The following is a 47,550-nucleotide window of genomic DNA, read 5'->3' as shown; positions in this document are numbered from 1 at the left end:
GCGCGGTGAGTGCGGTGAGTGCGGTCTGCGCCCGGCGCTCGCGGCGTTTATGCGCATAAAGTGCGGTGCACGGGTTGCTACTGGGTTGGGCTGGGTGGCCGCCGCCGGCGATAGCACCGGGTAGCGGCGCATCGCCTTGGCGCATTCCAGGCGACGCCGCGATCGCCCAATGATCCATGCGTCGACGGGTTTATGCGCACAAATCAATCGCCACATAAGGCGGGCGAGGGGGATCCACCGACACTAAGGCCAGCCCGTGCATTTCGATGCCAGGCGTGAGCCGCGTCCCGATCGTTGATGGTATTCGGCCCATCGGCCTGCCGGTGCCTTTTATGCACATATGCCAATCTCCGACCGCTAACGCGCGCTGGTCCTCTCCGTCGGTTTATGCGCATAAACATCGGGGCACTCACCGGTTCGTCGCCGCATACGCTCCGTGTCGCGAGCATCGCGTCGGCCTCGGCAATGTGGAGCGTGCCACATCGGTTCTAGTACAAGCACGGCCGCATCCTCGCTGGGACGCTCCACCCCGTGCGGAAGTTTATGCGCACAAACCCATCTGCCGCCCACTCCCCGCCCTTTCCTAACTCGGGAAGAGCAGGCGCCGACACATCGCAACGATCGGCTTCTCAACGGCGATCCCGGCCCGCCATCGGCACGCAGATCGCCGCCCTCATCACTCATCCGCAGCAGGCTCGCCTGCGTCCGCGCTGCTTATCCATCCGCCTCGCATCGTTTATGCGCATAAACCGATAGCCCGAATGGCTAACGCGTAGTTGGCGAACGACAATTTCATTGAAATATAAATATCGTCCTGTAGAATTCCAACGACCAAAAACAGGAGTGAAAATTGGCCGCGGAAATCATTGCAGTCACTCAACAAAAAGGTGGCGTCGGCAAAAGCACGATTGCCATGCACCTTGGCGCTGCATTCCATGAGAAAGGGAAGCGCGTCCTCGTCATCGACGCAGACGGTCAAAACACACTGATTCACTGGTCGAGCGCATCCGGCGACAGCGACACCGGCATCCCGTTCCCGGTCGTCAACCTCGCCGAAGCTGGCGGCCAGATCCATCGCGAGATCAAGAAGTTCATCAACGACTACGACATCATCGTCGTCGATTGCCCGCCGTCGATCACCGAAAAGGTATCCGGCGTCGTACTGCTGGCCGCATCGATCGCCGTGATTCCGACGTCGTCGTCGCCGGCCGATTACTGGTCGAGCGTCGGGCTGGTCAAGCTGATCCAGCAGGCGCAAGTGATGAACGAAGACCTCCGCGCCGTCTTCCTGCTGAACAAGACCGAAGAGAAGCGCATGCTGACCCGCGAGCTCAAGCGCGCGCTCGAGGAACTCGGCTTCCCGCTGTTGAAGACGCAAATCCCGACCCGGGAGGCGTACAAGCAGGCGATGGCGCTCGGTCAGACCGTGCTGCAGATGAACGATCGCGGCGCCAAGCTGGCCGCCGCTGAAATCCGCGCATGTGCCGACGAAATCGTCGCCATGCTGCCCTGACTTTATGCGCATAAAGGAATCACATGAAACCCTCCCAATTTGCAAAAGGATTCCAAGCGCGCCCGGATATCACGACGAGCGAAAAGCGCACCGCGCTTGATCGGCTGAATGCCATCGACGGCATCGTGAAGTCCGAGACGGCCACGCCTGCTCAGACGAAGTCCGCAAAGAAAGACATCGCGCCGCCGCCGGTTCCGGAAGTCCTGCTCGATCCGTCGACCGACGAGTCGCCGCAATATCGCGCGTGGCGTCTCGAGAACCGCTATGCGCCCGGCCAGGTGATCGAGCTGCCGCTGAAGGCGATCAAGCATAGCCCGTTCAATCCGCGGCACTTCTACCTGAAAGCGTCGATTGCCGAGCTCGCGGTCAATCTCGCGAAGCAGGGGCAACAGCAAGCGATCCACGTGATTCCGGACTACGACAATCCGGGTTCGTATTTCGTCAGCGACGGCGGCCGTCGCGTGCGCGCACTGAAGGAAGCGAACAAGGAATCGGTGAAGGCGATCGTGATCGACGTGCCGATCGGGATCGAGAGCTACAAGCTGGGCTACGACCTGAACGTGCAACGCGATTCGCAGACGGTGTTCGACAACGCCGTCGTGTGGCGCCGCTTCCTCGATGACAAACACTTCCAGAGCCAGAAGGAACTGTCCGAACATCTCGGCCTCGACGAGTCGACGGTCGCGGTCGCGCTGTCGATCGGCAAGCTGCCGGAAGCCGTGATGCAGGAGATGGTCGCGCGCCCCGATCGCTTCGGTTCGAACATGGCCTATCAGGTCGGCCGCTATCACAACGCGCGCGGTACCGAGGCGACGCTGCGGCTGATCAACAAGATCGTGTCCGACGATCTCAGCACGCGCCAGGTGTCGGACATCGTCAAGGGTCGCGTTGCGGCGCAGGAGACGCCGAAGCCGGCAGGCCGCCAGCGCTACGCGCAGCGTCTCGAGATCAAGCTCGGCGGCAAGTCCGTCGGCGACCTGAAGTCGTACGGCGAAGACCGTATCGAACTGCGCCTGCGCGGCCTGCCGAAGGACAAGCGCGACGCAATTCTCGAGCAGCTCGAGCGGATGCTGTTGTCGGAGTGACGGAAACGGCCGGCAGGGCCTGGCGAGGCGCCGGGCCCGCCGGGTCAGGCGGGCGACGGCGGTGGCCCGTCAGAGCCGCGTCAACGGGCCTCAGGCGGCCCGCGATTGATTCAGGGTGAACGACAGCAGATCGCCGTCGGTCGGCTCACCCCAGGTCTTCTGGGCCAGCCAGTCGAAAAACGCCGTCTCGGCCAGCTTCGAATCGAGACCGCGCTTGCGCCAGTCGTCACGCAGGTGCGAGCCCATCGTCGGCAACACTTCCGACTCGAACGACTCGCGCGCCACTTCGCGCTCCGCGTCGCCCTGCTCCTCGTACAGCACCTTCGCTTCCTTGCGGCGGAACGCCGCGAATTCGCTCAACAGACGCGCCTTCAGATCGTCCGGCTGCGCGGCCACGACCTTCGCCGAAGGCGTGCCGGAAGGCAGCGCGTCGACCGACTCGACCGGCGGCGCATAACCTTTCTTCAGCGCGTCCTTGAACAGCGCGGGCGCGCTGCGCACCGGCGGCAGCGTCGTGCTGCGCATCCGCTGTTCGGTCATCTGCAGCGCCGCGCGAATCCGGTTTTCCTCGCTGTCCGCGTAGAGCGTCTGCGCTTCCTTGAGCGGAATCCCGAGCTTCACCATCCGGTCGACCAGCGTGCTGTCGAACACGTTCGGATGCTCGTCGAGCGCGAGCATCGGCTGCTTGCGCTCGGTCACGCGAAACTGGATCTCCGCGACCCGCCGCCCTTCGCGATGCTCGATCAGCTCGACGAAGATGTTGGTGACCGCATTGACCTCGGCGATCGCCGGACGCAGATAGTCGCGCTTGAAGTACTTGTACTCGCGCTTCGCCTCGTCGCCGGCTTCCGTATCGGGCGTGCCCGACAGGATCGGCCGCCACCATTCCCACGGCTCGCGCATCGTCAGGTGGCTCGGGTTCGTCAGGTAGCGCACGCAGATTTCGTAGAGCGCGAGGCCGGCGCTGCTGCGCAGCTGGCTCTGGAACTGCAGGCTCAGACGCGCGTACTGGACCGGGTCGAGCAGCTTCTTCTTGATCTTCGGTGCGAACGAGAATTCCACCCACACGCGACGGGTGGTCGGATCCTCGAGAATTTCGGCATCGGCGATCAACGTCGAGATGCCCCATTTGCGGCCCGGCTTCTGGCTCGACGTGCCCGTGCTCCATTCGACCTGGACCGACACCATGCGGCGCAAGTGTTCCTTCACCAGCGCGGTGTCGTTCGAATCGAAAGCGGAGTTGGCGACGATATCCGACAGCAGCGCGCGATAGGTATCGCCGGAGTCGTCGGCCTGCTGCGCGACGGCCAGCAGGACATTGAACAGCTTGCGAGTCAGGAGCGTGATCTTGCCGCTCTTCGGCTGAATTGCGATCGCCTCGACGGCCTTACGCAATTCGGCTGAACTGGCACTCACCACATCCACATCGGTTTTCTTGGCGCGCTTCGTGGCCATGCGTCGGGTCGGAGGAGAAGTTTCACGGAAGGATAGCGCCTGTGGTGATGTGCGTCCAGAACGACATGCTCACCATAGCGGGTGAAGTCCGCGTGCAAACCGGCACTCACCCCAACCCGCTCCCGAAAACCCTCACCGGTCCGAATTTACAGCGTTTCAGACTCATCCAGACGTGTCGCGGGATGCGCGGATTCACAGATTTTTGCCTGTGCTCCACACGTGCGAAATTTGCTCCCGTATCGGCTCACCTTTCGATTTGTCGTAATTTTACGACTGCACTTCCGCGTCGCTCGTCACAGGGTCGCCACTCGATGCAGCGACTTCGAGCGTCGGGTCCCGGATCGGCCTGTATGCATGTACAGGCGCGGCTGTCGCGGAGATCGAAAGCCCGCTCGAGATCCGAAAACCCGCGCCCAAACGGCCCTGCGGGACGTCGGTCGCGGCGATTTCACGGGCCGGGCGCGCATTGTACAGCGCACAGAAACCGTTCGGTCCCGAAAATTCTCACCTCACCGGCTCGAAACTCTGTGACCCGGATACCGCCGAATCCCCGGCAGACGCGGGATCGGCCGCCAGAATCTCCCGAAAAGCCTCACCTTATTGAAAAAAGCGGCGCTATGACGGATGCGAACGCGACTCCCGAAAAACCTCACCGTAACCGCCGCGGTATCAAAAAGATCAATGGCATCCGATACTTAGGTGCGGCAGGCAATTTGCTGTGTTCGTCTGGCACCCCCCGAAAAACCTCACCTTTCCCCGGCCCTGACGAGCGCAACAGCTGTGTGGCAACTCCTGAAAAGTCTCACCTATGCCAAAAAGTGGCACAGCAAAAATCAGATTTCTGCCAGTCCCGGCGGGCTTTTCGCGGAATTCTCGCGCATGCCGGTCCTGAAAAGCCTCACCTTTGACCAATTTTCGTGCAACCGACGCTCCTGAAAAGTCTCACCTGTGACCTGAACGTCGCACGCCGAGCGATGCCCCGAAAAAGCTCACCTTACTGGGCTCCGGGCAGGGAAACCCGGATTTCGCTCCCGAAAAGCCTCACCTTTGGGCCCTCATCGGCCCCACAGTGCGCTTTTGCTGTGCAAAATGGCGGTCGCTTCCCGGAAATCCTCACAGCAAATCCCTGTGGAGTCCCGTGAAACCTCACCTTTCATGAAAACTGCCCAAAAGATGGGCAGAATCGGGGCGCGAAGAAGGTCCCGCAAATTCTCACCTATGTCTGCACAGGCAGAAAACTGTGCGCTCAGGCACAGCGCGGGTTCGGGCGCTGTGCGGCCCCGAAAATCCTCACCTTTTGGAAATCTCGTGTTTCACTGTGATCCCGAATCCGCTCACGACCTTTCCTGCATCGGCTCACGCAGCTCCCCGAACCCCATCACTTCAGTTCCCGCAGAAGGTCACCTTCGTTCCCGTAAAACTTCACCTTGTCGGCCGGAAAGCCTTGCTATATAAGGCTGTGCCGTGGCGTTAACGTTTTTAACTAAGGGTTCAAGGGTGTTTACTTCTAATACTCTCAAGCCGACGGTCGTCGAGTTTTCCACAGAGACACCACACCCGAACACCGCCCGCTCACGATCAAGCCCGTGATGTGAAACAAATGCACTTTTTCGGGGCTTGGTAGAAAACGCTTTCCGTACAAGCACTTGGGCTGCTTTCTTCGCTTTGTTTCACGGAATCCAAGGGCAGGCTCGCATGGATCGACTCACAGACGCGGTTTCTGTGCGGAGCGACGCAAATTCGCCACGGTCGACGAAAATAGGTATCAAAAAATACGTATTTCGTTATGATCGCAACATCTCAATGACAGTGAGTCGTGCCATGACCCTGGATGAAATGCGTGAAGTCATCCGTGAAGAACTGGAATCGCTGCGCTCGAGCGGCGCGCGCCGGCAGGAACTGTCGCTACATGCGTGCAAGCGCCTGTTCTTCGATCTCGGCATTCGGCCGTCGGCCGCCAACGTTCGCGACCTGACCCAGACCGGCAGCGCCAGCGACATTCCGAAGGACATCGATCATTTCTGGGAACGGATTCGCTCCGCGTCCAAAGTGCGGCTCGACGGCGCGGCGATCCCCAAAGCGGTCGAGGAAAAGGCCGGGGCATTGCTTGGCGCACTATATGAAGAAGCGCTGAAAGCGGCGCGGGAAAGTCTCGACATCGACCGCGAACAAGTTCGCGCCAGCCTGGCCGACGCGGAACAGCGGCTGCGCGACGCGTCGGTCAGGCAGGAAACGCTGGAAGCCGCACTCGCGCGCAGTGAATCGCGCAACGACCAGTTGCAGGCCCGCGTGACCGAACTCGAAGTACAGCTCGCCTCGCAATCGACGCACGGTTCGGCAAACGAAGCGACGCTGCTCACCACAGTCGCACGATTGGAAAAGGAACTGGCCGCGATGGCTGGCCGCGTCGACACCGAACAAACGCAGAACGCGGCGCTACGCGACCGCATCGACGCGCTGCAAGCCGAATTGCAGCAGCGCACCGAACACTATGCGCAGCAGATCAAGGACGCGGTGGCCGAAGCCGAGCGCCGCGTCAAACCGATGCTGGTCGAGCTGGACTCACTGCGCAGCATGGCGTCGACTTACCAGACCGGTTTGCGCGACGTGCAGCGAAAGGAATTCGATTTCCTGCAGCAACTGAGTTCGACCAAGGCCCGTGCGGACCGGCTCGAGGAACAGTTGCGCACGCAGAGCGATGAGCTCGAGCGGGCGATGCGCGACGTGAGTACCTTGCGCGCGAGCCGGGGCATGAATCCGGAAATTTCTGCACTGATACGGCGCCTGGCCGATGCGGGTCAACTGGATGCGGACGCGTTTTCCGCGATCGGCACGTCGCTCGACCACGAAGTCCCAGTGCCGAGCCAGTGCCCGCATTGCGACGGCGAACCGGAGCTGTCGCATGACGACGACGGCTTCGAAGTATCGTGCCCTGAATGCGAACATGCGTCCGGACCGTGGCCGTCCAGATTCGAAGCGGTCACGCGTTTCGCGCGCGACTGAACGCGTCGGCTGGCACAGCGATCGCACAGGTGAGGTGATCCGGGACGCGTGAGGTGAGATTTTTCGGGAGCTGTGAAACGGTGAGGCTACGCCGCACAAGGCTGCTCACGGATCACGCGCCGTGAGCAGCCGGTCGGCCATCAGTGAGTTTCGTCCTGCTCGGACGTGTCACCGGTCGCGAGATCGTCGCGCCAGTTTTTCCACGCGCGATGCAGGCGGTTCGACGAGATCGGCCGCATGAAGCCCAGCCATTTGCCGACCCGCTCGGGCGGCACGTCGTGCTCGAACAGTTCGGCCGCATAGGTGTTGCGCAGCGTTTGCGGACTCGCGCGCGCGGTGCGCGACGACGTGAGCCCGGCCGATTCGACGATCGCATCGATCGCGCGCAGCATTGTCGCCTTGTGCATTGGCCGTCCGGCGTGCGACGCCGGAAATACGAGCTCGCCCGGAATCTCCTGGCGTTTGCGCTCCACGAGCCACGCTTCGAGCAACGCGATCGCGAACGACGCCAGATGGGTTTCCCGCGCGAAATCCGGATGCGTCGACGGAATTTGCAGCGACGTTCCGCTTGTATCGATGCAACTAATCGTGAGTACGCGCGCTTCGCCGGTTTTCACGCCGGCACCCAGAAATACCGCGACGAGCGCGCGATCGCGTCGTTCTTTCCAGTAGGCAGAGCCCGACACGCCGATCGGTGAAAACAGGTAGGCCAGCAAGTTTGCGCGTTCGGCGGGCGTGAGGAAACCGGTCGGTTCGTTGTCGCGTGCCTGGCGCCAGTTCGCTTCGCCATCCTGAGCAATGAAGCGGGCAGGGTTCGTGGAGGCGAGTTCGGTGCGGCGGATATGGTCGAGCACGCGCTCGATCAACCGCAAATAACGCATGCGCTGCGTTTTCCGGATCGGAAGCTCAGCGACGAAATTCGCGATCGATGCGGTATCGACGGTGGCCAGGTTTTTCTGGTGTGCTCGCAGCCACGTGAGAAAGGCGCCCCATTGGGCGCGATAGACGTCGGCCGACGAACGGCGATATTCCTGCATCGCCAGCCAGGCGTCGAACGCAGTCTCGGGCGACACGATCCAGTCGGATGCGCCGCGGTCGAACAGATCCTTTTCTTCCGGGCGCGCTGGGGTGTCGGAGGGTGTAGGAAGGGACATGTTATTTATTCCGTTAGTTGCGTATATGGTAGCCCTTTCAGCAACGTCGCGGGCAGAAGGATGCGCGAGCCGGCCGTCGTGTCGGACGGCCCGGGCTGGACTCAGTCGCCCCACGCCTTGGACGGACGGTGAACGCGCTTGGCGGGCGTCGCTTCCTGCGACTTGGCGGCAGCTTCATACGCCAGGACCGCGAACGAGAAGACGGCCGGCAGCGCATTCGAGCGGCCGAAGTCGATCGGATCGTCTGTTTCGGGGAAGGTCATGTCCGACGGCCGTTCGAACAGTTGACGCATGCCGGCGTCGTGCCGGCTGGCAAAGCCGAGATCGGCGAGCGCCTCGGCTTCGATGGCGTGCAGCAGGCGCCAGGACAGCGGGACGCGCTGACGGATATAGCGCCCGGCTATATGGCGAACGATCAACTCGAGGTCGTGCGCGGCAGCCTTGAAGCTGAGCGCGGCCAAATCTTGTTCTTCTGTCATTGCAGGCTCCTGTCGACCGGCGCTGGCGCCTCCGTGCGCCGCTCCGGCCATGCATGGCGGAATGTCCGTATACTGTACAAACATACAGTACTTTCCGCAACTGGCCTTTCGGCCAGCTACCCGCCTCGTCAGCGATGGATCACGATCAGGAGTGCGCGCGCCTCGGCCTTGCCGGGGTTGCGGATCGCGTGCGGCGTGTCGGCCGGGTAGCGGGCGGTGTCGCCGGCTTTCAGGCGCCGGCTCGCATCGGCGGCTTCGATTTCCATTGCGCCCTGCAGCACGGTGAGGTGCTCGCGCGTGCCGGGCTCGTGCGCGTTCGATACGAGCGCGCCGCCGCCCGGCAGCGTCAGCTCGTACCACTCGAACTTGCCGGCAAGGTCGATCGGGCCCCATACGCGTAGTTGGTAGCGGCCGTCGTGGCCCGCCAGCGTCGGGATGTCGTGCGGGCCGTCCACGCGGATCGTCTCCGGCGCTTTCGGCTGCGAGAACAGTTCGTCGAGCGTGATGCCGAGCGCGTTCGTGAGCCGCCACGCGACTGCGATCGTCGGGTTGGCCTTGTCGCGCTCGATCTCGGAGAGCATCGACTTCGATACGCCGGCCGCGCGCGACAGGTCGTCGAGCGTCAGCTTGCGCTCGTTGCGCAGGCGCTGGATTTGCTCGCCGACGCGCGGCGGCGTCACGCCCGGCGGCTGCGGTACGGCGCCGGCAGGCGTGCGCCGCGACGCGGAGGAACTTGCCATTTGGTTTCCGTTCGCTTAGAGTTGTTCGGTATTTCGAATTGTAGTTCGGAATATCGGATAAATGCGGTCAACCGAACGACCGACTATAACAGTAGCAGGCCGCTGCGCTGCCGCCACGAGTGGCGCGCGACGGACTGCGAATCCCTGTCAGGAGCTTTGCGATGCGTGATGCCTTTCTCGCCCAGGTACGCGGGACGCTCGACCAGATCCGCGCGGACGGTTTTTACAAGACCGAGCGCGAGATCGCGAGTCCCCAGGCGGCGGCCGTGCGGCTCGCCGGCGGTGCCGGCGTGCTGAATTTCTGCGCGAACAACTATCTCGGTCTGGCGAACGATCCGCGCCTGATCGCCGCGGCGCAGGCCGGCCTCGATCAGGACGGCTTCGGCATGGCGTCGGTGCGCTTCATTTGCGGCACGCAAACCGTGCACAAGCAGCTCGAAAGCGCGCTCGCATCGTTCCTCGGCACCGAGGACAGCATCCTCTATTCGAGCTGCTTCGACGCGAACGGCGGCCTGTTCGAGACGCTGCTCGACGAGAACGACGCGGTGATCAGCGACGAGCTGAACCACGCGAGCATCATCGACGGCATCCGCCTGTGCAAGGCGAAGCGTTTTCGCTACAAGAACAACGATCTGGCCGATCTCGAGGCGAAGCTGAAGGAAGCCGACGCCGCGGGCGCGCGCCACAAGCTGATCGCGACCGACGGCGTGTTCTCGATGGACGGCATCATCGCCGACCTGAAAGGCATCTGCGACCTCGCCGATCGTTACGGCGCACTCGTGATGGTCGACGATTCGCACGCGGTCGGCTTCATCGGCGCACATGGCCGCGGCACGCCCGAGCACTGCGGCGTCGAAGGTCGCGTCGACATCATCACCGGCACGCTCGGCAAGGCGCTCGGCGGCGCATCGGGCGGCTATGTCGCGGCCCGGCGCGAGGTCGTCGAACTGCTGCGTCAGCGTTCGCGCCCGTACCTGTTCTCGAACACGCTCACGCCGAGCATCGCCGCCGCGTCGCTGAAGGTGCTGGAACTGCTCGGCAGCGACGAAGGCGCGAAGCTGCGCGAACGCGTGCGCGAGAACGGCGTGCGTTTCCGCGAGCAGATGACCGCCGCCGGCTTCACGCTGGTACCGGGTGCGCATCCGATCATCCCGGTGATGCTCGGCGACGCGCAGCTCGCGACGAACATGGCCGACAAGCTGCTCGCCGAAGGCGTCTACGTGATCGGCTTCTCGTTCCCGGTCGTGCCGCGCGGCCGCGCGCGCATCCGCACGCAAATGAGCGCTGCGCATACGCCCGAACAAGTCGATCAGACGGTCGCTGCGTTCGTGCGCGTCGGCAAGTCGCTCGGCATCGTCTGACGGAGGCGCGACCATGAAAGCACTGGCAAAGCTCGAACGCGGCCCGGGTCTCACGCTCACACGCGTGAAGCGCCCCGAAGTCGGACACAACGACGTGCTGATCAAGATTCGCCGCACGGCGATCTGCGGCACCGACATCCATATCTGGAAGTGGGACGACTGGGCGCAGAAGACGATTCCCGTCCCGATGCACGTCGGTCACGAATACGTCGGCGAGATCGTCGAGATGGGGCAGGAAGTGCGCGGTTTCGCGATCGGTGATCGCGTATCCGGCGAAGGGCACATCACGTGCGGCTTCTGTCGCAACTGTCGCGCAGGGCGCCGGCATTTGTGCCGCAACACCGTCGGCGTGGGTGTGAACCGTGAAGGCGCGTTTGCCGAGTACCTGGCGATTCCCGCGTTCAACGCGTTCAAGATTCCGCCCGAGATCTCCGACGATCTCGCGTCGATCTTCGATCCATTCGGCAATGCGACGCACACGGCGCTGTCGTTCAATCTCGTCGGCGAGGACGTGCTGATCACCGGCGCGGGCCCGATCGGCATCATGGCTGTCGCGATCGCAAAGCATGTCGGCGCGCGCAACGTCGTGATCACCGACATCAACGACTACCGGCTCGAACTCGCGCGCAAGATGGGCGCGACGCGGGCGGTCAACGTCGCGCGCGCGTCGCTGCGCGACGTGATGGCCGACCTGCGGATGACGGAAGGCTTCGACGTCGGCCTCGAAATGTCGGGCGTGCCGAGCGCGTTCACGAGCCTGCTCGAAGCGATGAATCACGGCGGCAAGGTTGCGCTGCTCGGCATTCCGCCCGCGCAGACGGCGATCGACTGGAACCAGGTGATCTTCAAGGGGCTCGAGATCAAGGGCATCTACGGTCGCGAGATGTTCGAGACCTGGTACAAGATGGTCGCGATGCTGCAGAGCGGCCTCGATCTGTCGCCGATCATTACGCACCGCTTTGCAGCCGACGATTTCGAGAAAGGCTTCGATGCGATGCTGTCCGGTGAAAGCGGCAAGGTGATTCTCGACTGGACGGTCTGAGTTTGAGTTTGATTAAGGCGGGGCAGCGCGGCGTGTTTGCCGGCTGCTCCGCTTCTATCGTATGAGCGTTCGTCGATGGCAGTTCGCGTCGACGAACGCGTAAGGTGAGACTATTCGGGAGCTGTGTTTTGTGTGCCGAGTGGCGGCTCGATCGCGCTGCCGTGGCGCGCATGAGCGCGGAAATCAACGGGCCGCGTGCACTTTCTCGTTGGCGTTACACCGACGATCGCTCTTCGATTCCCCGTAGCGCATCGGTGACATACGATCGCGCATGCACTTCACCCATCGGTGAGATGCGATCGCGCATGCGCCTCACCCCATCGCGGGTCACTCCCGTGTCTCCTCTGCCGCGCTGCTCGGTGCGTGTCTTTCTTCTATCCTTGCGCGTTTGCTCGACGTAGCTGAATCGCAAGCGCTAGTCGCCTCGCCTGCTTATCACGGCTTTGTCCGGGTCCCCGCCAGCACATCGGCGTGGCGCATCATCGCACCGTGTCAGCGAGCGTGAGGCGGTCGATCCCGCACGAACTCACCCATTACCTGCCAATCTACCGGCATCGATCGGTGCGCCTCCTGCTATTGGATCCGCTCACCGATCATCCATCGCGGTTCGAGTTGCAGACTCAACACGACGAGCCCAGCGTTTCGAGTATTCGGTGCGAGTTCGACCAGATCGCCATGCGCACCGGACACTGTCACGTACCCGGGCTACGCCGCATGCCGATACGCACGCGATGCGTCCGCCAGATGCCGGAACCTGACCGCGCCCAAGCGACGAACCGAAACGCCAGCCGCGTCGGCGCGTTCGGCCCTGCCGCTGTCAGGGCCATTGCAAACGGGGGTTGACGAGGGAGAACGATCGTTCTACCGTAAACCCATGAACACACATGATGACCTCGCCGCCGAGCCGGCTGTTCGCGACCGGCTGCTCGACGCGGCCGAAGCGCTGATCTATTCGGGCGGCATCCACGCCACGGGTGTCGATGCGATCGTGAAGCGCTCGGGTGCCGCGCGAAAGAGCTTTTATTCGCATTTCGAATCGAAGGAAGCACTGGTCGTCGCCGCGCTCGAGCGTCGCGACGAACGCTGGATGCGCTGGTTCGTCGACGCGACGCTGGCGCGCGGCAAATCGCCGCGTGCGCACTTGCTCGGGATGTTCGATGTGTTGCGCGACTGGTTCGCGCAACCCGATTTTCATGGCTGCGCATTCCTGAACGCGTCCGGCGAGATTGCCGACGCCGACGATCCGGTGCGCGTCGTCGCGCGCATGCACAAGGCGCGCTTGCTCGCGTTCGTGCGCGACCGGTTCGACGCATATGCCGACGCCGCCGGCATCGAGCGCCGCGGACTGGCCCGCATCGCGCGTCAATGGCTGGTGCTGATCGACGGCGCGATCGGCGTTGCGCTCGTCAGCGGCGACGCAACCACCGCGCGCGATGCGCGCGCAACCGCGGAACTCTTGCTCGATACGGTGTCTCGAGCGTCGAAGTAGCGTCCCTACCGGCTGCGTTCGTGCGCGGCCAGAACCTTGAACAGGAGCATCTCATGTCCGCTTCCCCGGAAGTTCGTCCGCCCGTTCCGCCCTTCACGCTCGAGACGGCACGCCAGAAAGTGCGTGCCGCGGAAGATGCGTGGAACACGCGCGACCCGCAGCGTGTCTCGCTCGCCTATACGCCGCAGAGTCGTTGGCGCAATCGCGCGGAATTCGTGACAGGCCGCGACGAGATCGTCGGCCTGCTGCAGCGGAAATGGACGCGCGAGCTCGACTATCGGTTGATCAAGGAGCTGTGGGCATTCGGCGGCAATCGCATCGCGGTGCGCTTCGCGTACGAATGGCACGACGACGCCGGCAATTGGTTCCGTTCATACGGAAACGAAAACTGGGAGTTCGACGAAAACGGCTTGATGGCGCATCGCCACGCGAGCATCAACGATCTACCGATTCGCGAAGCCGATCGCCTGTACCACTGGCCGCTCGGCCGCCGTCCGGACGATCATCCCGGCCTGTCCGATCTCGGGCTGTGACGCATCACGATGATGGCGCGCGTACGCGCTCGATCGTGTATCGAGCGCGTCGTCTGTGCTCAATGGTGAGGAAATTCGGGAGCCGAGCGTTGAGGTGAGGGTTTTCGGGAGAAGGGGCATTCTGTGCGGGACGGTGTGATTCTTTACGTTCTGCATCTCACCGATCAATCGTCGCAGGAAACCGGTCGATCGCGCTGACGAGAGCGGTGCGCGCGTTGCCGTGCGCGATCTTGCATCGTTCGAACGCAGGTTGAACGCGAAATCGCCGGACTGGGAGAACCGGGCGAGATCCAAGCGGTGTGTGTCGACCAGCGATGCAACTCACCGCTCAACTTCAATGCGATGCTGACCGCAAGGAAGGATCGACACGTAACCGTGCGCGCCACCGAATCGCGTTGCTCACCGTTCGATTTCGACGGCGAATTCAGCGCGCACGCATCAACGCGCGCGCACCGACATCGACCAAGGTGCGCGGCATTCAGTCGTGATGCTCACCCCCGAACATGACCTTCATCGACTGCTCGTCAGCCGCGCACGCTTCGCATCAGCGATCACCCAACGATCCGCGCCGCGATCGCCTCCCCGACTTCCTGCGTCCCCGCCTGGCCGCCGAGATCGCGCGTACGCGGGCCGGCGCGCAGCACGTCCTCGATCGCCGCGACGATCGCGTCGTGCGCATCGCGTTCGCGGCCCGTGCCATTGCCGAGGAAGTCGAGCATCATCGCCGCCGACCAGATCATCGCGATCGGGTTCGCGATGTACTGGCCCGCGATGTCCGGCGCGGAGCCGTGCACCGGTTCGAACAGCGACGGAAACGTGCGATCCGGATTAAGGTTCGCCGACGGCGCGATGCCGATGGTGCCCGTGCAGGCCGGCCCCAGATCGGACAGGATGTCGCCGAACAGATTCGACGCGACGACGACGTCGAAGCGGTCCGGCTGCAGCACGAAACGCGCGCACAGGATGTCGATGTGCTGCTTGTCGACGGCGATCTCCGGATAGCGTTCGCCCATTTCGGCCGCGCGCGCGTCCCACCACGGCATGCTGATCGCGATGCCGTTGCTCTTCGTCGCGACGGTCAGGCGCTTCGCGCGGCGCTGCGCGAGCTCGAACGCGAACTTCAGCACGCGCTCGGTGCCGTGACGCGTGAAGATCGACTGCTGCATCACCACTTCGCGCTCGGTGCCTTCGAACATCGTGCCGCCGACCGAGGAATATTCGCCCTCGGTGTTTTCGCGCACGATCAGGAAATCGATGTCGCCCGGCTTGCGGCCGGCGAGCGGCGACGGCACGCCGTCGAACAGCCGCGCGGGCCGCAGGTTGATGTACTGGTCGAACTCGCGGCGAAATTTCAGCAGCGAACCCCACAGCGAAATGTGGTCGGGCACCGTCGCGGGCCAGCCGACTGCGCCGAACAGGATCGCGTCCATGCCCGACAGTTGCGCCTTCCAGTCGTCCGGCATCATCGTGCCGTGCTGCGCGTAGTAGTCGCAGCTCGCCCAGTCGATCTGCTCGAACTCGAAACGGATGCCGAAGCGCGCGGTCACGGCCTCGAGCGCGCGCAGGCCCTCGGGCATCACTTCACGGCCGATGCCGTCACCGGGGATGACGGCAATCTTGTACGTCTTGTCGCTCATGCGAGCCTCCTTGGCTGGTCGGGCCGCCGGCAGCATGCGCGGCGGAACATGACGCCATTTTATTTATTTCCATTCAGATTAAAATCGGGCGAAAGGTTAATCGACTTTCCACGAATCGTGAATAAATCGCCAAATCTCGACGACCTGCGTGTCTTCAGCCTGGTCGTCCGCCTGACGAGCTTCAGCGCGGCCGCCGAGCAGCTCGCGGTGTCGCCCGCATACGTGAGCAAGCGCATCGCGCTGCTCGAGGCGCAGCTCGGCACGCGGCTGTTGCATCGCTCGACGCGCCGCGTGACGGTCACCGAGGCCGGCGAACGCGTGTTCGCGCGCGCCGAGAAGATTCTCGACGACGTCGATCATCTCGTCGAGGACGTGTCGACCACGCGCACGGTGCCGCGCGGCACGCTGCGTATCTCGAGCAGCTTCGGCTTCGGCCGGCATGTCGTCGCGCCGGCACTGCTCGACTTCTCCGCGCGCTATCCGCAGCTGAACGTGCGGCTCGATCTGTTCGACCGGCTTGTCGACGTCGCAGGCGAAGGCTACGACCTCGACGTGCGCATCGGCGACGACATCGCCGATCATCTGATCGCGCGCCGCCTGGCTGCGAACTATCGCGTGCTGTGCGCGTCGCCCGACTATCTCGCCCGACGCGGCACGCCGCGTACGCTCGCGGATCTTGCGTCGCACGACTGTCTCGCGATCAAGGAGCGCGATCATCCGTTCGGCGTGTGGCGGTTGAAGTTGCGCGGAGAAACGGCGACGGTGAAGGTCGGCGGCGCGCTGTCGACGAATCACGGCGAGGTGGCCGTGCAATGGGCGCTGGCCGGGCGCGGGATCGTGCTGCGTTCGATTTGGGAGGCCGGGCCGCTGATCGAGCACGGCGAGCTCTGTCGCGTGCTGCCGGACGCGATTCAGCCGGCGAACATCTGGGCGGTGTATCCGGAACGTGTCGCGGCGTCGGCGAAAGTGCGCGTGTGCGTCGACTTTCTGGCGGAGGCGCTTGCCGGGTTGAATGCGGCGGCGGCCGACGACGTGGGCTGAAATCGGTCAAAGGTGAGCTTTTACGGGGGCATGTGCGTGGCGTCGGCACACTCCCCCACACCCCCGTTTATGGCTCGCAAACGCATCGCGAGCACGACAGCGTGCAACAGGCACCCGATGCGTCGGGCAACCCGCAACCCGCAACCCGCAGTTCAAGCCTCAAGCCACCTTCGCCACACTCTCCACCCCAAGCATCAAGTCGAGATTCTGCACGGCCGCGCCGGAAGCCCCTTTGCCGAGATTGTCGAACACCGCGGACAACAGCACCTGACCGTGTTCGTCATTGACGAACACACTGAGCCGCATGTCGTTCGTCCCGTTCAGCGCTTGCGGATCGAGATGCGTGATCGCGCGAGTGTCCGCGAGCGGCGTGACCTCGACGTGGCGCGCGCCGGCGTAATGGTGCGCGAGACACGCATGCAGCATCTCACCGGTCACGCCGGCGGGGAGCAGGCGCAGCTCGATCGGCACCGTCAGCACGATGCCCTGCCGATACGCACCGTAAGCCGGCACGAACAGCGGACGATGCGCGAGCCCGGCATGCCGCTGGATCTCCGGCACGTGCTTGTGCGCGAGCGCGAGGCCATAGACCTGCAGCGGTTTCGCATGTGCGGCGTCGTTCGTTTCGAACGCGTCGACGGCGGCCCGCCCGCCGCCCGAGTAACCGGACACCGCATGGATGCTCACCGGATAGTCGCGCGGCAGCAGGCCGGCTTGTTGCAATGGCCGAAGCAGACCGATCGCGCCCGTCGGATAGCAGCCGGGATTGGTGACGCGCCGCGCGTGCGCGATGGCCTGCGCGTGTCCGTCGACCATCTCAGGAAAGCCGTAGACCCATGCCGGATCGGTGCGATGAGCCGAGCTCGCATCGATCACGCGTACCGCCGGATTCCGGATGAAGCCGACCGCTTCGCGTGCGGCGTCGTCGGGCAGGCACAGAATCGCGATATCGGCGGCGTTGATCGCATCGGCGCGCCGTACGGGATCCTTGCGTTCGGCATCGGGCAGCGTGACGAGCCGCAGGTCGGTGCGACCGCGCAGGCGCTCGTGGATCTGCAATCCGGTCGTGCCTTGGTCGCCGTCGATGTAAACAGTGGAAAGGCTCATGGTGGTCGCGTTCCTCGTTGCGGACGTCGGGAAAGCCATATCGTCCATCGAACGCCTAGAATAGGAAAAGTTGAATTTCCTGATTGCCGGATTCAGTTTTCCTGAACGAGAGGTAGCAATGCGCGAGATCAGTCTGGACCGGCTGCGTACGCTGGTCGCCATCGTCGACCAGGGATCCTTCGTCGCCGCCGCGCAACTGCTGCATCTTGCGCCGCCGACGGTCAGCCTGCATGTCGCCGAACTCGAAAGCCGCATCGGTGCGCCGCTGCTGTCCCGCACGCGCGGCAACGTGCAGCCGTCGACGATCGGTGCGGTGCTGGTCGAGCGGGCGCGTCGTCTGCTGGCCGAAGTCGAGTCGACCCTCGACGACGTCGAGCGGCAGGTGCAAGGATTGACCGGGCGGGTGCGCCTCGGCGCATCGACCGGCGCGATCGCTCATCTGTTGCCGCAGGCGGTGGCGCGGCTGCGCGAGCAGCATCCGGACATCGATGTGCAGATCGCGGTGCTCACGTCGCAGGACACGCTGGCGCGCATCGCACAGGGAACGCTCGACGTCGGGCTGGTGGCGTTGCCGCAAGCGGCGGTCGCGGGGCTGTCGATTCGCGCGTGGCGGCGCGATCCGGTGCTGGCCTTCCTGCCCGCGGACTGGCGGCTTCCGGCGCGCGTGACGCCGGCTTATCTGGCCGCGCGCCCGCTGATTCTCAACGACGCGACCACGCGGCTGTCACGGCTCACGACGGAATGGTTCGCGCTCGGCGGTCACCGGCCCGAGCCACGCATCGAACTCAACTACAACGATGCGATCAAGAGCCTCGTCGCCGCCGGTTACGGTGCGACGTTGCTGCCGCACGAGGCCGGCGCCCCGCTGCCCGATGCACGCATCGTGATGCGGCCGCTGCGGCCGGCGTTGTGGCGCGAACTGGGCATCGCGCATCGGGCCGGGCCGATCGAGCGATCGACCCAGCACGTGCTCGACGCGTTGTGGGCGCTCGGCCCGCGCTAGCGCGTTCGGGGGCCCGCGCTGCCGCGTTAAAGACGGTTGTCCTTCGCGAGCATCAGCACGCGCGCCCAGCGTTGCGCGTCGCGCTTGTCCGTCATCGGCAGTTTCCATTCGCCGCGCACGGCATCGCGCACGCGCACGACCAGATGCCAGCGGCCGTCGATCGGCGCGGCTTCGCACCCGTCGAGCTGCGACAACGTATAGCGGCCGTCCGCGCCGTCATGCGATAGCCACAGCAGCCCTTGCGTCGCGGACACGCGCACCTCGCCCCACGCGCGATGCACGATGTGGGTCCAGCCTTGTTCCTTCGTGTTCGGGGCGATGTCGCGGCGGCGTTTGATCCACCACGCGATCAGCGCGATCAGGATCGCGGCGGCGAGCACGGCGGCCGCGATCGCGACCGGCTGACCGAACTGCGCGGCGATGACGTGAAACAGGTGAACGGCGCCCCATCCCAGCGCGATGAGCGCGAACAGCGCAATGAAAATCGGCATATCTAATCGGAAAAGAGGACGGACCGGCACGGCTGACGCGCCGGTCCGTCGCACACGGCATTACCGGCGGCGGTGAATGTCGTGCGTGACGAAGCCCGCGTCGTTGACGGGCAGCGCGAGGCCGTCCTTGACTGCGAGCGTCTTGCGGATGTCGTCGAGCCCCGCGCTCCAATGGTCGCGCATCGTCGAAAGACCGAACTGATAGTCCTTGTAGTGGTGCTCGTACGCCTTCTGCTGATAGATCAGGTGCTGGATGTTGTACTTCTTCCCGCTCGACATCGCTTCAGCCTCGACGCACCACGGGTCGTTCTTGCGCTGCTCTTCGGGCACCTGGTCGAGCACGTGGCGCAGCACGTTGCGGTAGCGCTGTTCGCGCTGCAGCGTGTCGGTCACGAAACGCGTGCGGCTCGAATACTGCACGTCCTTCGTGCGTTCCGCGACGTCGGCCATCGTGCGGGGCAGCGGCCCGCGTGCGCTCCACAGATCGACCTGGAACGCGAGGGTGTCGCGGCGCGGCCGGGCGCGCAGCACTTCCATCAGCGGTGTGTTCGACACGACGCCGCCGTCCCAGTAGTACTCGCCGTCGATCTCGACCGGCGGGAACGCGGGCGGCAGCGCGCCGGACGCCATGAAATGCTCGGGCGTGAGGCGAATGCGCGAGTTGTCGAAGTACACGAAGTTGCCGGTGCCGACGTTGACCGCGCCGACCGACACGCGCGTCTCGCCCGAGTTGATCCGGTCGAAATCGCACAGCTTGAGCAGCGTCGCGCGCAGCGCCGACGTGTCGTACCAGCTGATCTTTTCCGGATGATCGGACACGCCGGGCAGCGGCGGCGGAAAGCGCGGCGAGAAGAAGCCCTGCTGGCCCTGCATCATCGCGCTTGCGGCCTGCGATGCGGTGAAGAACGTGCGGATCTGATCGATGCTGTTGAACAGCGCGAATTCGAACGCGGCCGGAATCGCGGGAAAGAACGCCGGCTGGCAGATCGTTTCCCAGAATTGACGCAGCCGCTCGACGCGATGCTCGGGCGCATTGCCGGCGATCAGCGCGGTATTGAGCGCACCGATCGAGATGCCGGCGATCCAGTCGAGCGGAATGCCTGCTTCATGCAGCCCTTCGAACACGCCGGCCTGATACGCGCCGAGCGCGCCGCCGCCTTGCAGGACGAGCGCGATCGTTTCGTACGGCAGCGACCGCGCAGCGGCCGGCGCGCCGGCTTCGTGGTGCAGGTCCGCCGCATCGACGGCCTGCTTTTCTGTACGCGCGTGCGGTTTCATCAGTTGCTCCGAGAAATCCCGCCGTGGACGGCGGTGACGGACGGCGTGGCGTCGATCGACGGCGCGCCATCTCGAGAATGGGCAGTGGTGCGGAAATCGCCTCCCGTCAGCAAGGAGGCGAGGACCTTACTGCATGAACCAGCCGTGGCTGACGACGAACGACTGGCCGGTGAGCGCGGCGCTCGGGAATGCCGACAGGAACAGCACCGTCTGCGCGACGTCCTGCACCGTCGTGAACACGCCGTCGACCGTGTTGCCGAGCATCACCTTCTTGATCACTTCCTCTTCGCTGATGCCGAGTTCCTTCGCCTGCTCCGGAATCTGCTTGTCGACCAGCGGCGTGCGCACGAAGCCCGGACACACCACGTGCGAGCGCACGTTGTGCTTCGCGCCTTCCTTCGCCAGCACGCGCGCAAGCCCGAGCAGCCCGTGCTTGGCCGTCACGTACGCCGACTTCAGCGGCGACGCTTCGTGCGAGTGCACCGAACCCATGTAGATCACGACGCCGCCGCGATCGTCCTTGTACATGTGCTTGAGCGCGGCCTTGGTCGTCAGGAATGCGCCGTCGACGTGGATCGCCTGCATCTTCTTCCAGTCCGAGAACGAATAGTTCTCGATCGGGTTGACGATCTGGATGCCCGCGTTCGACACGAGGATGTCGACCGAGCCGAACGCCTCGGCCACTTTGTCGATGCCGCTGTTCACGGCGTCTTCATTGGTCACGTCCATCGCGACGCCGATCGCCTTGCCGCCGGCCTTGTTGATCTCGTCGGCAACCGCATTCGCGCCGTCCTGGTTCAGGTCGGCGATCGCGACCGCCGCGCCCGCCTTCGCGAGCTCCAGTGCGATTTCCTTGCCGATGCCGCTTGCGGCGCCCGTGACGACTGCGGTCTTGCCATTCAGGTTGCTCATTTCGAATTTCCCGTGGTGAAAGGATTGACAGGGAGAAAGGACTGCGGACGTGGTACCGACGTTACTGAGCGAGGTAATCGTAGACGACTTCGCCGAGGCCGAGTGTCAAATCGGCGACGATATGGCGCGCTTCGACGATCTCGAGCACCGGCAGGTCGGCCACCGGCGCAAGCGCGTGCGGCGCCAGCTCGAGCGACGCGGGGCCTGTCCACGCCCCCTTCATCTTGATGTCCTGCATGTAGTAGCGCACCAGTTCGCACACGCGTGCGGTGCCGTCGACGTGCGGAATGATCTTCAGCAGGAAGTTCGGGCCGGCGAGGCGCTTCGTCTGCTCGTCGATGTCGAGTTCCTTGTGCTTGTAGCCCATCGTGCCGGTCGCGACGCGCACCTTGCCGTAGTCGAGCGTGCCGAGGAGGTGATCGGTGTTCACGTGCAGCGTCGGCGACGCGAGCTTCTTCGGGAAACCCCACAGCTCGCGGCCGCCGGCGATCGGCGGGTGATCGTCGAGATACATCGCGAGCGTATAGCCGCCGGCCTGGCCGTTGTATTCGACGGGAATCACCTGGCCGCTTTCGGTGTAATCGCCGAAGCCGGTGGAATCGGCCATCCGAATGAATTCGTAGTGCACGAGCGGCTCGGTGATCTGCAGCGGCTCGGGGACAATCTCGCGCAGACGATCCGGATCGGTGCGATACGTAATGATCAGAAACTCACGATCGACGAAACGGTACGGGCCCATCGGAAACGCGGGGCTGGTCAACGGCATCGCAAACGCTTTCGATCGGACATCGCTGGGTTTCATGCGGACTCCTTGTTGTTGATCGCTTCGTGGATGAGTGGTCGTAATCGTATGCCTGTGGGCCGCCGTTGTGCGATGCCGCATATGGAATTAATTGTTGCCGATTTCGAATTATTTGCCGCCTAAATGTTGAGGCGATCGGTACAAACGACGTGGATGGCGCCCGGCGCTCCAATGCTCTTGCCTCTCGATGACGGCACGATGTGAAACAGGTGAGCTTTTACGGGATGGGTGGTGAGCTTTTTCGGGAGACACTCGCGCGAGAGTGTGACAATTGTGTGAACTTGTGTTGCAGCGCGGGCTCTAAGTGCCTTCGCGCGCGGCGTACGGGCTTCGATCATTGATCGCCCGGCGCATTAAGCAACGCTTAAGCGAGTGAGCACTAGCATCGTTCGCATCCGACCGGCGCGCCCGGTCCAATCATCACGTCCCACGCAACCGGATTCATGCAGAACCTCAATCTCGCCCTGTTTACCGCCATCAACGCCGGCACTGCGCCGCATCCGGGCATGGCCCGCGTCGCGATCTTCGCCGCCGACTGGCTCGTCTATGCATTGCCGGTGATGCTGCTGCTGACGTGGATCTTCGGCGAGCGCCCGACTCGACGCCAGGCGATCGAAGCCGGCGTCGGCACTTGCGTGGCGCTCGTGCTCGCGCAGGTGATCGGGCATTTCTGGTTCTCGCCGCGGCCGTTCATGGCCGGCGTCGGCACGCAACTGATTCCGCATGCGCCCGACAGCTCGTTTCCGAGCGATCACATGACGTTCGCGTGGAGTCTCGCGGTCGGCATGCTGTTCGCCGGCACCACGCGGCTGACCGGCTACGTGATGATCACGATGGCCGCCGCGATTGCATGGGGGCGCGTGTATGCGGGCGTGCACTGGCCGTTCGACATGGTCGGCGGCGTGCTGGTCGGCACGGCCGGGGCGCTGGCCGCGCATCTGTATGGGCAGCGCGTGGTCGAATTGCTCGAGCGGATCGGCGATGTCGTGCACGCGGTGATGATGGGGCGCGAGCGCGCGCCGTAAGCGGGACAGCGACACGCGAGCGGTGCGGGCCGAACGCCGTCAGCCGGGCGTCCTGGCCGATTCGGCCGATGCCGACGTGCCACCGCCTGCTTCGTGCAGTTCAGGCGTTTCGCCCGGGTGCCGGGCGGCGTCGCGTTCGAGAGAACTTTCCTTCAGGATCGCGCACATCGCGACGAACAGCGCGAGCACGACGGCCGCCAGGCCGCAATAGCCGGCGATCTTCAGGTTGCGAAGGAAAGGCGAAGCGTGGCGTTCTTTTGTCATGACCGGGCGCTCCTCGGCGGGCTGCGGCGGCTGTCGCCCGACAGCGGCGTCGCAGACATAGATATATACCAGCCGCCCCGCCGATGCCAAGCCCGCCGCGCGGGCGCGCGTTCGCGTCAGTCTTCCAGCGTTTCATGCACGGCCGTCGCGCCGCGCTTCCAGTAAGCCGCCGCGCGAATGCGCGACTTGTCGACGCCGCGCTCGCCGGTCAGGTGCTGACGCACCGCGCGCATCGACTGCGCTTCACCCGCTGCCCACACGTAGCCGTCGCCGGAGGACGGCAGCGGCAGTTCGCGCACCGCGTTCAGCAGCACGTCGCCGTCCGCGGCGTCGCCTTCCGCGCGAAAGCGCCAGACTTCATGCACGTCGGCACGCGTATCGAACGCGATTTGCGCGGTGCGATCCGCGACTTCCAGCACGACGGCCGCGCGCGCACCGGTCGGCAATTGCTCGAGACGCCGCGCAACGGCCGGCAGCGCCGTATCGTCGCCGATCAGCAGATGCCAGTCGAAATCGATCGGTACCACGAACGAACCGCGCGGGCCGCCGATACCGAGCCATTGGCCGACGCGTGCCTGCGCCGCCCACTGCGATGCAGGGCCGGGATGGTTCAGCACGAATTCCAGATCGAGTTCGCAGGCGGCGCGGTTAAAGCGGCGCGGCGTGAAATCGCGCGCGACCGGCTTCGGTTCGCCTTCGGGAAACTCGGGGCCGTTCGCGCCGAGCGTCGGCATCGCCGGCCGTTCGGCGCCCGGCGCCGGGAAAAACACCTTCACGTGATCGTCGAACGACGACGATTCGAAATCGGCTAGGTCCGGGCCGCCGAGGGTGACGCGCAGCAGGTGCGGTGTGACTGCGTGCACGCGCACGACCTGCAGCAGGCGGAACTTGAGCGTATGGCGCACGCGGGTAACGGCGCGTTCGGATGGGTTCTGCATCAATCCGTTCTCCTTGGGTGTAGACGGGGCGGCGCGGGTTACGCGCCGGTGCCGCCTTCGATTTCGGCCGTCGCGCGGCGCATGATGGCCGCGATACGCCGCTGTTCGTCCGCGTTGGCGGCGCTCTTGTGGAGCAGCGCCCGCTTCAGCGCGAGGCGAGCCTCGACGAACTCCGGCAGCCAGCCGGGTTGAGTTTCGTCCTGGTTTTCGCTGGCCGCCGATTCGCCGGCGAACGCGCGACGCATGAATTCCATCTTGCGCGCGAGGTGCGTGAGGCGCGCGAACAGCGTATCGACGCGTTCGCGTTGCGCATCGAGATGCGCGCGACCGGCGTCGGTCAGCGCGTAGCGCTTGCGGTTGCCTTCCGCCTGCGACGCGACGAAACCGACTTCCTCGAGATAGGTCAGCGCCGGATACACCATGCCGGGGCTCGGGCTGTAGAAACCGTTCGAGCGCGTGTCGAGCGCTTTGATCAGTTCGTAGCCGTGGCTCGGCTGCTCGGCGACCAGCGCGAGCAGCAGCAGCTGGAGGTCGTCGGAGCTGAACTGGCGGCCGCGCGGCATGCCGTCGTCGCCGAAATCGCCAAAGCCGCCGCGTCCGCCGCGGCCACCGAACGGGCCGCCGCCGAATGGATCGTGGCCGCGCCGGTGGCGGCCGATTGCGTGCCAGAGGCCGGCGAACCAGTCAGGGCCGGCATGCGCACCATGACCGTCGCATCGGGCATGGCCGCGGGAGGGGTTGTGTCGCATGATCATGTCCTATATATCGTAAAACATATCTAAAGATATATATCGAAAGATAGGGTGTCAAGAGGGATTATTGGGGCCGAAGTGCGGTTGGGAGGCGGCGCGAATGGCAGCTGGTTTGCAGAACAAAGTCGTCCGCCGACGCATTCGCAGCGGAGTCGCTATAAGCGTCGCAGCGCCGAACGCGCAAGGCGGCCGCTCTTGTGCGAACCGTCGACCGGCATACGTTCAGCCGGGCTTCGTGGCGTGTGTGTTCGGGTGGCGATGCGGCTAGTCAACGGCGTGACGTCATTGAAGGTGGCGTTTATGGCCATTGCGCGCTGATGCACCGCCGCGACATACACCATCGTGCGTTTCGACAGCGAGAACTGGACGGCCGCCGGGAGCTGGTGCGCGTGCGCGTTGTCGAACGTGTCGTTGCCCTTCATGGATGTGTAGCTCACGTCGATCACCCACACCGGCGACGGATGCCACGCGGCGGCGGCTTCCGCCGACCACGCGCCCGCGCCGTTCCACGCGTTGCAAGTCGTGAAAAGCGCCTTCGCCGTGACCGTGCCGAGCGGATAGTGCGCGCCTGCGCCCGCCGGGCCATCGCCGCGATGCTTTCGATGATGTCTTGCGCACGCCGGCTGCTCGCCGGGCGTCAAACGATGTCGCCGACGACCCTATCCAAAGGTATATCGCCCTGCGTCCTCCGTATGAACGGCCGTAACGATGGTTTGATGGAGCCCGCGCGAGCGCCGGAATAAGCTTGAGGTGACGACCGGCGGGCAATCGCCGCGCCGATGTCTTCATTCCACTACAACGTCATGAGGTGATTTATGTCGCTCCGCTCACACGTGCTCGCCGCACTCGCCGTCGCTGTGTTCGCTTCGCCTGCGTTCGCGCAATCGAATGTTCAGGACTCCGCTTCAGGTGCACCGAGCCTCACCAAGGAACAGATCCGGGCACAAATGAAAGCGGAGCGGGCCGAAAACCGGGCCTTCTCGAAGAAAGTTTCGCAGGTCCTCTCCAGAACGAAGGGGCTCGACGGCAGCACGATCAGCGTCTTTGGACAGGCGCGTACCGGCAAGGTCATTCTGGCCGGCATGGTGATGGAGGAATCGCAGGATCAGATCGCGCAGGACGCCGCGGCGAAAGCCCCGGGCGTGCACGCGGTGACCAGCAAGTTGTCGGTGTACGAAGCGCACTGATCGATCGCGCAGCCGCCCATATCGCCACGCGGCAGCGCCGGCAAACGCGGTGGGATGGGATCGACACAGCCGAGCCGGCCCTGGCGTGACTCTTCGGCGTTCGTTGCGCATGCATCTAACATGCGTCGGCGAGCCGGCGGCCTGAACCGCAAGATATTGCGGCTCCATCCGCCGGCCCGTCGTGGACGACATCAGGCCGCGCTGGCCGTGTCGATCTTGCGGATGTCTTCGTCGTCGAGGCGTACGCGGATCGCGTCGCCGAGCGACGCGAGCTGTTCGAGCGACGTTGCGCTCGCGATCGGCGCGGTGATCGTCGGCCGCGCGATCTGCCACGCAAGCGCGATCGCGGCCGGTTGCGTGCCGTGCTTCGCCGACACATCGTCGAGGGCCGCGAGAATCCGCAGGCCACGCGCGTCGAGATAGCCGGCGACGCGATCGCCGCGCACGCTCTTCTTCAGGTCGGCTTCGCTGCGATACTTGCCCGACAGGAAACCGCTCGCGAGCGCGTAGTAATTGACGACGCCGAGCTTCAGGTCGCGCACGACCGGCTCGAGATCGCGTTCGTATTCCGCGCGGTCGATCAGGTTGTATTCCGGCTGGATCACCTGATACGCGGGCAGGCCATCGCGCTGGCTGATGTCGGCGGCCTCGCGCAGGCGCGCGCCGCTGTAGTTTGACGCGCCGATGATGCGCACCTTGCCCGCGTCGATCAGTGTCTGGTACGCAGCGAGCGTTTCTTCGAGCGGGGCCGTGTCGGCGAGATCGCGGTGCGAGAAGTACAGGTCGATGTAGTCGGTTTGGAGCCGGCGCAGCGAATCGTCGGCGGCCTTCAGGATGTTGTCCCTGGTCAGGCCGGCGCGCGCGCCGAGCAGGCCGACCTTGGTCGCGATCACGACCTGGTCGCGCTTGCCGGAACGCTTGAGCCACTTGCCGATGATCGTTTCGGATTCGCCGCCGCTGTTGCCGGGCACCCAGGCCGAATAGACGTCGGCCGTGTCGATGAAGTTGATGCCGGTGTCGGCGAGCGCGTCGAGCAGCGCAAACGATGCGTTCTCGTCGACGGTCCAGCCGAAGACGTTGCCACCGAACGCGAGCGGGGAAACCTGGATGTCCGACGTGCCGAGGGTGCGTAGTGCCATGTTGCTCTCCGTAATCTGCGGGTGAGGGGATCGAACGATTGGATCAGCCGAGATGAATGCGACGGGACGGCGCAGGAGAAAGCACGTTCGCCGTTGTCGCGGGACGCTCGAACATTCTCGCTGATCGACCGGAATCGTGCAGCGCATACGCGGCTGTCAACACGGAGGACTTGCGGCGGATCGCGGATGGATCGTCCGCTACGTGGATGATCCGTACGGCTGCATTCGATCGGGAACCGAATTTTGTGGTGGCCGGCCGCGGCAGGAGTAGCGACGTGCCGTGCTGCCGGACTGCGCCGGAGCAGAACGAACAACGGGCGGCAAGGTGCCGCCCGTGCTCGGTTGACGATCGATCCGGCGCGTTAGCGCAACTGCACGGCCGCCAGGAACAGCACCATGCTGCCGATCGCGCCATCGAGCACGCGCCACGCGACGGCCTTGCGGAACCACGGCGCCAGAAGTCGCGCACCGTATCCGAGCCCCAGGAACCACACGATGCTGACCGACATCGCGCCGATCGCGAACGGAAGCCGTGCGCCTTCCGGCTCGCGCGCGCCGGCCGTGCCGATCAGCAGGAACGTATCGAGATACACGTGCGGGTTGAGCCACGTGAACGCGAGCGTCATCAGCACGATCGCGGCCGCGCTCTGCGGCGGCGGCGCGACGGCGTCGCCCCGCACGTCGAGCGTTTCGTGTCCGGGCTTGAATGCGCGGCGCAGCGCGTTGAAGCCGAACCAGGCGAGATACGCGAGGCCGACGTACAGCACGACATGGACGAAGGTCGGATAGCGCTCGACGAGCACCGACGCGCCGCCGACGCCCGCGCCGATCAGGATCATGTCGGACAGCGCGCAGAGCAGCACGATCTTGCCGACATGCGAGCGCATGATGCCTTGCCGAAGCACGAACGCGTTCTGCGCGCCGATGGTGACGATGAGCGATCCGCACAGGGCGGCGCCGTGGGAAAAAGCGATCCAGTTCATGATGGGGAGCGGTGAGACAGTAGACGGGTGAATCGGTTAGCGCTAGTCTGCGGGCAGCCGGAACATAAGAGAAGCTAATTCACCTAATGCGGATTAAGGAAATCTAATGCTCGACTACGCGTTGCTCGACGCCCTCGCTGCGGTGATCCGGCACGGTTCGTTCGAACGGGCGGCCAAGGAGCTGAACGTGACGCCGTCGGCGGTATCGCAGCGCGTGAAGCTGCTGGAGGAGCGCGTCGGCAGCGTGCTCGTGAAGCGCGGACAACCTTGCGTCGCGACGACGTCGGGCGCGCTGCTGTGCCGCCATACGGAGCGTGTGCAATTGCTCGAGGCGGAGCTGGGCGGCCGGATGCCGGCGTTGCCGGGCCAGATCGCGAGCGCGTGGCCGACGTTGCGCGTGGCCGTCAACGACGACAGCGTTGCGACCTGGTTCATCGACGCGGTCGGGCCATTCTGCACCGAGCGCGAAACCTTGCTCGACCTCGTGATCGACGACCAGGACTACACGGCCGCGCGCATTCGCGACGGCAGCGTGCAGGGCGCGGTGACCGCGCAGGCCGAGCCGATCCAGGGATGCCGCTCGACCCGGCTCGGGCGCATCCGCTATCGCGCGGTGTGTTCGCCGGCGTTTCATGATCGCTATTTTGCGGCGGGCATCACGCGCGACGCGCTGCGACGCGCGCCGTGCGTGATGTTCAACCCGAAGGACGGCTTGCAGGCGCGCTTTATCCGGCGCGTGACGCGCGCGGATCTCGATCCGCCGCAACACTGGATTCCGCACGTGGCGGGTTACCTGCGTGCATGCGAAACGGGGCTAGGATGGGGAATGTGTCCGGACCGGATGGTCGATCGCCAGCTGGCGGCGGGCGAACTGGTCGACATGTCGCGCGGGCGGACCGTCGACATCGACCTTTACTGGCAGAGCTGGCGCCTGTCGATCGGCTGGCTCGACGATTTCAGCGCGGCGCTCAAGGCGCGCGCCGCGCTGTTTCTCGACTGATCGGGGCGAAAGAGGCGGAAGATGCGGGCTGCGGCGCGCAGGTCACGCGCCGCGCGGGATCACACGTGATGCAGGCCGTCGAAGTCGACGATCTGCACGAGGCGACCGTGCATTTCGATCAGGCCGCGCTTCTGGAACTTCGACAGCGTGCGGCTGACCGTTTCGAGCGTCATGCCGAGGTAGCTGCCGATGTCTTCGCGTGTCATCCGCAGGTTGAATTCCGACGGCGAGTAACCGCGCTTCAGATAGCGCGACGACACGTCGAGCAGGAACGCGGCGACGCGCTCTTCGGCGTTCAGCGAACCGAGCAGCATGGTTTGCGACGTTTCGCGCACGATCTGCTCGCTCATCAGCTTGTGCATGCGCAGCTGCATCGTGCCGGCTTCCGAGCACAGCGACTTGAGCGCGCTGTACGGAATCACGCATACCGAGCTATCTTCCAGCGCGACCGCGGTGCGCGGGTGGGTATCGTCGCAGATGCCGTCGAGGCCGAGCGCTTCGCCCGCGAGGTGCAGGCCGGTGACTTGTTCGCGGCCATCGTGGCGCGTGGCGACGGTTTTCAGCGAACCCGAGCGCACCGCGTACAGGTTGTCGAACGCGTCGCCTTCGCGGAACAGCGCTTCGCCGCGCTTGACCGGGCGTGCCGCGCAGATGACCGATTCGAGGCGGCTGAGCGCTTCGGGTGCGAGACCCTGCGGCATGCACAGGTGCCGCATCGCACACGACGAGCAGTGCGGGGCCTGACGGGGAGCCCAGTTGCCTGCATGGGACGGGGCGGCGGGGCGTGTGGCGACGGGCGTCAGCATGATCGTTTACTCCGGCGTTGAATCGACGAAATCATTGTCCCACCGCAAGTTGCTGCTGTCGGGTGACAAAACGTCGCGACCGCGCGCGCATGCCGCAGGGCGTCGTCGCAGCATGCGACTGCACGCATGCCGTGCGCCTGCGTGCCGCGATCCGATGCGCCGCGCTGCGTCGCCGACGCCTGTCAGCCTTCCTGATCGTCCGTATGCGCAGCGGCCGGGATCAGCAGCACGGGCAGCGTCGCATGGCGCACGCATTGTTCGGCGATGCTGCCGAGCACGAGACGACGGAACCCGCGACGGCCATGCGTGCCGAGCACCAGCAGATCGGCGCCGAATGCCTTCGCACCATCGAGGATCAGTGTCGACACGTCGTTGAGCGACGACGCTTCGTTCATCAGCGTCTGTCCCTTCACGCCGGCCGCCTGCATCAGCTTGGCGAAATCCGCCGCGAGCGCCTTGCCATGCTCGACGAGCTGGTCGCGCAGCACGGACGGATCGTAGCCCGGCACGTTGTAGTAGATCGCGGCGTTCTCGACGACGTAGAGCGGCTGCAGTTCGGCACCGTGCTCCTTCGCGAGCGCGAGCGCGGCATCGAACGCGTGGCGCGACGTGTCGCTGCCATCGATGGCAACCAGAATGCGCTTGTACATAGTGTCTCCGTGTGGCGTGTTGAGCGGAAGTCGGCCGAACGGCCAGATGGCCCCATGCTGCTGCGAGGCAGGGTAAACCAACGGCACGGACTTTGCAGCGACGTGCCATTGCAGCGCTTTTGCCAATGCAGCGGCGCGCGCCGATCGCGAGCCATGCGCGCGTGCATGCAACGCCGCGTGAAAGGTGCGCGAACGGTGCGGCGGGCTCGCGCCATTGAACCGCATCCGCGTCGCGACCACGTGACTTCGATCAACGTCGATGCATCGACATCGCGAGGCCTCACGTGCCGCACCGGCCCCGCGGCTGATATCGATACCCGCGCCGATACCGGCGATCGCGCGCCTGCGCACCGAACGATCAACCGGCGCGCAAGCGCGCGCGCCGATCCGCCGGCACCGGCTTTCGGCGCCGCCTCGATCCGCCGAGCGAACGATCGATTCAAGCGCCACGCGCTACCGCGGCACCGCGGTAATCTCGATCACCCGTTCCGGCCGGCGTCCGTGGCCGGGCCCGTACGCGCTGCCGTACATCCGGTGAACCGGGCCGAACAGTGCGTCGGCCCGTTGCGGTGACGGCGCGTCGAACCCTTTCTCGATCACCATGTAACCGGCCCGCAGCGCGAACGCCGGATGATTGCCGCCCGGCCGGCTGTCGAAGCCGGCGAAGCCGTCGCTGGCTTCGGGCACTGCGTTGACGAGCGACGCGTTGCTGCGCGTGATCTGGTCGGGCGAGAACGCGCGGCCGCTCGCGAGACGCGCGGCCTCGCGCTGCTTGCCGTCGGTGTCGACGGTGCTGTCGTGCGTGTCGTCGTTGTCGAGTTCGACACTCCGCGGATGCGCGGCGTGCGCGTGAGCTGACGTTTCCATCACGGCTCTCCTGACGGCGAAGCGCTCCGGATCCAAGCAAGTCCCGTTCCGGGCACGACGGGAAAATGGCGCGCGCGGCGATCGCCGTGGTCGTACGACGCGCGCTGATTTGTCATGATTTATTTCAGCTAGAACACCCGTTTTCTACAGAGTATGATTCTTTTCCTGCGAAGCGGCGACAGGGGATGCAGTCTCGCCGCCTCTGCCCGCACCGGGGGCCCGCAGCTCCCTTGAAGACGGGTAGTGAACAACAAACAAGGGACTAGAGGTGGCGGATTCATGCAAGCGACTACTGCCTTCACGCACCGCGGTTATCTGTTGAACTGCGCGCCCGCGCGCGCCACTGACGGATCGTTCAAGCCCTACGTCGTGATCTCCCGATCGAGCGACGGGGAACTCGTCGCGAACCGTTTTTTTCCGACCGAGCTCCAGTTCAACGACGAAGGCGACGCGATCGCGCACGCGCGCGACTGGGCCGTGCGCTGGATCGACGCGAGCAGCATCACGATCTGATGCCGTCTCGCGGCAGGAGCATCGGCCGTCAGGCCGATCCCCCGGCGTGCCGCCGCCGGACGAAAACGCGGTAATCTTGTCGAACCCGTCACTTTATTCGCGGCCGTGCGTTCGAGCGCGGCTGCCTGCATTGCCTTATGTCGACATCACCCGCCCGTCAGTGGGGCCTCGAAGAAATCGTTGCCGGCTTGCGCGAGTCGCGCGAGGAACTCCATCGCACGCGCCATCCGCGCGGCATCCGCGAGCTGCCGTCGCGCGATGCGATCTGCAAGATCGTTACCGGCTTGCGCGCGTCGATGTTTCCGACGCACTACGGCGCGCCGGACCTCACCGACGAAAGCGTCGACTACTACGTCGGCCACACGCTCGAAAGCACGCTGCGGATCCTGTCCGAACAGATTCGCCGCGCGCTGCCGTTCCTGCCCGAGCACATCGATACGCCGTTCGCCGAGCTCGACGAACGCGCGTTCGAGATCGCCCGAGAGTTCGGCCGGCAGCTGCCGGCGATCCGCGCGCTGCTGGTAAGCGACATCCAGGCTGCGTATGCGGGCGATCCGGCCGCGCAGCACATCACCGAGATCCTGCTGTGCTATCCCGGCGTGTTCGCGATGATGCACCATCGGCTCGCGCACGCGTTGCACCAGCTCGGCGTGCCGCTGCTCGCACGATTCATCAATGAAATCGCGCATTCGGCCACCGGCATCGACATCCACCCGGGCGCGCAGATCGGCCCGAGCTTCTTCATCGACCACGGCACCGGTGTCGTGATCGGCGAAACGGCGATCATCGGGGAGCGCGTGCGCGTGTACCAGGCCGTGACGCTCGGCGCGAAGAGTTTCCCGGCCGATGGCGAAGGCGCGCTGGTCAAGGGCAACGCACGGCATCCGATCGTCGAGGACGACGTGGTGATCTACGCGGGCGCGACGATTCTCGGCCGTGTGACGATCGGGCGCGGGTCGGTGATCGGCGGCAACGTGTGGCTCACGCACAGCGTGCCGCCCGGCACGAGCGTCGCACAGGGCAAGGTCCGCGAAGGCGGCAGCGCCGAGAAGCCGTAACGTGGTGCACGAACGGCGCGGGGCGTCGTTCGCGTTATTCGATCGAAGGTGGCGGCGGGGCGGTTGTCGCGCAGCGATAGGGCGACATTGCGTCGGACGCAGTGCCGCCCGATACCCGCACCCCGACGCACCCAGGCGGCGCACCACTTCGGCACATCCCAACCCGTCAGTGCTTGCCGCCCGGCGAGCGATGCTTGTACAGCACGTCCTGGTCGACACGAATCAGGTTCTGCCCTGCATCGACGACGAAATCCACGCCGTTGTAAGCGCTGCCCGTCAGCAGCAGGATCGCGCCCGCGACGTCGTCGGGGCCGGCGATGCGCGCGAGCGGCGTCGATGCACGGCTCGCGTGTTCGAAGTCGGCCTGCGTCTGGTCGTCGCTCGGCAGCATCAAGCCGGGGAACACCGCATTCACGCGCAGCACCGGCGACGACGACAGCGCCAGCATCTGCGTGAGATTGCCGAGCGCGGCCTTCGCCACCGTGTAGCTGAAATGGTCGCGATGGAAGTTTTCCTTGATCTTCTGATCGACGACGTTGACGACGACGCCTTGCGTGCCGGCCGCGCGCGCCCGTTCGTAGAACGCGCGGGTGAGCAGGATCGGCGCGCGGCAGTTGACGGCCCACGCCTGGTCGAACGCCGCGAGGTCGAAGCTCGGGAAGTGGTCCTGCCAGAACACCGACGCGTTGTTGACCAGCACGTCGAGGCGGCCGAAGCGCGCATACACCTGGTCGATCAGCGCGGTGATTTGCGCGGCATCCGACAGGTCGGCCTGCAGTGCGACCGAATCGTGCCCGCGTTCGGCGATCGTGCGGGCTGCCGCGTGCGCGGCGTCGGCCGAGCGATCGTAGTGGATCGCGGTGCGATACCCGTGCGCGGCGAAATACTCGGCGAACGCGCGCCCGGCCCGGCGCGCGGCGCCGGTCACGAGTACGACCGGCGCGTTTGCCGTTTGCTTCGTGGACTGCATTACGTATTCGTCAGGTTGACTGAAGAAGGATTCGCGACGATCGACAGGAATTCGCGCCGCGTCGACGGATCGGTGCGGAACGTGCCGAGCATGCGCGACGTGACCATTTCGACGCCCGGCTTGTGTATGCCGCGCGTCGAAATGCACTGGTGCGCGGCTTCGAGGATCACGCCGACGCCCTTCGGCTGGAGCACGTCGAACAGCGTGTCCGCGATCTGCACGGTCATCTTTTCCTGGATCTGCAGGCGCTTCGCGAACGCGTCGACGAGGCGCGCGAGCTTCGAGATGCCGACGACGCGATGGTTCGGCAGATACGCGACGTGCGCGCGGCCGATGATCGGCACCATGTGGTGTTCACAGTAGCTCTCGAAGCGGATGTCCTTCAGCACGATCATCTCGTCGTAGCCGTCGACCTCGCTGAACGTGCGCGCGAGGATGTCGCGCGGCTCCAGCGCATAGCCGGCGAAGAACTCTTCATAGGCCCGCACGACGCGTGCGGGCGTGTCCAGCAGCCCTTCGCGGGCGGGATCGTCGCCGGCCCAGCGCAGCAGCACGCGAACGGCATCCTCGGCTTCTTCCCGGCTCGGCCGGGAGGCGGCCGGCTCGGGCGGTGCGGTTTTCTTATCCTTACCCATCTAGTGGCTCCATCGAATGCGGCCGCCAGCGGCGGCGCGGATATCCGGGCATTGTTTCATGCTTTCGCGGCTCGTGCGTGCGGCCTGCCGCGCCTCTGCCGCCCACCTGCCGCCCGCCGCTCTGCTTTCGTCACTTCGGCCATTCGTCCTGTTCGTCGTTGAACAGCGACGCGACGACGCCGCGCAGCCACGCGGTGCGCGGATCGTTGTGGAACTTGCGATGCCAGTGCTGCTTCAGGTCGAAGCGCGGCAGCGGCAACGGCGGCTCGACCGGCACGATGAACGCGTGCTCGGCCGCATACGCATAGCCGATTGCATGCGGCACCGTCGCGATCAGGTCGGTGCGGCTCAGGATGAACGGCAGGCTCATGAAGTGCGGCGTCTCCAGCACCGCGCGGCGCTGCATGCGCTGTTTCGCGAGGTATTTCTCGAGCACCTCCTGGCTGCGCCCCTCGGCGCGCACCACCGCGTGTCCGCACGACAGGAACTGCTCGGCCGTGAACGGACGCGCCTGTTCGAGCGGATGGCCGCGCCGCATCAGGCAGACGAACCGGTGCGTGAACAGTCGCTGCTGAAAGAAGTTGTTGCCGTCGAGATCGGGGAAGTAGCCGACCGCGAGATCGATCGAGCCGGCTTCGAGCCCGCGGCCGACTTCGTCGTGCGCGAGCGAGACCGAGCGCAGGTTCGCATGCGGCGCCAGCGTCGCGAACGCCTGCAGCAGCTTCGGCAGGAACACGATCTCGCCGACGTCCGACAGTGCAATCGCGAACGTATGCGTGCTCGCCGCCGGATCGAAGTCGTGCGGCGCGACGAGGCCGCGCTCGATCTGCGCGAGCGCGTCGCGTGCGGCCGGCAGCAGCGCGAGCGCGCGCGGCGTCGGCTCCATCCCGCGCGACGTGCGCACGAACAGCGGGTCGCCGAAATAGTCGCGCAGGCGGCCGAGCGCCGTGCTCACGCGCGGCTGGCTCACGCCGAGCAGGTCGCCGGCGCGGCTGACGTTGCGCGTGTCGTCGAGCGCGACGAGGTAGGGAATCAGGTTCAGATCGAGCGGGTCCATCGCGGGGGGCAGTATCTTGGAAACGTATACAACATATCTCCTGAATCGCATTGCCGCATAGTCGGGAAAGCGCTCAAATGTGTTCGACGATTCGAATTAATGTTCAGGAGACGAACAATGCGCACCCAGGTCGCCATCATCGGCGCCGGCCCGGCCGGCCTTTTGCTTTCCCATCTGCTGCGCCTGCAAGGCGTCGATGCCATCCTCGTCGAGGCGCGTTCGCGCGAATACTGCGAGAACCGCATCCGCGCCGGCGTGCTGGAACAGGGCACCGTCGACACGCTGAACGAAGCCGGCCTCGGCGAGCGGATGCGCCGCGAAGGGCTCGAGCATCACGGGATCGAGCTGCTGTTCTCCGGCCAGCGCCATCGCATCGATCTGAGCGGCCTCACGGGCGGGCGCGCGATCACCGTCTACAGCCAGCACGAAGTCGTGCGCGACCTGATCGCGGCCGGCGACGCGCATGGCCATCAGATGCACTTCGAAGTCAGCGACGTCGCGCTGCACGATGTCGAAAGCGAGCGCCCGTTCGTCACGTTCAAGCACGCGGACGGCCGCGCGGACCGCATCGACTGCGACTACATCGCCGGCTGCGACGGCTTTCACGGGATTGCGCGCCAGACGATTCCGGCCGAGCGGCTGAACACGTTCGAGCGCGTCTATCCGTTCGCCTGGCTCGGCATCCTCGCCGATGCGGCGCCGTCGCTCGACGAGCTCGTCTATGCGCATCACGACAATGGCTTCGCGCTGTTCTCGATGCGCTCGCCGACGGTCACGCGCCTCTATCTGCAGTGCAAGCCCGACGAAAATCTCGCCGAATGGTCCGACGCGCGAATCTGGGACGAGCTGCACACTCGCTTCTCGAACGACACCGGCTGGACGCCGACCGAGGGCCGCATCACGCAGAAGAGCGTGACGCCGATGCGCAGCTTCGTGTCGGAGACGATGCAGCACGGCCGCCTGTTCCTGGCCGGCGACGCTGCGCACATCGTGCCGCCCACCGGCGCGAAGGGGATGAACCTCGCGGTGGCCGACGTCCGCGCGCTGTCCCGCGCGCTCGGCGCCCGTTACCGCAACGGCGATGCGACGCCGCTCGAGCGCTATTCGGCGACCTGCCTCGAACGCGTGTGGCGCGCCGAGCATTTCTCTTACTTCATGACGAACATGCTGCATTCGTCGCCGGAGGATTCGCCGTTCGTCAATCGCCTGAAGTTTGCCGAATTGAAATATGTGACGCGCTCGCGAGCCGCCGCGCAGTCGCTGGCCGAAAACTACGTCGGCCTGCCGTTCGACGACCAGACGACCCCCGAGGCATCCCGCCTTGACAACGCGCTGTGCACGACTCTATGATCGGCCATCGTTCGCTAATCGAATCTAGGTTCGAATAGCGAACAAAGCCGAAGGTCGACGAAGGCCTCCGGCGCGGCACGCGACACGCGCGTGTCCCCTCGACAGGCCGCGCATCGTGCCGCGGGTTCGTATCAGGAAGAGACATGGTCAACAAGATTTTCGAATCGCTTCAATCGGCGGTCGCGGACGTCCACGACGGCGCGACCATCATGATCGGCGGCTTCGGCACGGCAGGCATGCCGTCCGAACTGATCGACGCGCTGATCGAGCAGGGCGCGCGCGGCCTGACGATCGTCAACAACAACGCGGGTAACGGCGAGACCGGCCTCGCGGCGCTGCTCAAGGCGAAGCGGGTGAGCAAGATCATCTGTTCGTTCCCGCGCCAGAGCGACTCGCAGGTGTTCGACGCGCTGTATCGCGCGGGCGAAATCGAGCTGGAACTCGTGCCGCAGGGCAACCTCGCGGAGCGGATTCGCGCAGCGGGCGCCGGCATCGGCGGCTTCTTCACGCCGACCGGCTTCGGCACGAAGCTCGCGGAAGGCAAGGAAACGCGCGTGATCGACGGCAAGTCGTATGTGTTCGAGACGCCGATCCATGCCGATTTCGCGCTGGTGAAGGCATACAAGGGCGACCGCTGGGGCAACCTGGTCTATCGCAAGACCGCGCGCAACTTCGGGCCGATCATGGCCAGCGCCGCGAAGGTCGCGATCGTGCAGGTGTCGGAAGTCGTGCCGCTCGGCGCGCTGAACCCGGAACACATCGTGACGCCGGGCATTTTCGTGCAGCGCGTCGTCGAAGTGCCGCAGGCCGCGCATGCGGTCGAGCTGGCCGCCGAACGTGCCGCGTCGCAAGCCGCCTGACTGTCCTGAGGAAACCGAAATGAAACGACTGACCCGCGATGAAATGGCCAAGCGCGTCGCCCAGGACATCCCCGAAGGCGCGTACGTGAACCTCGGCATCGGCGTGCCGACGCTGGTGGCGAACCACCTCGACCCGAGCAAGGAGATCTTCCTGCACAGCGAGAACGGCTTGCTCGGCATGGGCCCGGCGCCCGCGCCCGGCCAGGAAGACGACGAACTGATCAATGCCGGCAAGCAGCACGTGACGCTGCTCACCGGCGGCGCGTATTTCCATCACTCGGATTCGTTCGCGATGATGCGCGGCGGCCACCTCGACTACTGCGTGCTCGGCGCGTTCCAGGTGTCGGCGAACGGCGACCTCGCGAACTGGCATACGGGTGCGCCCGATGCGATTCCGGCCGTCGGCGGCGCGATGGATCTGGCGATCGGCGCGAAGCAGGTATTCGTGATGATGGAGCACCTGACGAAGCAGGGCGAGAGCAAGATCGTCGCGGCGTGCTCGTATCCGGTCACCGGCGTGCAGTGCGTGAGCCGCATCTATACCGATCTCGCGGTGCTCGACGTGACGTCCGACGGCCTCGCGGTGAGCGAGATCTTCACCGACCTGTCGTTCGACGAGCTGCAGAAGCTGACCGGCGTGCCGCTGATCGACGCGACGCGCAAGGCCGCGGCCTGAACGGTAAGCATGCCGGCGGGTGCGATCGACAGATCGACTGCACGCCGGCACGCTTGGGTAGACAATAGGCGCACGCCGTTTCCCATTCTGATGCCATGCTCGAAGACAGCGCCCGCCTGACCACCCTCATCTGCGGCACCGAGCCGCTCAACCGGATCTGGTCGCCCCGCGCGACGATCCAGCGGATGCTCGACGTCGAGGCCGCGCTCGCGCGTGCGCTCGCCGCGCAGCAGGTGATTCCCGCCACCGCGGTCGAACCGATCGAACGCGCATGCCGCGCCGATCGGCTCGACGCCGACGCGCTCGCGCACGGCGCGGCGCTCGGCGGCAATCTCGCGATTCCGCTCGTCAAGCAGCTCACCGCGCAAGTAAAGGCCGACGACCCGGAGGCCGCGAAGTTCGTGCACTGGGGCGCGACGAGCCAGGACATCATCGATACAGCAACCGTGCTGCAGCTGCGCGACACGCTCGACGTGCTCGAGCCGCTGCTCGACGAAGCGTGCGCGTCCCTCGCGACGCTCGCGCGCACGCATCGCGCGACGCCGATGATCGGCCGCACGTGGCTGCAGCAGGCGCTGCCGATCACGCTCGGCCTCAAGTTTGCGCAATGGCTCGATGCGCTGCTGCGTCATCGCGCGCGCTTCGCCGAGCTGCGTGCGCGTGCGCTGGTGCTGCAGTTCGGCGGCGCCGCCGGCACGCTGGCGAGCCTGCGCGAGCATGCGGCCGGCGTGAGCGCCGCGCTCGCGGCCGACCTGCAGCTCGCGTTGCCGGCCGTGCCGTGGCATACGCAGCGCGATCGCATCGCGGAAGCCGCGTCGTGCTTCGGAATGCTGATCGGCACGCTCGGCAAGATCGCGCGTGACGTGTCGCTGCAGATGCAGACCGAAGTCGGCGAGCTCGGCGAACCGGCCGCCGCCGGCAAGGGTGGCTCGTCGACGATGCCGCACAAGCGCAACCCGGTCGGCTGCGCGGCCGTGCTGACCGCCGCGGTGCGCGCGCCGAACCTCGTCGCGACCGTGTTCGCGGGGATGGTGCAGGAGCACGAGCGCGCGCTCGGCGGCTGGCAGGCCGAATGGGACGCGCTGCCCGATCTCGCACGCCTGACCGGCGGTGCGCTCGCGCAGATCGCGCAGATCGTCGCGGGCCTCGACGTGAACACCGAACGCCTCGCCGCGAACCTCGACCTGACGCACGGGCTGATCCTCGGCGAAGCCGTGATGCTCGCGCTCGGCGACCGGATCGGCCGGCTCGATGCACATCATGTCGTCGAGCATGCGTCGAAGGAAGCCGTGCGCACCGGCGCAACGCTGTTCGACGTGCTCGCCGCCGATGCGACCGTGTCCGCCCACCTGTCGCGCGACGCGCTCGCGCGGCTGCTCGATCCCGCACATTACGTCGGCGAGGCGCAGGCCTATGTCGACGCCGTGCTCGCGCTGCACGCGGGCGCGCAATAACCAGGAGAACCTTGAGATGCCTTTCGCCACTGTCAACGGCGTGAAACTGCATTACCGGATCGACCGTGCCGCGCGCGACGACGCGCCGTGGCTCGTTTTCTCGAACTCCCTCGGCGCCGACCTGCAGATGTGGGCGCCGCAGATCCGCCCGCTCACGCAGCACTTCAACATCCTGCGCTACGACACGCGCGGCCACGGCCACTCCGAAGCGCCGGCCGGCTCGTACACGGTCGACCAGCTCGCCGGTGACGTGATCGGCCTGCTCGACCACGTCGGCATCGAGCGCGCGCACTTCTGCGGAATCTCGATGGGCGGGCTGACCGGCGCCGCGCTCGCCGCGCGATTCCCGTCGCGCATCGTGCGCGCCGTGCTGTCGAACACGTCGGCCAAGATCGGTTCGCCGGAGGTATGGGTGCCGCGGGCGCAGAAGGCGCGCACCGAGGGGATGGCCGCGCTCGCCGACGCCGTGCTGCCGCGCTGGTTCACCGATACGTTCGTCGAACGCGAGCCGCGCCTGTTCGATGTGATCCGCGACACCTTCGTGCACACCGACAAGGACGGCTACGCGGCGAACTGCGACGCGCTGAACGCGGCCGACCTGCGCGACGAAGTGAAGGGCATCGCGCTGCCGGTGCTCGTCGTGACCGGCGCGAAGGACATGTCGACGCCGCCCGACCAGGGCCGTGCGCTGGCTGCCGCGATTCCCGGCGCGCGTCACGTCGAATTCGACGCCGCGCATATTTCGAACATCGAGTGCACCGACGGTTTCAACCGTGCGCTGCTCGACTTCCTGACCGCGTGAGGCATCGACGATGGACGACCAGCAACGTTATGAAGCAGGGATGAAGGTGCGTCGCGCGGTGCTCGGCGACGCGCACGTCGATCGCTCGATCGAGAACCGCACCGAAGTGACCGACGAATTCCAGAACCTGATCACGCGCTATGCGTGGGGCGAAATCTGGACGCGCGACGGCCTGCCGCGCCATACGCGCAGCCTGCTGACCATCGCGATGATGGTCGCGCTGAACCGCGGCGAGGAACTCGCGCTGCACCTGCGCGCCGCGCGCAACAACGGCGTGACGCGCGACGAGATCAAGGAAGTGCTGCTGCAGACCGCGATCTACTGCGGCGTGCCGGCCGCGAATTCCGCGTTCCACCTCGCGGACAAGATCTTCAAGGAACAGGATGAGGCCGCCTAAGTGGGGTGCCTCGGTGGGGCTGATTAACACGGCCGGCGCACGCCGGACGTGACCCGATCGCGACGCCTGCCGCTGCCGGCAGGTGTCGAGACGCATGACGCGCCGGCGGCGAATCGGCGCGCGAACAAAGGAAAGGCGCGGCCACGAGGCCGCGTTGCTTACATAGGAGACTTGCGATGAATCGCACACCCGTGGTCGATGTCCAGACCTTCATCAACGAGCAGCCGTTCGGCGGCTTTCAGTGGCTCGTGTTTCTGATGTGTTTCGTGATCGTGCTGCTCGACGGCTTCGATACGGCCGCGATCGGCTTCATCGCGCCGTCGCTGCTCGGCGAATGGAACCTCACCAAGCCCGATCTCGCTCCCGTGCTCAGCGCCGCGCTGTTCGGCCTCGCATGTGGCGCGCTCGTGTCGGGCCCGTTGTCCGACCGCCTCGGGCGCCGTTCGCTGCTGCTCGGCTCGGTGTTCCTGTTCGGCGTCGCGTGTTTCGCGTCCGCTTTCTCGAACACCATCGGGCAGCTGACGATACTGCGTTTCGTCACCGGCGTCGGCCTGGGTGCCGCGATGCCGAACGCGGTCACGATGATGGGCGAATTCTGCCCGGACAAGCGCCGCGCGACCGTCATCAACCTGATGTTCTGCGGCTTCCCGCTCGGTGCCGCGTTCGGCGGTTTTCTCGCCGCGTGGATGATTCCGCATTTCGGCTGGCGCAGCGTGCTGATACTCGGCGGCGTGACGCCGCTGCTGCTCGGCGTGCTGTTGCTGCTGAAGATGCCGGAATCGGTACGCTTCATGGTCGCGCACGGCCAGAACGTCGACCGGATCCGCGCGACGCTCGCCCGGATTTCGCGCGATGCGCTGAACGCAGGCTCGTTCGCGATGACCGAAGCCGCGCCGCAGACCGGCAGCAAGGGGCTCGGCGTCGTGCTGTCGCGCTCGTACATCGTCGGTTCCGTGATGCTGTGGCTCGCGTACTTCATGGGCCTCGTGATCTTCTACGCGTCGATCAACTGGATGCCCATCCTGTTGAAGGACGCCGGTCTCACGCCGAAGAGCGCGACGCTGATCTCGGCGCTGTTCCCGCTCGGCGGCGTCGGCGCGGTGCTGTGCGGCGTGCTGATGGACCGCTTCAACGCGAACCGCGTGATCGCCGTGTGCTATGCGCTGACCGCGATCAGCGTGTATGCGATCGGGCAGGCGGCCGGGAATGTCGGGTTGCTCGTGCTCGTCGTGTTCATCGCCGGCGTGCTGATGAACACCGCGCAATCGTCGATGCCGGCGCTTGCCGCCGCGTTTTATCCGACCGAAGGGCGCGGCACGGGCGTCGCGTGGATGCTGGGCGTGGGCCGTTTCGGCGGGATTGCCGGGTCGTTCCTCGTCGCCGAACTGACGCGCCGGCACTTCTCGTTCGCGGGCGTGTTCGCGACGATTGCCGTTGCGGGCCTGGTCGCGTGCGGCGCGTTGCTGATCAAGCAGAAGGCGCGGCCGCACGGCGTCGTGCAGCCGGCTGGCAAGATCGAGTCGCTCGGGCACTGAGCGGTAAAAAGGGCCGGGGCGATGCGCCGGCCCAGCGTCAGTTGCGGTTGCCGCCGCGGATCGCGAGGCGGCCGACACGCAACGATAGAGCGGGCCGCTTCGGCGGCCCGTTGCCACTGCGGCCGTCGCGCCGCTATTCCTCCGCGTCGTGTTCCTTGACGAAATTGCGCAGATACGCGCGCAGCGCAGCCTCCTGGCTGCGGTGATCGTCGTGGTTCGCGGCGCCGAGCTCTTCCTCGTCGCCGAACAGCGTGGGCGGTGCGCAGTACGTGCCCACTTCGACGTTCTCCCGCAGTACGCGGATGTCGTGCGTGAGCGGGTGATACTCGGCGATCCAGTGCATGCCTTCGATGTGCTCGCCGGTTTTCAGCATTGGCTTCATCAGCGGTCTCCGTGCAGAGCAGCGGTGCAAGCGCCGAAGCGGTTGCACGCGCCCGTACGAAAAGGGTACGCCTGCACGACCTGAAGCTCAACGGGTGCGCTTGTGAGCGCTCACTGCGGCAGCAGATGCGCGACCAGTGGATACAGCGACAGGATCAGCAGCACGGCCATCGTCACGTTGAAGATGCGCAGCGCGCGGCGGTTCGACAGGAAGCGGCGCAGGCCCTGGCCGAACGCCGCCCACAGGCAGATGCACGGGAAGCCGATCAGGATGAATACGACGGACATCCACGCAGCGTTCATGCCGTAGTCGGCGGACAGCTGGACCGTCGTCGCCGCGGTCAGCACCATCATCCACGCCTTCGGATTGACCCACTGGAACGCGGCGGCTTCGATGAACGTCATCGGCCGCGGCTTGGCACCTTGCGCCTTCACTTCGCCAGACGTGCCGATCCGCCAGGCGAGATACAGCAGGTAGGCGACGCTTGCGATTTCGAGGATCGTGTACAGCAGCGGCACGCGGCGGAACGCCTCGCCGAGGCCGAAGCCGACGCACAGCATCAGGATCGCGACGCCGATGCTGATGCCGAACAGGTGCGGCATCGTGCGGCGGAAGCCGAAATTCACGCCGGACGCGAGCAGCATCGTGTTGTTCGGGCCGGGCGTGATCGACGTGACGAGCGCGAACAGCATGCCGGCAGGCAACGCGCTGAGGGTGAGGAAGTCCATCGGAGATTCTCCATTCGGGTTCGGGACTGGGATGGAGTCAGTGTAGCGACGGGTTTATGTACAGTACCGATACAGTTTGGGGGATGGTTGCCGGTACGGGATGCTGGTTGAATCGAGGCTTGGGAGTTTCGATGCTTGTGAATACCAATGCTCCAGTTTCACTGGGTCGGATTTAAATAAGACGTGACATCTCTGCGGCGCAGGTTGAAGAAACTCATCGCTCAGCCCGTTACCCTATGGATTCAGCAGGTCCTTGGCATCACAGCAGCGGAAGCAGGGGCGTAAGCCGAAATGGATGGCGTCGCCGCGTACTGCGCGGCTAGCGCGAGTTTGTCTGGGAATTTTCAACAGGCTAGAAACAGATGGCGGAACAGGAAGCGAAACCGGTGTTGAAGCCATTGGAAGCGCTGACACGATATTTCGAGGATCTGCATCTTCGATTGGACGATAACCGGGTGGGCGTGCTGCCCGGCGTAATCGGCACGGTGTTCTTCGAGCTCGGCTCGCAACCGGAAGTGCGGCAGGCGATTCTCGAGTGCTTCGACCGCTTCGACGCTTTGTTCGGTGCGCATCTCAAGGGTGGGCAGCTTGGGGAGGGGAAATTCGGGAAGCACAACGCGGCGGCAGTCGGCAAACTTCGCCGCGCCATTCTCGACACGCCGTCATACCTGCAGCTCCAGGTCGTTCGGTCGAGCGCAGCGGATCAGGATACGGCTGCAGCGTACGGCATCAAAACACTTACCGGGATCGCCAACCCTGAGGACTATGTCTCGCCGCGTGGATGGATGGCGCCGAAGGGGCAGGAATCTGGATTGTCGTACCTGAAGTTCAACGTTCCGATGGACCTCGTGACGACGATCGACGGCTTGGCTCAATATGAAGGCTACTTGCGTTACGTCTGCGAGAAGCTGACCGTGCGTGCCGGTTATGGCGGACTCGCGCCGGTCCTTCCGTACAGCTATCACCGCTATATGCCGCAGGAATGGGCATTGGCAGAACGCTTCAGCGGCCTGGAGATCGATAGTACCGCCCATCTCCAGACTCGCGAGTACGACCCGGTCTCTTACGAAGGTGAATCGACGGAGGCAATGACCGCGCTCTACCCGGATTTGCATCCTGGCGCCAAGGTTGCTCGCTGGGGCTTCATCAAAAGCGTGAACTGGTACACGATCCTGGGCGAGTTGTTCGTCGAGCGACTGGGCGGAGAAGCCGAATTACGGCGGCAGTTGGAACGTCCCGACATCCGTATCGAGCGCATCAATGCAAGTGTGCTGATTCGCGCCGGGGAGTTTCCGCGCCTCGGTGCGCCGGAAGAGGGGCTGCCGGAGCCGTACGTGTTCGTGAACCGCGTGCTGCGCGCACTGCGCAATCCGAAGGCGGATGCGCTGCACACGTACATCCCGGACTTGCCGAGCGCCGATACAAAAAATGCGCGCGAGTGGGTCGCTCGCTTCGACTTGCCGGGTGCCCAGCCGATTCCCGATCCACCGACGATCGTGCCGCAATCGTTGAGCAATAGTTCCGCCCATCCGAGCGTGCCAGGAGGGAGCCCTTGCCCGGTGGCGGGGTGGTGGCAAACGCCTGCAAGAGCGGGAAGCCGGCGATACTTCGAAGTTGGCGAGATCATGCCGGTCATCGAGGGCAGCGCGTGGGGCAAGACGCACTGGAATTGGTCATCGAACCAATCGTAGCAATCCGAGGCCTCGGACTTTGGCCGCGAGAGCGCCGGCAGAACAACCGCGTCTTGCCGTCGGCGGCCGACGCGGCGGCAGTATCGTGTTCGAGCTCACAGCGGTCTTTTCCACAGGGGTCCGAGCTACCGCCCGCAGCTTCGCAGCATCAACCCTTGCGCTCGCACTGCGGCAGCACCCACAGCATGCGTCCAACCGCTTCGGCCTGATTCCGCGAGTGTGTCTTTTCATAGATCGCACGCAACTGGGTGCGAACCGTCGCAAGCGAAACGCCCGCGATGGCTGCACATTCGTCGGGCGTCTTGCCGCTGATCAACGCTTCCGCGACCGCGGCTTCCGCGCTCGACAGGCCGAACGCCTGCCGCAGCTGTTGTGCGACGACCAGCGGAGCAGCACTGCGTCGCCGGGCCGTGATCAATATCGTCGCATCGCCGAAAGCGGCATGGAGCGCTTGTCCGGACAAGACCGCGATGCTGAGAAAAATCTCCTGCGCCGCGGCCAGCGTGCCGGAAAGGGCAAGGCTCTCACTCTTTCGGGTCTTCACGACGCGCGCCACCGCCGCCTTGAGCGCGTCGTTTTGCGGCGCACTCGTCGCGCTCAGGTAACCGTTCTCGAGCTTGAGGCAGGTCGTGGCGCGCAGCATCGACTCCGCCGCCTGGTTGACGAACCGCACGCGCGCATGCCTGTCCAGTGCAAAGACGGACAGCCCCAGCTCCTCCATCAGTTCGGTGCCGAGCAGGGCGTCGCGATGCAGCACTTTCGCGTCTTGCCACAGGTTGATCGAGCGCTGCAGATGCCCGGCCATACCGGTCAGAGCCGCACGTTCCTCCGGCGAATACGGTGTTCGGCCATGCGCTCGCAGTAACCCGAGCAGAATGTTGTCGCTGCCGGGACGCGCGAACCGGATCCCCATCAGGTAGCGAAAACCCGACGGAATCTGATAGTCCTGGAAGAACTCGCTGCGTTCGACGTCGCGCTCGGTCAGGTGATCCTGACAACAAACGAATTCGCCGAGCGGTGCATTCTCGACGAAGCCGCGGCGCGGATCGAGCGCGCCGTAATACTGGTCGTACAACGCGATGATCTCGTCGAATTCAACGCGCGGCGAGTAAATCGAGAATTTCGGCGCATTGCGTGCGGCGTCCCAACTGAACATGTGAAACACGTTTGCGCCGAGCGATTCGGATACCCGATGAAAGACTTCGAGAAAGCCGTCCGGATGCAGCGCGGCTTCGTAGAGGTCCCCGATGAGTTGGTCTCGTTGCATGCTGTCCCCGTCGCTTCGCGATCTTCGTATGTGTTTTTGTCTGACGATATTGCTTCGAATACCGAATTTTTGTCAGGCTAACACAGCTTGTTTGCGTTTCATGCCGTGTTATTTCCCGATTTTCATTCACCTGAATGATGATCGTAAAAATCGACTTTGCGAGAATCCCGGTCATTCAGCGTGCATGAGCGGTGTAGATGACACGCATCAACCAGAAGGGTCTCGGGGGAAACGCAATGAAACTCACGCCTGTCGTATCCGGTATTGCAGTGCTGTTCCTGGCAGCTTGCGGAGGGGGCGGCAGTTCCTCTTCGCCGCCGGCGGGACCCGCCGCGCAGACGGTCAGCGGGGTCGCGGCCGCCGGCGCTGCGATGCAGGCCGCTACCGTGAAACTGGTCGATGCGACGGGCACGGCGGTCGACTGCCCGGCCGACGCGGC

General features: G+C 65.0%; 47 protein-coding genes and 1 pseudogene (1 of these 48 running past the window's edge). 23 read left to right on the top strand and 25 right to left on the bottom strand.

Annotated features, from left to right (window positions below; translation table 11 throughout):
• Positions 1-850: 850 nt before the first annotated feature.
• The gene (parA, locus tag C7H84_RS32860) at positions 851-1,513 is read left to right on the top strand and encodes a ParA family partition ATPase (protein WP_121862712.1); all 663 of its coding nucleotides are present in this window, start codon (positions 851-853) and stop codon (positions 1,511-1,513) included.
• 23 nt (positions 1,514-1,536) lie between these two features.
• On the top strand, positions 1,537-2,598 hold the full coding sequence (locus C7H84_RS32855; protein WP_121862711.1) for a ParB/RepB/Spo0J family partition protein: 1,062 nt from the start codon (positions 1,537-1,539) through the stop codon (positions 2,596-2,598).
• Positions 2,599-2,688: 90 nt separating this feature from the next.
• Here the strand turns inward: C7H84_RS32855 and C7H84_RS32850 are convergent, their stop codons facing one another.
• Positions 2,689-4,053: a replication initiation protein gene (locus C7H84_RS32850; RefSeq protein WP_121862710.1), complete on the bottom strand. Its 1,365-nt coding sequence runs from the start codon at positions 4,051-4,053 to the stop codon at positions 2,689-2,691.
• A 1,821-nt stretch (positions 4,054-5,874) separates the two neighbouring features.
• Here C7H84_RS32850 and C7H84_RS32845 point away from each other — a divergent pair.
• A complete protein-coding gene (locus C7H84_RS32845; protein WP_121862709.1) occupies positions 5,875-7,056 on the top strand; it encodes a DNA-binding protein in 1,182 nt (393 codons plus the stop codon).
• Positions 7,057-7,196: 140 nt separating this feature from the next.
• Here the strand turns inward: C7H84_RS32845 and C7H84_RS32840 are convergent, their stop codons facing one another.
• The 3 genes from C7H84_RS32840 to C7H84_RS32830 all read right to left on the bottom strand — a co-directional run bounded on the left by C7H84_RS32840 (position 7,197) and on the right by C7H84_RS32830 (position 9,429).
• Positions 7,197-8,210: a tyrosine-type recombinase/integrase gene (locus tag C7H84_RS32840; protein WP_121862708.1), complete on the bottom strand. Its 1,014-nt coding sequence runs from the start codon at positions 8,208-8,210 to the stop codon at positions 7,197-7,199.
• Between the two features lie 101 nt (positions 8,211-8,311).
• Positions 8,312-8,689, bottom strand: coding sequence for a DUF2471 family protein (locus C7H84_RS32835; protein ID WP_121862707.1), 378 nt, complete (start codon positions 8,687-8,689; stop codon positions 8,312-8,314).
• A gap of 128 nt (positions 8,690-8,817) precedes the next feature.
• Positions 8,818-9,429 carry an XRE family transcriptional regulator gene (locus tag C7H84_RS32830; protein ID WP_121862706.1) on the bottom strand — a complete coding sequence of 204 codons (612 nt, stop codon included), beginning with the start codon at positions 9,427-9,429 and terminating at the stop codon, positions 8,818-8,820.
• 161 nt (positions 9,430-9,590) lie between these two features.
• Here C7H84_RS32830 and C7H84_RS32825 point away from each other — a divergent pair, with 161 nt between their 5' ends.
• The 4 genes from C7H84_RS32825 to C7H84_RS32810 all read left to right on the top strand — a co-directional run bounded on the left by C7H84_RS32825 (position 9,591) and on the right by C7H84_RS32810 (position 13,854).
• Entirely contained in the window at positions 9,591-10,790 is a 1,200-nt protein-coding gene (locus tag C7H84_RS32825) for a glycine C-acetyltransferase (RefSeq protein WP_121862705.1), read from the top strand.
• A gap of 13 nt (positions 10,791-10,803) precedes the next feature.
• Positions 10,804-11,832, top strand: a complete 1,029-nt coding sequence (gene tdh / locus C7H84_RS32820) for an L-threonine 3-dehydrogenase (protein ID WP_121862704.1) — start codon at positions 10,804-10,806, stop codon at positions 11,830-11,832.
• A gap of 874 nt (positions 11,833-12,706) precedes the next feature.
• Complete coding sequence (locus C7H84_RS32815) at positions 12,707-13,321, top strand: TetR/AcrR family transcriptional regulator (RefSeq protein WP_121862703.1); 615 nt, start codon at positions 12,707-12,709, stop codon at positions 13,319-13,321.
• 53 nt (positions 13,322-13,374) lie between these two features.
• Positions 13,375-13,854 carry a nuclear transport factor 2 family protein gene (locus C7H84_RS32810; protein WP_027781811.1) on the top strand — a complete coding sequence of 160 codons (480 nt, stop codon included), beginning with the start codon at positions 13,375-13,377 and terminating at the stop codon, positions 13,852-13,854.
• A gap of 551 nt (positions 13,855-14,405) precedes the next feature.
• Here the strand turns inward: C7H84_RS32810 and C7H84_RS32805 are convergent.
• On the bottom strand, positions 14,406-15,491 hold the full coding sequence (locus C7H84_RS32805; protein WP_121862702.1) for a tartrate dehydrogenase: 1,086 nt from the start codon (positions 15,489-15,491) through the stop codon (positions 14,406-14,408).
• Between the two features lie 117 nt (positions 15,492-15,608).
• On the opposite strand from C7H84_RS32805, the gene C7H84_RS32800 reads away from it, so the two are divergent.
• Positions 15,609-16,532 carry a LysR substrate-binding domain-containing protein gene (locus C7H84_RS32800; RefSeq protein ID WP_121862701.1) on the top strand — a complete coding sequence of 308 codons (924 nt, stop codon included), beginning with the start codon at positions 15,609-15,611 and terminating at the stop codon, positions 16,530-16,532.
• A gap of 159 nt (positions 16,533-16,691) precedes the next feature.
• Here C7H84_RS32800 and argC read toward each other — a convergent pair whose 3' ends face one another.
• Entirely contained in the window at positions 16,692-17,639 is a 948-nt protein-coding gene (gene argC, locus C7H84_RS32795; protein WP_121862700.1) for an N-acetyl-gamma-glutamyl-phosphate reductase, read from the bottom strand.
• Positions 17,640-17,757: 118 nt separating this feature from the next.
• Here argC and C7H84_RS32790 point away from each other — a divergent pair, with 118 nt between their 5' ends.
• Positions 17,758-18,642, top strand: a complete 885-nt coding sequence (locus C7H84_RS32790; RefSeq protein WP_121862699.1) for a LysR family transcriptional regulator — start codon at positions 17,758-17,760, stop codon at positions 18,640-18,642.
• Between the two features lie 26 nt (positions 18,643-18,668).
• On the opposite strand, the gene C7H84_RS32785 is transcribed toward C7H84_RS32790, so the two are convergent.
• From C7H84_RS32785 to C7H84_RS32770, 4 genes are all read right to left on the bottom strand, one after another.
• Positions 18,669-19,133, bottom strand: a complete 465-nt coding sequence (locus C7H84_RS32785; protein WP_121862698.1) for a hypothetical protein — start codon at positions 19,131-19,133, stop codon at positions 18,669-18,671.
• Positions 19,134-19,193: 60 nt separating this feature from the next.
• Positions 19,194-20,411 carry a patatin-like phospholipase family protein gene (locus tag C7H84_RS32780; RefSeq protein WP_162999435.1) on the bottom strand — a complete coding sequence of 406 codons (1,218 nt, stop codon included), beginning with the start codon at positions 20,409-20,411 and terminating at the stop codon, positions 19,194-19,196.
• Between the two features lie 126 nt (positions 20,412-20,537).
• The gene (locus tag C7H84_RS32775) at positions 20,538-21,323 is read right to left on the bottom strand and encodes a 3-hydroxybutyrate dehydrogenase (protein WP_121862697.1); all 786 of its coding nucleotides are present in this window, start codon (positions 21,321-21,323) and stop codon (positions 20,538-20,540) included.
• 61 nt (positions 21,324-21,384) lie between these two features.
• Complete coding sequence (locus C7H84_RS32770; RefSeq protein ID WP_121862696.1) at positions 21,385-22,125, bottom strand: acetoacetate decarboxylase; 741 nt, start codon at positions 22,123-22,125, stop codon at positions 21,385-21,387.
• Between the two features lie 443 nt (positions 22,126-22,568).
• Between C7H84_RS32770 and C7H84_RS32765 the strand changes: the two genes are divergently transcribed.
• The gene (locus C7H84_RS32765) at positions 22,569-23,150 is read left to right on the top strand and encodes an undecaprenyl-diphosphatase (RefSeq protein ID WP_121862695.1); all 582 of its coding nucleotides are present in this window, start codon (positions 22,569-22,571) and stop codon (positions 23,148-23,150) included.
• A 39-nt stretch (positions 23,151-23,189) separates the two neighbouring features.
• On the opposite strand, the gene C7H84_RS32760 is transcribed toward C7H84_RS32765, so the two are convergent.
• From C7H84_RS32760 to C7H84_RS37700, 4 genes and pseudogenes are all read right to left on the bottom strand, one after another.
• A complete protein-coding gene (locus C7H84_RS32760; RefSeq protein ID WP_121862694.1) occupies positions 23,190-23,414 on the bottom strand; it encodes a hypothetical protein in 225 nt (74 codons plus the stop codon).
• Between the two features lie 116 nt (positions 23,415-23,530).
• Positions 23,531-24,352, bottom strand: a complete 822-nt coding sequence (locus tag C7H84_RS32755) for a siderophore-interacting protein (protein ID WP_121862693.1) — start codon at positions 24,350-24,352, stop codon at positions 23,531-23,533.
• Between the two features lie 38 nt (positions 24,353-24,390).
• On the bottom strand, positions 24,391-25,101 hold the full coding sequence (locus C7H84_RS32750; RefSeq protein ID WP_121862753.1) for a PadR family transcriptional regulator: 711 nt from the start codon (positions 25,099-25,101) through the stop codon (positions 24,391-24,393).
• Positions 25,102-25,412: 311 nt separating this feature from the next.
• Positions 25,413-25,679, bottom strand: a pseudogene (locus C7H84_RS37700) (porin); the annotation flags it as partial.
• Between the two features lie 240 nt (positions 25,680-25,919).
• Here C7H84_RS37700 and C7H84_RS32740 point away from each other — a divergent pair.
• Positions 25,920-26,291, top strand: a complete 372-nt coding sequence (locus tag C7H84_RS32740; RefSeq protein WP_121862692.1) for a BON domain-containing protein — start codon at positions 25,920-25,922, stop codon at positions 26,289-26,291.
• 191 nt (positions 26,292-26,482) lie between these two features.
• On the opposite strand, the gene C7H84_RS32735 is transcribed toward C7H84_RS32740, so the two are convergent.
• Positions 26,483-27,430: an aldo/keto reductase gene (locus C7H84_RS32735; RefSeq protein ID WP_121862691.1), complete on the bottom strand. Its 948-nt coding sequence runs from the start codon at positions 27,428-27,430 to the stop codon at positions 26,483-26,485.
• A 362-nt stretch (positions 27,431-27,792) separates the two neighbouring features.
• Positions 27,793-28,413, bottom strand: coding sequence for a LysE/ArgO family amino acid transporter (locus tag C7H84_RS32730; RefSeq protein ID WP_121862690.1), 621 nt, complete (start codon positions 28,411-28,413; stop codon positions 27,793-27,795).
• Between the two features lie 106 nt (positions 28,414-28,519).
• Between C7H84_RS32730 and C7H84_RS32725 the strand changes: the two genes are divergently transcribed.
• On the top strand, positions 28,520-29,413 hold the full coding sequence (locus tag C7H84_RS32725) for a LysR family transcriptional regulator ArgP (RefSeq protein WP_121862689.1): 894 nt from the start codon (positions 28,520-28,522) through the stop codon (positions 29,411-29,413).
• A gap of 59 nt (positions 29,414-29,472) precedes the next feature.
• On the opposite strand, the gene fnr is transcribed toward C7H84_RS32725, so the two are convergent.
• The 3 genes from fnr to C7H84_RS32710 all read right to left on the bottom strand — a co-directional run bounded on the left by fnr (position 29,473) and on the right by C7H84_RS32710 (position 31,736).
• A complete protein-coding gene (fnr, locus tag C7H84_RS32720) occupies positions 29,473-30,219 on the bottom strand; it encodes a fumarate/nitrate reduction transcriptional regulator Fnr (RefSeq protein ID WP_121862688.1) in 747 nt (248 codons plus the stop codon).
• Positions 30,220-30,401: 182 nt separating this feature from the next.
• On the bottom strand, positions 30,402-30,869 hold the full coding sequence (locus C7H84_RS32715; RefSeq protein ID WP_121862687.1) for a universal stress protein: 468 nt from the start codon (positions 30,867-30,869) through the stop codon (positions 30,402-30,404).
• A gap of 453 nt (positions 30,870-31,322) precedes the next feature.
• Positions 31,323-31,736, bottom strand: a complete 414-nt coding sequence (locus C7H84_RS32710; protein WP_121862686.1) for a DUF3005 domain-containing protein — start codon at positions 31,734-31,736, stop codon at positions 31,323-31,325.
• Between the two features lie 279 nt (positions 31,737-32,015).
• Here C7H84_RS32710 and C7H84_RS32705 point away from each other — a divergent pair, with 279 nt between their 5' ends.
• Positions 32,016-32,249 (top strand): hypothetical protein, encoded by a 234-nt coding sequence (locus C7H84_RS32705; RefSeq protein WP_121862685.1) that lies wholly within the window; start codon positions 32,016-32,018, stop codon positions 32,247-32,249.
• A gap of 137 nt (positions 32,250-32,386) precedes the next feature.
• Entirely contained in the window at positions 32,387-33,307 is a 921-nt protein-coding gene (gene epsC, locus C7H84_RS32700; RefSeq protein WP_121862684.1) for a serine O-acetyltransferase EpsC, read from the top strand.
• A 166-nt stretch (positions 33,308-33,473) separates the two neighbouring features.
• Here the strand turns inward: epsC and C7H84_RS32695 are convergent, their stop codons facing one another.
• The 3 genes from C7H84_RS32695 to C7H84_RS32685 form a co-directional block, all read right to left on the bottom strand.
• Positions 33,474-34,277: an SDR family oxidoreductase gene (locus tag C7H84_RS32695; RefSeq protein ID WP_121862683.1), complete on the bottom strand. Its 804-nt coding sequence runs from the start codon at positions 34,275-34,277 to the stop codon at positions 33,474-33,476.
• Positions 34,277-34,912 (bottom strand): GTP cyclohydrolase I FolE, encoded by a 636-nt coding sequence (gene folE / locus C7H84_RS32690; RefSeq protein WP_121862682.1) that lies wholly within the window; start codon positions 34,910-34,912, stop codon positions 34,277-34,279. Before folE ends, C7H84_RS32695 begins: the two co-directional genes overlap by 1 nt.
• A 130-nt stretch (positions 34,913-35,042) precedes the next feature.
• Positions 35,043-35,969, bottom strand: a complete 927-nt coding sequence (locus C7H84_RS32685) for a LysR family transcriptional regulator (RefSeq protein ID WP_121862681.1) — start codon at positions 35,967-35,969, stop codon at positions 35,043-35,045.
• 117 nt (positions 35,970-36,086) lie between these two features.
• Between C7H84_RS32685 and pobA the strand changes: the two genes are divergently transcribed.
• The 7 genes from pobA (at position 36,087) to C7H84_RS32650 (ending at position 43,043) form a co-directional block, all read left to right on the top strand.
• Positions 36,087-37,319 carry a 4-hydroxybenzoate 3-monooxygenase gene (gene pobA / locus C7H84_RS32680; RefSeq protein ID WP_121862680.1) on the top strand — a complete coding sequence of 411 codons (1,233 nt, stop codon included), beginning with the start codon at positions 36,087-36,089 and terminating at the stop codon, positions 37,317-37,319.
• Positions 37,320-37,462: 143 nt separating this feature from the next.
• On the top strand, positions 37,463-38,179 hold the full coding sequence (locus C7H84_RS32675; RefSeq protein WP_121862679.1) for a 3-oxoacid CoA-transferase subunit A: 717 nt from the start codon (positions 37,463-37,465) through the stop codon (positions 38,177-38,179).
• A 19-nt stretch (positions 38,180-38,198) separates the two neighbouring features.
• Positions 38,199-38,855 carry a CoA transferase subunit B gene (locus tag C7H84_RS32670; RefSeq protein ID WP_121862678.1) on the top strand — a complete coding sequence of 219 codons (657 nt, stop codon included), beginning with the start codon at positions 38,199-38,201 and terminating at the stop codon, positions 38,853-38,855.
• A 95-nt stretch (positions 38,856-38,950) separates the two neighbouring features.
• Positions 38,951-40,309 carry a 3-carboxy-cis,cis-muconate cycloisomerase gene (locus C7H84_RS32665; RefSeq protein WP_121862677.1) on the top strand — a complete coding sequence of 453 codons (1,359 nt, stop codon included), beginning with the start codon at positions 38,951-38,953 and terminating at the stop codon, positions 40,307-40,309.
• A 16-nt stretch (positions 40,310-40,325) separates the two neighbouring features.
• On the top strand, positions 40,326-41,111 hold the full coding sequence (pcaD, locus tag C7H84_RS32660; protein WP_121862752.1) for a 3-oxoadipate enol-lactonase: 786 nt from the start codon (positions 40,326-40,328) through the stop codon (positions 41,109-41,111).
• Positions 41,112-41,121: 10 nt separating this feature from the next.
• Positions 41,122-41,508 carry a 4-carboxymuconolactone decarboxylase gene (gene pcaC / locus C7H84_RS32655; protein WP_121862676.1) on the top strand — a complete coding sequence of 129 codons (387 nt, stop codon included), beginning with the start codon at positions 41,122-41,124 and terminating at the stop codon, positions 41,506-41,508.
• Positions 41,509-41,684: 176 nt separating this feature from the next.
• Positions 41,685-43,043: an MFS transporter gene (locus C7H84_RS32650; protein ID WP_121862675.1), complete on the top strand. Its 1,359-nt coding sequence runs from the start codon at positions 41,685-41,687 to the stop codon at positions 43,041-43,043.
• A gap of 133 nt (positions 43,044-43,176) precedes the next feature.
• Here the strand turns inward: C7H84_RS32650 and C7H84_RS32645 are convergent, their stop codons facing one another.
• Both C7H84_RS32645 and C7H84_RS32640 read right to left on the bottom strand, forming a co-directional pair.
• Positions 43,177-43,425, bottom strand: a complete 249-nt coding sequence (locus tag C7H84_RS32645; protein WP_121862674.1) for a hypothetical protein — start codon at positions 43,423-43,425, stop codon at positions 43,177-43,179.
• A gap of 110 nt (positions 43,426-43,535) precedes the next feature.
• Complete coding sequence (locus C7H84_RS32640) at positions 43,536-44,153, bottom strand: LysE family translocator (protein WP_121862673.1); 618 nt, start codon at positions 44,151-44,153, stop codon at positions 43,536-43,538.
• Between the two features lie 362 nt (positions 44,154-44,515).
• On the opposite strand from C7H84_RS32640, the gene C7H84_RS32635 reads away from it, so the two are divergent.
• On the top strand, positions 44,516-45,844 hold the full coding sequence (locus C7H84_RS32635) for a type VI immunity family protein (protein ID WP_121862672.1): 1,329 nt from the start codon (positions 44,516-44,518) through the stop codon (positions 45,842-45,844).
• A gap of 148 nt (positions 45,845-45,992) precedes the next feature.
• On the opposite strand, the gene C7H84_RS32630 is transcribed toward C7H84_RS32635, so the two are convergent.
• On the bottom strand, positions 45,993-47,111 hold the full coding sequence (locus tag C7H84_RS32630) for a helix-turn-helix transcriptional regulator (protein WP_121862671.1): 1,119 nt from the start codon (positions 47,109-47,111) through the stop codon (positions 45,993-45,995).
• 236 nt (positions 47,112-47,347) lie between these two features.
• Between C7H84_RS32630 and C7H84_RS32625 the strand changes: the two genes are divergently transcribed.
• Positions 47,348-47,550, top strand: the start of a protein-coding gene (locus C7H84_RS32625) for a hypothetical protein (RefSeq protein ID WP_121862670.1). 1,876 nt of this gene lie beyond the right edge of the window; 203 of the gene's 2,079 nt are visible here — the first part of the coding sequence; the start codon lies at positions 47,348-47,350; its stop codon lies off the right edge, out of view.

This window comes from Burkholderia sp. Nafp2/4-1b (assembly GCF_003635165.1).
GTDB lineage: Bacteria > Pseudomonadota > Gammaproteobacteria > Burkholderiales > Burkholderiaceae > Burkholderia.
Note: the sequence above shows the minus strand (reverse complement) of the source record. Positions and strands in the feature narration are given on the sequence as shown.

Bases quoted from the DNA above. Each gene is read 5' to 3' on its own strand.
- C7H84_RS32630 (WP_121862671.1), bottom strand. From the start codon at position 47,111: ATGCAACGAGACCAACTCATCGGGGACCTCTACGAAGCCGCGCTGCAT.
- pobA (WP_121862680.1), top strand. From the start codon at position 36,087: ATGCGCACCCAGGTCGCCATCATCGGCGCCGGCCCGGCCGGCCTTTTG.
- C7H84_RS32760 (WP_121862694.1), bottom strand. From the start codon at position 23,414: ATGACAAAAGAACGCCACGCTTCGCCTTTCCTTCGCAACCTGAAGATC.
- C7H84_RS32645 (WP_121862674.1), bottom strand. From the start codon at position 43,425: ATGAAGCCAATGCTGAAAACCGGCGAGCACATCGAAGGCATGCACTGG.
- C7H84_RS32845 (WP_121862709.1), top strand. From the start codon at position 5,875: ATGACCCTGGATGAAATGCGTGAAGTCATCCGTGAAGAACTGGAATCG.
- C7H84_RS32715 (WP_121862687.1), bottom strand. From the start codon at position 30,869: ATGTACAAGCGCATTCTGGTTGCCATCGATGGCAGCGACACGTCGCGC.
- C7H84_RS32855 (WP_121862711.1), top strand. From the start codon at position 1,537: ATGAAACCCTCCCAATTTGCAAAAGGATTCCAAGCGCGCCCGGATATC.
- C7H84_RS32835 (WP_121862707.1), bottom strand. From the start codon at position 8,689: ATGACAGAAGAACAAGATTTGGCCGCGCTCAGCTTCAAGGCTGCCGCG.
- C7H84_RS32850 (WP_121862710.1), bottom strand. From the start codon at position 4,053: ATGGCCACGAAGCGCGCCAAGAAAACCGATGTGGATGTGGTGAGTGCC.
- argC (WP_121862700.1), bottom strand. From the start codon at position 17,639: ATGAGCCTTTCCACTGTTTACATCGACGGCGACCAAGGCACGACCGGA.
- C7H84_RS32705 (WP_121862685.1), top strand. From the start codon at position 32,016: ATGCAAGCGACTACTGCCTTCACGCACCGCGGTTATCTGTTGAACTGC.
- pcaC (WP_121862676.1), top strand. From the start codon at position 41,122: ATGGACGACCAGCAACGTTATGAAGCAGGGATGAAGGTGCGTCGCGCG.
- C7H84_RS32765 (WP_121862695.1), top strand. From the start codon at position 22,569: ATGCAGAACCTCAATCTCGCCCTGTTTACCGCCATCAACGCCGGCACT.
- C7H84_RS32670 (WP_121862678.1), top strand. From the start codon at position 38,199: ATGAAACGACTGACCCGCGATGAAATGGCCAAGCGCGTCGCCCAGGAC.
- C7H84_RS32740 (WP_121862692.1), top strand. From the start codon at position 25,920: ATGTCGCTCCGCTCACACGTGCTCGCCGCACTCGCCGTCGCTGTGTTC.
- C7H84_RS32785 (WP_121862698.1), bottom strand. From the start codon at position 19,133: ATGCCGATTTTCATTGCGCTGTTCGCGCTCATCGCGCTGGGATGGGGC.
- C7H84_RS32755 (WP_121862693.1), bottom strand. From the start codon at position 24,352: ATGCAGAACCCATCCGAACGCGCCGTTACCCGCGTGCGCCATACGCTC.
- C7H84_RS32840 (WP_121862708.1), bottom strand. From the start codon at position 8,210: ATGTCCCTTCCTACACCCTCCGACACCCCAGCGCGCCCGGAAGAAAAG.
- C7H84_RS32750 (WP_121862753.1), bottom strand. From the start codon at position 25,101: ATGCGACACAACCCCTCCCGCGGCCATGCCCGATGCGACGGTCATGGT.
- tdh (WP_121862704.1), top strand. From the start codon at position 10,804: ATGAAAGCACTGGCAAAGCTCGAACGCGGCCCGGGTCTCACGCTCACA.
- pcaD (WP_121862752.1), top strand. From the start codon at position 40,326: ATGCCTTTCGCCACTGTCAACGGCGTGAAACTGCATTACCGGATCGAC.
- C7H84_RS32635 (WP_121862672.1), top strand. From the start codon at position 44,516: ATGGCGGAACAGGAAGCGAAACCGGTGTTGAAGCCATTGGAAGCGCTG.
- C7H84_RS32810 (WP_027781811.1), top strand. From the start codon at position 13,375: ATGTCCGCTTCCCCGGAAGTTCGTCCGCCCGTTCCGCCCTTCACGCTC.
- C7H84_RS32665 (WP_121862677.1), top strand. From the start codon at position 38,951: ATGCTCGAAGACAGCGCCCGCCTGACCACCCTCATCTGCGGCACCGAG.
- C7H84_RS32640 (WP_121862673.1), bottom strand. From the start codon at position 44,153: ATGGACTTCCTCACCCTCAGCGCGTTGCCTGCCGGCATGCTGTTCGCG.
- C7H84_RS32725 (WP_121862689.1), top strand. From the start codon at position 28,520: ATGCTCGACTACGCGTTGCTCGACGCCCTCGCTGCGGTGATCCGGCAC.
- C7H84_RS32815 (WP_121862703.1), top strand. From the start codon at position 12,707: ATGAACACACATGATGACCTCGCCGCCGAGCCGGCTGTTCGCGACCGG.
- C7H84_RS32825 (WP_121862705.1), top strand. From the start codon at position 9,591: ATGCGTGATGCCTTTCTCGCCCAGGTACGCGGGACGCTCGACCAGATC.
- C7H84_RS32775 (WP_121862697.1), bottom strand. From the start codon at position 21,323: ATGAGCAACCTGAATGGCAAGACCGCAGTCGTCACGGGCGCCGCAAGC.
- C7H84_RS32830 (WP_121862706.1), bottom strand. From the start codon at position 9,429: ATGGCAAGTTCCTCCGCGTCGCGGCGCACGCCTGCCGGCGCCGTACCG.
- C7H84_RS32650 (WP_121862675.1), top strand. From the start codon at position 41,685: ATGAATCGCACACCCGTGGTCGATGTCCAGACCTTCATCAACGAGCAG.
- C7H84_RS32730 (WP_121862690.1), bottom strand. From the start codon at position 28,413: ATGAACTGGATCGCTTTTTCCCACGGCGCCGCCCTGTGCGGATCGCTC.
- C7H84_RS32710 (WP_121862686.1), bottom strand. From the start codon at position 31,736: ATGGAAACGTCAGCTCACGCGCACGCCGCGCATCCGCGGAGTGTCGAA.
- C7H84_RS32790 (WP_121862699.1), top strand. From the start codon at position 17,758: ATGCGCGAGATCAGTCTGGACCGGCTGCGTACGCTGGTCGCCATCGTC.
- fnr (WP_121862688.1), bottom strand. From the start codon at position 30,219: ATGCTGACGCCCGTCGCCACACGCCCCGCCGCCCCGTCCCATGCAGGC.
- folE (WP_121862682.1), bottom strand. From the start codon at position 34,912: ATGGGTAAGGATAAGAAAACCGCACCGCCCGAGCCGGCCGCCTCCCGG.
- epsC (WP_121862684.1), top strand. From the start codon at position 32,387: ATGTCGACATCACCCGCCCGTCAGTGGGGCCTCGAAGAAATCGTTGCC.
- C7H84_RS32780 (WP_162999435.1), bottom strand. From the start codon at position 20,411: ATGAAACCGCACGCGCGTACAGAAAAGCAGGCCGTCGATGCGGCGGAC.
- C7H84_RS32805 (WP_121862702.1), bottom strand. From the start codon at position 15,491: ATGAGCGACAAGACGTACAAGATTGCCGTCATCCCCGGTGACGGCATC.
- C7H84_RS32735 (WP_121862691.1), bottom strand. From the start codon at position 27,430: ATGGCACTACGCACCCTCGGCACGTCGGACATCCAGGTTTCCCCGCTC.
- C7H84_RS32695 (WP_121862683.1), bottom strand. From the start codon at position 34,277: ATGCAGTCCACGAAGCAAACGGCAAACGCGCCGGTCGTACTCGTGACC.
- C7H84_RS32770 (WP_121862696.1), bottom strand. From the start codon at position 22,125: ATGAAACCCAGCGATGTCCGATCGAAAGCGTTTGCGATGCCGTTGACC.
- C7H84_RS32675 (WP_121862679.1), top strand. From the start codon at position 37,463: ATGGTCAACAAGATTTTCGAATCGCTTCAATCGGCGGTCGCGGACGTC.
- C7H84_RS32685 (WP_121862681.1), bottom strand. From the start codon at position 35,969: ATGGACCCGCTCGATCTGAACCTGATTCCCTACCTCGTCGCGCTCGAC.